At 66.3% G+C, this 57,671-nt stretch carries 44 protein-coding genes and 1 pseudogene (2 of these 45 cut by a window edge); 28 read left to right on the forward strand and 17 right to left on the reverse strand.

Annotated features, from left to right (window positions below; translation table 11 throughout):
- From AC1Q5S_RS03660 to glnE, 5 genes are all read right to left on the reverse strand, one after another.
- On the reverse strand, positions 1–743 hold the 5' portion of the coding sequence (locus AC1Q5S_RS03660) for a DUF1365 domain-containing protein (RefSeq protein WP_303833669.1). It extends 37 nt beyond the left edge of the window; the window shows 743 of its 780 coding nt (coding positions 1–743); its start codon is at positions 741–743; its stop codon lies beyond the left edge, outside the window.
- Positions 740–2,050, reverse strand: a complete 1,311-nt coding sequence (locus AC1Q5S_RS03665; RefSeq protein WP_422203786.1) for an NAD(P)/FAD-dependent oxidoreductase — start codon at positions 2,048–2,050, stop codon at positions 740–742. Before AC1Q5S_RS03665 ends, AC1Q5S_RS03660 begins: the two co-directional genes overlap by 4 nt.
- A gap of 244 nt (positions 2,051–2,294) precedes the next feature.
- The gene (locus AC1Q5S_RS03670) at positions 2,295–2,897 is read right to left on the reverse strand and encodes a glutathione peroxidase (protein WP_422203784.1); all 603 of its coding nucleotides are present in this window, start codon (positions 2,895–2,897) and stop codon (positions 2,295–2,297) included.
- Positions 2,898–3,237: 340 nt separating this feature from the next.
- Positions 3,238–4,440: an HD-GYP domain-containing protein gene (locus tag AC1Q5S_RS03675; RefSeq protein WP_422203828.1), complete on the reverse strand. Its 1,203-nt coding sequence runs from the start codon at positions 4,438–4,440 to the stop codon at positions 3,238–3,240.
- 220 nt (positions 4,441–4,660) lie between these two features.
- Positions 4,661–7,432 carry a bifunctional [glutamate--ammonia ligase]-adenylyl-L-tyrosine phosphorylase/[glutamate--ammonia-ligase] adenylyltransferase gene (glnE, locus tag AC1Q5S_RS03680; protein WP_492238354.1) on the reverse strand — a complete coding sequence of 924 codons (2,772 nt, stop codon included), beginning with the start codon at positions 7,430–7,432 and terminating at the stop codon, positions 4,661–4,663.
- Between the two features lie 102 nt (positions 7,433–7,534).
- Here glnE and AC1Q5S_RS03685 point away from each other — a divergent pair, with 102 nt between their 5' ends.
- From AC1Q5S_RS03685 to AC1Q5S_RS03700, 4 genes are read left to right on the forward strand one after another with little or no spacing between them, the layout of a single operon-like run.
- Positions 7,535–11,668: a YhdP family protein gene (locus tag AC1Q5S_RS03685; RefSeq protein WP_422203781.1), complete on the forward strand. Its 4,134-nt coding sequence runs from the start codon at positions 7,535–7,537 to the stop codon at positions 11,666–11,668.
- Positions 11,665–12,480, forward strand: a complete 816-nt coding sequence (locus tag AC1Q5S_RS03690; RefSeq protein ID WP_422203780.1) for a carbon-nitrogen hydrolase family protein — start codon at positions 11,665–11,667, stop codon at positions 12,478–12,480. Before AC1Q5S_RS03685 ends, AC1Q5S_RS03690 begins: the two co-directional genes overlap by 4 nt.
- On the forward strand, positions 12,477–14,501 hold the full coding sequence (locus tag AC1Q5S_RS03695; protein ID WP_303833663.1) for a two-component system sensor histidine kinase NtrB: 2,025 nt from the start codon (positions 12,477–12,479) through the stop codon (positions 14,499–14,501). The genes AC1Q5S_RS03690 and AC1Q5S_RS03695 overlap by 4 nt, the downstream gene beginning before the upstream one ends.
- On the forward strand, positions 14,501–15,130 hold the full coding sequence (locus AC1Q5S_RS03700; protein ID WP_422203777.1) for a response regulator transcription factor: 630 nt from the start codon (positions 14,501–14,503) through the stop codon (positions 15,128–15,130). The genes AC1Q5S_RS03695 and AC1Q5S_RS03700 overlap by 1 nt, the downstream gene beginning before the upstream one ends.
- Before the next feature lie 30 nt (positions 15,131–15,160).
- On the opposite strand, the gene AC1Q5S_RS03705 is transcribed toward AC1Q5S_RS03700, so the two are convergent.
- A complete protein-coding gene (locus tag AC1Q5S_RS03705) occupies positions 15,161–15,808 on the reverse strand; it encodes a YiaD family glycine zipper/OmpA-like lipoprotein (protein ID WP_303833661.1) in 648 nt (215 codons plus the stop codon).
- Positions 15,809–15,962: 154 nt separating this feature from the next.
- Positions 15,963–16,100 (reverse strand): hypothetical protein, encoded by a 138-nt coding sequence (locus AC1Q5S_RS03710; protein WP_162143879.1) that lies wholly within the window; start codon positions 16,098–16,100, stop codon positions 15,963–15,965.
- Between AC1Q5S_RS03710 and mltA the strand changes: the two genes are divergently transcribed.
- Positions 16,099–17,253 carry a murein transglycosylase A gene (gene mltA / locus AC1Q5S_RS03715; protein WP_492238355.1) on the forward strand — a complete coding sequence of 385 codons (1,155 nt, stop codon included), beginning with the start codon at positions 16,099–16,101 and terminating at the stop codon, positions 17,251–17,253. The genes AC1Q5S_RS03710 and mltA overlap by 2 nt on opposite strands.
- 33 nt (positions 17,254–17,286) lie before the next feature.
- On the opposite strand, the gene AC1Q5S_RS03720 is transcribed toward mltA, so the two are convergent.
- Together AC1Q5S_RS03720 and AC1Q5S_RS03725 are read right to left on the reverse strand one after the other, a co-directional pair.
- Positions 17,287–19,002 carry an MFS transporter gene (locus tag AC1Q5S_RS03720; RefSeq protein ID WP_492238356.1) on the reverse strand — a complete coding sequence of 572 codons (1,716 nt, stop codon included), beginning with the start codon at positions 19,000–19,002 and terminating at the stop codon, positions 17,287–17,289.
- A 150-nt stretch (positions 19,003–19,152) separates the two neighbouring features.
- A complete protein-coding gene (locus AC1Q5S_RS03725; RefSeq protein WP_492238357.1) occupies positions 19,153–19,638 on the reverse strand; it encodes an Lrp/AsnC family transcriptional regulator in 486 nt (161 codons plus the stop codon).
- Positions 19,639–19,804: 166 nt separating this feature from the next.
- On the opposite strand from AC1Q5S_RS03725, the gene AC1Q5S_RS03730 reads away from it, so the two are divergent.
- The 5 genes from AC1Q5S_RS03730 (at position 19,805) to AC1Q5S_RS03750 (ending at position 29,460) form a co-directional block, all read left to right on the forward strand.
- Positions 19,805–23,431: an indolepyruvate ferredoxin oxidoreductase family protein gene (locus AC1Q5S_RS03730; RefSeq protein ID WP_422203773.1), complete on the forward strand. Its 3,627-nt coding sequence runs from the start codon at positions 19,805–19,807 to the stop codon at positions 23,429–23,431.
- Positions 23,432–23,720: 289 nt separating this feature from the next.
- Entirely contained in the window at positions 23,721–24,056 is a 336-nt protein-coding gene (gene yajC, locus AC1Q5S_RS03735; RefSeq protein ID WP_026435549.1) for a preprotein translocase subunit YajC, read from the forward strand.
- 156 nt (positions 24,057–24,212) lie between these two features.
- Positions 24,213–26,096: a protein translocase subunit SecD gene (gene secD, locus AC1Q5S_RS03740; RefSeq protein WP_303833655.1), complete on the forward strand. Its 1,884-nt coding sequence runs from the start codon at positions 24,213–24,215 to the stop codon at positions 26,094–26,096.
- Positions 26,097–26,188: 92 nt separating this feature from the next.
- Entirely contained in the window at positions 26,189–27,142 is a 954-nt protein-coding gene (secF, locus tag AC1Q5S_RS03745) for a protein translocase subunit SecF (protein ID WP_422203771.1), read from the forward strand.
- A gap of 17 nt (positions 27,143–27,159) precedes the next feature.
- Complete coding sequence (locus tag AC1Q5S_RS03750; protein ID WP_303833653.1) at positions 27,160–29,460, forward strand: DUF1631 domain-containing protein; 2,301 nt, start codon at positions 27,160–27,162, stop codon at positions 29,458–29,460.
- Positions 29,461–29,487: 27 nt separating this feature from the next.
- Here the strand turns inward: AC1Q5S_RS03750 and dprA are convergent, their stop codons facing one another.
- On the reverse strand, positions 29,488–30,642 hold the full coding sequence (gene dprA, locus AC1Q5S_RS03755; RefSeq protein ID WP_422203768.1) for a DNA-processing protein DprA: 1,155 nt from the start codon (positions 30,640–30,642) through the stop codon (positions 29,488–29,490).
- Positions 30,643–30,702: 60 nt separating this feature from the next.
- The gene (locus AC1Q5S_RS03760; protein WP_303833651.1) at positions 30,703–31,905 is read right to left on the reverse strand and encodes a LysM peptidoglycan-binding domain-containing protein; all 1,203 of its coding nucleotides are present in this window, start codon (positions 31,903–31,905) and stop codon (positions 30,703–30,705) included.
- 200 nt (positions 31,906–32,105) lie between these two features.
- On the opposite strand from AC1Q5S_RS03760, the gene def reads away from it, so the two are divergent.
- From def to AC1Q5S_RS03810, 10 genes are all read left to right on the forward strand, one after another.
- A complete protein-coding gene (gene def / locus AC1Q5S_RS03765) occupies positions 32,106–32,615 on the forward strand; it encodes a peptide deformylase (RefSeq protein ID WP_303833650.1) in 510 nt (169 codons plus the stop codon).
- Positions 32,612–33,118: a hypothetical protein gene (locus tag AC1Q5S_RS03770; RefSeq protein WP_422203765.1), complete on the forward strand. Its 507-nt coding sequence runs from the start codon at positions 32,612–32,614 to the stop codon at positions 33,116–33,118. The genes def and AC1Q5S_RS03770 overlap by 4 nt, the downstream gene beginning before the upstream one ends.
- Before the next feature lie 23 nt (positions 33,119–33,141).
- The gene (locus tag AC1Q5S_RS03775) at positions 33,142–34,221 is read left to right on the forward strand and encodes a methionyl-tRNA formyltransferase (protein ID WP_422203763.1); all 1,080 of its coding nucleotides are present in this window, start codon (positions 33,142–33,144) and stop codon (positions 34,219–34,221) included.
- On the forward strand, positions 34,218–35,039 hold the full coding sequence (locus AC1Q5S_RS03780; protein ID WP_303833647.1) for an AzlC family ABC transporter permease: 822 nt from the start codon (positions 34,218–34,220) through the stop codon (positions 35,037–35,039). Before AC1Q5S_RS03775 ends, AC1Q5S_RS03780 begins: the two co-directional genes overlap by 4 nt.
- Positions 35,036–35,371, forward strand: coding sequence for an AzlD domain-containing protein (locus AC1Q5S_RS03785; protein ID WP_303833646.1), 336 nt, complete (start codon positions 35,036–35,038; stop codon positions 35,369–35,371). The genes AC1Q5S_RS03780 and AC1Q5S_RS03785 overlap by 4 nt, the downstream gene beginning before the upstream one ends.
- Positions 35,372–35,466: 95 nt before the next feature.
- Positions 35,467–36,666 carry a phosphoglycerate kinase gene (locus tag AC1Q5S_RS03790; protein WP_303833645.1) on the forward strand — a complete coding sequence of 400 codons (1,200 nt, stop codon included), beginning with the start codon at positions 35,467–35,469 and terminating at the stop codon, positions 36,664–36,666.
- Between the two features lie 81 nt (positions 36,667–36,747).
- Positions 36,748–37,572 (forward strand): orotidine-5'-phosphate decarboxylase, encoded by an 825-nt coding sequence (gene pyrF, locus AC1Q5S_RS03795; RefSeq protein ID WP_303833644.1) that lies wholly within the window; start codon positions 36,748–36,750, stop codon positions 37,570–37,572.
- A gap of 133 nt (positions 37,573–37,705) precedes the next feature.
- Positions 37,706–38,599, forward strand: a complete 894-nt coding sequence (locus AC1Q5S_RS03800) for a LysR family transcriptional regulator (protein ID WP_303833643.1) — start codon at positions 37,706–37,708, stop codon at positions 38,597–38,599.
- 115 nt (positions 38,600–38,714) lie between these two features.
- Positions 38,715–39,695: a Bug family tripartite tricarboxylate transporter substrate binding protein gene (locus AC1Q5S_RS03805; protein ID WP_303833642.1), complete on the forward strand. Its 981-nt coding sequence runs from the start codon at positions 38,715–38,717 to the stop codon at positions 39,693–39,695.
- The gene (locus AC1Q5S_RS03810) at positions 39,692–40,678 is read left to right on the forward strand and encodes a M14 family metallopeptidase (RefSeq protein WP_422203759.1); all 987 of its coding nucleotides are present in this window, start codon (positions 39,692–39,694) and stop codon (positions 40,676–40,678) included. Before AC1Q5S_RS03805 ends, AC1Q5S_RS03810 begins: the two co-directional genes overlap by 4 nt.
- A 94-nt stretch (positions 40,679–40,772) precedes the next feature.
- On the opposite strand, the gene AC1Q5S_RS03815 is transcribed toward AC1Q5S_RS03810, so the two are convergent.
- Complete coding sequence (locus AC1Q5S_RS03815; RefSeq protein WP_303833640.1) at positions 40,773–41,705, reverse strand: EamA family transporter; 933 nt, start codon at positions 41,703–41,705, stop codon at positions 40,773–40,775.
- Positions 41,706–42,266: 561 nt separating this feature from the next.
- Positions 42,267–42,960: pseudogene (locus AC1Q5S_RS03820) on the reverse strand (aldehyde dehydrogenase family protein); the annotation flags it as partial.
- Here AC1Q5S_RS03820 and AC1Q5S_RS03825 point away from each other — a divergent pair.
- A complete protein-coding gene (locus AC1Q5S_RS03825; protein WP_492238405.1) occupies positions 42,938–43,024 on the forward strand; it encodes a hypothetical protein in 87 nt (28 codons plus the stop codon). The pseudogene AC1Q5S_RS03820 and the gene AC1Q5S_RS03825 overlap by 23 nt on opposite strands.
- A 27-nt stretch (positions 43,025–43,051) precedes the next feature.
- Here the strand turns inward: AC1Q5S_RS03825 and uvrA are convergent, their stop codons facing one another.
- A complete protein-coding gene (gene uvrA / locus AC1Q5S_RS03830) occupies positions 43,052–46,099 on the reverse strand; it encodes an excinuclease ABC subunit UvrA (RefSeq protein WP_492238406.1) in 3,048 nt (1,015 codons plus the stop codon).
- A 227-nt stretch (positions 46,100–46,326) separates the two neighbouring features.
- On the opposite strand from uvrA, the gene AC1Q5S_RS03835 reads away from it, so the two are divergent.
- The 3 genes from AC1Q5S_RS03835 to AC1Q5S_RS03845 all read left to right on the forward strand — a co-directional run bounded on the left by AC1Q5S_RS03835 (position 46,327) and on the right by AC1Q5S_RS03845 (position 49,233).
- Positions 46,327–47,514, forward strand: a complete 1,188-nt coding sequence (locus tag AC1Q5S_RS03835; RefSeq protein WP_422203826.1) for an MFS transporter — start codon at positions 46,327–46,329, stop codon at positions 47,512–47,514.
- Between the two features lie 118 nt (positions 47,515–47,632).
- Positions 47,633–48,172, forward strand: a complete 540-nt coding sequence (gene ssb, locus AC1Q5S_RS03840) for a single-stranded DNA-binding protein (protein ID WP_303837887.1) — start codon at positions 47,633–47,635, stop codon at positions 48,170–48,172.
- 266 nt (positions 48,173–48,438) lie between these two features.
- Positions 48,439–49,233: a PEP-CTERM sorting domain-containing protein gene (locus AC1Q5S_RS03845; protein ID WP_303837889.1), complete on the forward strand. Its 795-nt coding sequence runs from the start codon at positions 48,439–48,441 to the stop codon at positions 49,231–49,233.
- A 116-nt stretch (positions 49,234–49,349) separates the two neighbouring features.
- Here AC1Q5S_RS03845 and mnmA read toward each other — a convergent pair whose 3' ends face one another.
- From mnmA to AC1Q5S_RS03860, 3 genes are all read right to left on the reverse strand, one after another.
- Complete coding sequence (gene mnmA, locus AC1Q5S_RS03850; RefSeq protein WP_422203567.1) at positions 49,350–50,498, reverse strand: tRNA 2-thiouridine(34) synthase MnmA; 1,149 nt, start codon at positions 50,496–50,498, stop codon at positions 49,350–49,352.
- A 236-nt stretch (positions 50,499–50,734) separates the two neighbouring features.
- Positions 50,735–51,373: a hypothetical protein gene (locus AC1Q5S_RS03855; protein ID WP_492238358.1), complete on the reverse strand. Its 639-nt coding sequence runs from the start codon at positions 51,371–51,373 to the stop codon at positions 50,735–50,737.
- Between the two features lie 554 nt (positions 51,374–51,927).
- Entirely contained in the window at positions 51,928–52,530 is a 603-nt protein-coding gene (locus AC1Q5S_RS03860) for a hypothetical protein (protein ID WP_422203355.1), read from the reverse strand.
- A 480-nt stretch (positions 52,531–53,010) separates the two neighbouring features.
- On the opposite strand from AC1Q5S_RS03860, the gene AC1Q5S_RS03865 reads away from it, so the two are divergent.
- The 4 genes from AC1Q5S_RS03865 to AC1Q5S_RS03880 form a co-directional block, all read left to right on the forward strand.
- The gene (locus AC1Q5S_RS03865; protein ID WP_303837077.1) at positions 53,011–53,949 is read left to right on the forward strand and encodes a LysR family transcriptional regulator; all 939 of its coding nucleotides are present in this window, start codon (positions 53,011–53,013) and stop codon (positions 53,947–53,949) included.
- 168 nt (positions 53,950–54,117) lie between these two features.
- Entirely contained in the window at positions 54,118–55,590 is a 1,473-nt protein-coding gene (gene tcuA, locus AC1Q5S_RS03870; RefSeq protein ID WP_422203357.1) for an FAD-dependent tricarballylate dehydrogenase TcuA, read from the forward strand.
- Entirely contained in the window at positions 55,577–56,746 is a 1,170-nt protein-coding gene (gene tcuB, locus AC1Q5S_RS03875; RefSeq protein WP_492238359.1) for a tricarballylate utilization 4Fe-4S protein TcuB, read from the forward strand. Before tcuA ends, tcuB begins: the two co-directional genes overlap by 14 nt.
- Positions 56,747–56,780: 34 nt before the next feature.
- On the forward strand, positions 56,781–57,671 hold the 5' portion of the coding sequence (locus AC1Q5S_RS03880) for a Bug family tripartite tricarboxylate transporter substrate binding protein (protein ID WP_303837071.1). It continues 87 nt past the right edge of the window; only the first 891 of its 978 coding nucleotides appear in the window; its start codon is at positions 56,781–56,783; its stop codon lies off the right edge, out of view.

Raw genomic sequence — 57,671 nt, forward strand, 5'->3', positions numbered from 1 at the left:
CGATGGAAGCGCACGCGCTTGAGCCACAGCCGCAGCGCATGCCAGTGGATGCGGACAATGATGGCCAGCGTCATGGCGGGGTAGCCCCAGAGTGCGCGGCGCAACGTCTGTGCGGTGATGGCGTGCAGGGTGCCGCTCACGCTGGTCTGGATCAGCGGGCCGGTGTCGTCGTCGTGATCGATGCGCACCACGGTGCGGCCCGCGTCCTGTGCGTTGGCCTCGGTGCGCATGAAGCGAAAGCGGTAGCTGCCGCTCACCTCGCAGAACGGCGACACATGGAACACCTTGCGGGCCTGCTGCTCCACCCCGTACTGCGGCGCATCGAGCAGGTAGCAGTGGCGTTCGCCAAAAGTGTTGTTTACCTCGACCACGATGGCGCGCAGGCTGGCGTCGGCGCGGTGGCAGTACCAGAAGCTCACGGGCTTGAAGGTGTAGCCCAGCACGCGCGGGTAGCAGTGCAGCCAGACCTCGCCCGTGGCGTTGGTGATGCCTTCGGCGCGCAGCAGCTCGTCCAGCCACGCCAGCGCCCCGCCCTGCGCGGCGCTGCGGCCGTCGCCGTGGTCCACGTCATGAAAGCTGATAACGCCCGCCCGGTTCACGGCCAGGGCGCCCCGCACTTTGGCCAGGCTGCGCATCGGCAGCATCAGGAAGAACGTGGGGTAGGCAAACGCATGCCGCGTCGGCCGCAGCCGTGTGTGGCGCACCTGGCCAAAGCCGATCAGGGGCGCCGCAGGCGTTGTCATGCGGCCTCCGCCAGCGGAGCGGGCATGGCGACCCGCAGCTGCCCGGCCACCGCCAGGCCCGATTGGAGGCCGTCTTCATGGAAGCCATAGCCCGTCCAGGCGCCACAGAACCAGGTGTGCTGTTGCCCCTGGAGCTTGCCCAGCTGCTGCTGCGCGCGGATGGCTGCCAGGTCGAACACGGGGTGGGCATATTCATAGCTGCCGATGACGTGCTCGGGCGCAATGTCGCGCACCGGGTTGAGCGACACCACCACGGGCTGCGCAAACGGCACGGGTTGCAACTGGTTGATGAGGTAGTGCAGGCACACGCGGGCCGATTCGCGGCTGCGCTGCTGGGCGCGCTCGTAGTTCCATGCAGCCCAGGCGGCGCGGCGCGCGGGCAGCACCGCGGTGTCGGTGTGCAACACGGCGCGGTTGGCCTGGTAGCGGATGGCGCCGAGCACGGCGCGCTCCTGCATCGTGGGCTGGGCCAGCAGGGCCAGGGACTGGTCGGAGTGCGTGGCCAGCACCACCTGGTCGAAATGCTCGACCGCACCGTCGGTGACCACGCGCACACCGGCCGCATCGCGCTCGATGCGGCGCACGGGCGTGGACAGGCGCTTGTCGGCGATGCCCGCCACGATTTGGTCCACATAGTGGCGCGCGCCACCGGCCACTGTCCACCACTGCGGGCGGTTGCGGACCTGGATGAGCCCGTGGTTGTGGCAAAACCGGATCATGGTGGCGACGGGGAACTGGAGCATCTGGTCGGTGGGGCAGCTCCAGATGCAGCCCAGCATGGGCAAGAAGTACCAGTCACGGAAGGCATCGCCGAAGCGGTGTTGACGCAAAAAATCGCCCAAAGGCTGCACCAGCGCTGCCTCGGCCTGCTGCTCAGCAATGCGCGTGCACAACTGGTTGAACCGCAGCAGGTCGCGCAGCATGCCCAGAAAGCGCGGGTTGAACAGATTGGCGCGCTGGGCAAACACGGTGCTCAGGTTGGTGCCGCTCCACTCCAGCGCGCGCCTACCGCCCAGGGCGTCCGGCACCTGCACCGAAAACGACATGTCGGACTTTGCCGTTTCGACCCCCAGCTCGGCCAGCAGGCGGATGAGTTGAGGGTAGGTGCGCTCGTTGAAGACCAGAAAGCCGGTGTCCACGCCATGCGTGACGGATCGGCCCGACGCATCGGGCAGCGTGACGTCCACCGTGTGGGTGTGGCCACCAAAGTAGTCGCCCGCTTCATACAGGGTGATGGCCGCCTGGCCGCGCAATTCGTGCGCTACGGACAGTCCGGAGATGCCGGAGCCGACGATGGCGACTTTCATGGCCGGCTCCCTCTGGCCGGCGCCTGGAATAAAAAAGTTGCGAAGCGTCCCGAAACGAATAAGAGAGGGAGGGAGGAGAAGCGCTCCAGGAGGTCAGTCGGAACCCGGGGGCCCGAAAGGCTTCGCAACGTCAAACTGGTAAAGCGCCCAATGCGCTCTTGCAATCTATTGGGTGGAGTTATACCGCCAAAGTTCCAGCCCGTGGCGTAAAAAAAATCAGCCGCGCGTAACGAAATCATGGAAATCACCGGGGTTGGGGAGTGGCCAGTTGCTGCTCGATGGCGCGCACCAGGCCCTTGTTGCCGGGTGCCGTGAGGCTGGAGTAGCTGTCCACCAGCTGGCCGTTGCGCCCGAGCAGGTATTTGTGAAAGTTCCAGCGGGGTGCCCCGCCCGACAGCTGCGCCAGCTGGCGAAACAGGGGCGATGCCTCCGGGCCCTTGACGCTGCTCTTGGCGAACATGGGAAATTTCACACCGAAGGTGTTTTCGCAGAAAGCAGCAATCTGCTGGTTGCTGCCGCTTTCCTGGGAGAAATCGTTGGACGGGAACCCGAGCACCACCAGTCCCTTGTCCTTGTAGCGGGCATGGAGCTCTTCGAGCCCCTTGTATTGCCCCGTGAAGCCGCAATAGCTGGCGGTGTTGACGATCAGCACCACCTTGCCGCTGTACTGGCACAGCGACTGCGGCTTTTCATCCTGCAGCCGGTCAAAGGTGTGCTGCAGGGTTGCCGGGCAGGCCTGCGCCTCGCCAGAGTGCGCCGCCGCGCCCATCAGCATTGCCGCCCCAGCCAGGCCCACGGCGCACAGGGTCCTTGCGCAGCGAAAGAAGGATTTTTTGGTGGATTTCATGGCGGCTCTCCTAGAGTTTTTACTATTTAATCACACTTTACCCCGTTTGGTATTTATTTAAACCAAATAGTATTTTCCACTGATGCCACTGCGTGCATCGGCTGACACAGCCTGTTCTGGCGCGGGGATGGGACACCATTCACAACGGGGGCCGCGAGGCCACCCGGAGGGTGGCTCAATGGCCGGAGATCGGCCTTGCAGGTTGGGCGCCGTGGAATGTCGCCACCGATGGCAGGGGCGTTGCGCCATGGACGCGCCATGGCAGATTCAGCGAGGCGAAGGGAACGAAAAAGGGAAAGATGCTGACCTCGGACAAACCACGCACCCCGCGCGGCCTGCGCTACACCAGGGCCAGCAAACGGTCCAGGGGCCATGGCACCCGGACGTCCCGGTAGGCCACCACGCCGGCAATCTTCCAGGCGGCCTGGGAGGTATCACGCGGAATCATCTCGCCCGTGGGCATGCCTTCGCGGTTCATCACCACAGCCACCCGGGGCGTCGTGGCCGTTGCGCCACGCCGCAGCACCACCGCCACTTCCTGGGTTGCCAAACGGACAAAAACCCCGGGCGGGTACACGCCCAGCGTCTTTACCAGCGCCGCGCCGGCCTCGTCCACCTGGCGCGCTTCGTCGTAGTAACTGGCCTGCATGGCGGCAGTGACCGGCATGGGGGAGCGCGCCACGCGGGGGGCCAGCCGGGCGCCAAAGATGTCGGCGCGCTGCAGCAGGCGCGCCATTTGCCGGGCCTCGGACCTTTTGGCCAGCGGGCCTGGCGTGCGGTGGTGATGGCAGAGCACCGCTTCCAGCCACGCAGGGTCTGCAACACCGAGCCGGCGAAGCAACTGCTCGGAGCGGCCGGAGTGGTCTTGCACCGCCTCGATCTGCTGCAAGGTGAGTGGCTGGGACTGCTGGGCCAGCTGATCCTGCAGCTCTGTCATGGCGATATTCATGGTGAGCGCAGCGCTGCCCAGCTGCCGCACCCGCGCATCGGGCCAGTGCAGCATTTCGCGCGCCACCACCATGCACACGCAGCACACCAGCATGGCGTGGGTGGCGCTGTACATGCGGGTTTCCTGCGCCGAAAGATAGATCAGCGCCAGCAGCGTGGCATCGGGCGTTGGCTCGCAGGTACGGATCAGTTGACTGTGCAGGGACTGAAAACGCCCCTCGAAATCGCCTGCCAGCGGCGCGCGCAGCAGCTGCGTGGCGCGCAACTGCAATTCCGGCCAATCGGGCACATATTGGCCACCGCGTTCGCCGCCGGACGGCGCACCCGCCTGAATCTTCATCGCGGCAATCTGCCCCAGGGAGGTGTCGGACAGCAGCCCTTGTTGCAGCGGGGCGAGGTACGCACGGTGGCTGTCGCCCGATTCGTCCGTGTCCACGCAGAGCTTCAGGCCGCGCGCCACCAGCGAATCGAGTTCGGCGCGGGTGCGAATGGCATCGCCTTTTTGCGCCAGCAAAGCGCCATCCGCGCCACGCAGCACAAAAGGCAGAGGGTGACCCAACGGGATGGACTCGATGTTCAGGGCAACAAGGCGCATGGCCATGCGTTACATTATCTAACAATCATCCCGTTGGCAAGGACTACGAACGCGAAAGCCGCACGCCGTTCCAAGGCCCCGTCTGCCGGGGAAGCCGGTTTTCTGGGCAACCCCGGGGCAGGATGCCATCACCGGCGAGGCGGCTCGTGGATGCTCTGCGCAATGTATGCGCCAGTGCACCGGGGTTGCCCCAACGGTGAGGCCCCGCGGCGCTGACCTTTCAAACGGCCGGAAGAATCGGAGCCTCGCCAAAAACCGCATGCCAGAGCGCCAGCACCGCGCTCTGTTCAGTCTGCAGCGCTGGGGGCGTGACCTCCGTGGGCACCTCGTCCAGCCGCGCACGGTGCTGGACACGTCGCAGTTCGCGGTAGGCGTCGGCGGCGGCATGCCCCACCCCGACGGGCAGCAGCCCCACCTGCTCGGCGCGCTGCAGCAACGCGATGTTGCCCACGTTGCCCACCAGTTCAGGGTGTCTGGCGGAATGTGCCAGCACCAGGTACTGCACCGCAAACTCGGCGTCCACCATGCCGCCCGGGCTGTGCTTCACATCGAACTGCCCGTCGCGCGTGCGATGGGCCGAGCGCACACGCTCGCGCATGGTCACGATCTCTGCCTTCAACGCAACCGGGTCACGCGGGGAGGTGACCACGGCTTCGCGCACTGCATCAAACCGGGCCTGCAAGGCCGCACTGCCCAGCACAAAGCGCGCCCGCGTCATGGCCTGGTGTTCCCAGGTCCACGCCGTGTTGCTGCCGCGTTGCTGCTGGTAGGCCGCGTAGGCATTGAAACGGGTGACCAGCAGGCCGGAGTTGCCATTGGGGCGCAGTGCCGTGTCGATCTCGTACAGGTCGCCTTCGCCGGTCTTCACGGTAAGCCAGTTGATGAGCTTGCGCACAAACGCCGCATAGATCTCGGGGGCACGTTCGTCGTCGTCATCGAATACGAAAACGATGTCGAGATCGCTCCCGTAGCCCAGTTCCTTGCCTCCGAGCTTGCCATAGCCAATGATCGCGAATTGCGGGGTTTCGCGGTGCCGGGTCTTGAGACGGCTCCAGCACCACTGCGCGGAAATGCGCAGCACGCTGTCGGCCAGGGCGCTGAGATCATCGGCCACCTGCTCGACCGTGATCCGGTGCTCCACATCGCGGGCCAGCGTGCGGAAGGTTTCTGCGTGCTGCGCGCGGCGCAGCAGATTCAGCAGGGTTTCGTCGTCGTCCTCACCGGTGGACTGCAGCGATGCCAGCCGCAGGGCCAGCTCGCGCTCAAAATCGGCCACGACAAAGCGTTCGGCCAGCAATGTGTCGCCCACCAACTCATCGATGACGCCGGGGTGCTGCACCAGGTAGCGTGCGGGCCATCGGGCAGCGCCCAGAAGGTGCAGCAACTGCTCGTGCACCGAGGGGCGCTCCAGCAGCAGGGCCAGATAGCTTTCGCGGCGCAGCAGCGGCTCCAGCCAGTTGACGAGCCGCACGGCGGCTTCCTCGGTGACGCGCCCTTCGCCCAGCCACTGGGCCGTTCGCTGGATCAGCCGAAACAGCCGCGCGCGCGCTTCGTCGCGCAGCGCAGTCACGCGGGGATGGGTGCGCCATTCGGCCACGCGCTCCCGAAAACCGGCGGGCAGCTGCTCCAGCAGCCCTTCCAGCTCGGGCGGTGGTGCAGCGACCGCACGCGGCCCGCCGCACCCGCCGCCATTGCATTCCTTCTTGCCATTGCCGCCCAGCAGGGTGTCGAACTCCTGCGCCACCAGTTCACGGTGGGCGTCGAGTTCATGCAGAAAGCCGCAGCAATCGCCGTGGCCCATGGTGCGGGCAATCCAGGCCAGATCGTCGTCGCGCGTGGGCAGGACATGGGTCTGCTGGTCATCCAGGTACTGGATGCGGTGCTCCACGCGGCGCAGGAACACATAGGCTCGCGCCAGCGCATCGGCCGTTTCCTGGGGCATGAGCCCGGCCTGGGCGAGGCGTTGTAGCGCATCCAGTGTGGGCCGGCGGCGCAATTCGGGAAACTGCCCGCCGCGCACCACCTGCAGCAACTGCACGGTGAATTCAATTTCGCGGATGCCGCCGCGGGACAGCTTCACATCGTTGGCGCGCTCGGGGTGTCCGGCACTGCGTCGGGAGGCATGTTCGCGGATCTGCCGGTGCAAGGTGCGCAGGGCGTCAAACACGCTGTAGTCCAGGTAGCGGCGGAACACGAACGGCAGCACCACGCTGCGCAGCGCCAGCACGTCGGCGCTGCCGATGCAGGCCTGCGGCGCCACCACCCGGCTCTTGAGCCAGGCAAAACGCTCCCACTCGCGCCCTTGCACCTGCAGGTAGTCCTCCAGCGCCGCCAGCGACACGGCGGCGGGGCCGGAATTGCCATGGGGACGCAGGGCCAGGTCCACCCGGAAGACGAAACCGTGCTCGGTGGTATCGCCCACCAGGCTGTAGATGATCTTCACCGCATGGGCGAAATATTCATGGTTGGAGATGCGGCCACGCCCCTCGGCGTTGCCGGCCGTTTCGCCGTCCTGCGCGTACACATAGATCAGGTCGATGTCGCTGGATACATTGAGCTCCCGCGCGCCGAGCTTGCCCATGCCGATCACCCACAGGGGCACGGGCTGGCCATCGGTGCCCAGCGGTGCGCCATGGCGGCTGTCGAGTTCGCGGCGGGCCTGGAGGCAGGACTGGTCCAGCGCGAATTCGGCCAGTTCGGTGACGGCCCGGGTGATGTCTGCCAGCGGTGCCTGGGCGTCGCAATCGAGCCGGATCAGCCGCTCCATGACCAGTTGGCGCAGCACACGCAGGGCGGTGGCGGTGTCGCATCCCCTGGCCTGCAGCGCTGCAAAGGCCTGCGCCATGGCGCCTTTGTGCGGGGTCCCTGCCGGCAGCAAGGCCAGGTCTTGTGCATAGCGGCGGTGCAGGCGCTGGAAGAAGCGGGAGTATTCGGCCAGGCCGGCAGGGGCAACCGTGCTGCCGTCAGAAAACTCAGAGGAAGAAGTTGACATGGGGGGTCACGCGGGGGGCCGCTGCATACATAAGGACACCGGTTTTCACTGAACCCACCCTGCGGTCGCGGGTCATAATTCCTGCCACATTCAAACCCACCAATGATCGATCCATCCAATCGCCCCACACGCCTGCTGCGATTCGTTGCCGGGTTCGCGCGATGGTCGCTGGGCTGCCTGCTGGCCTTGTGGCTGCTGCTGGCCGTGGCGTGGGGTGCACTGCATGGCTGGATTGTGCCGCGTATTGGTGAGTTTCGCCCGCAACTTGAGGCGCAGGCCGCGCGGGCGCTAGGGGTACCGGTGCGCATCGGGTCGATCGCGGCGCGCTCGGAAGGTTTGCTCCCCTCGATAGAGCTGCTGGATGTGGCGCTGCTGAACGCACAGGGGCGGGCCGCGCTGCAACTGCCGCGCGTGGTGGTGGCACTATCCCCGCGCTCGCTGCTGAACCGGGGTTTCGAGCAGCTCTACATTGAGCAGCCCGACCTCGACATCCGCAGGCAGCCAGACGGCCGCATTGTGGTGGCGGGCCTGCGCTTCTCCGAGACCCCGGGCGAGAGCAGCGGGGCGGCAGACTGGCTGTTTTCCCAGGGGGAAGTCATCATCCGGGGTGGCACCCTGCGCTGGACCGATGAACAGCGCGGCGCGCCCGAGCTGGCGCTGGAAAATGTCGACGTGCTGCTGCGCAACAGCAGCTGGCAGCACCACATGCGCATTGCCGCCACGCCGCCCGCCGCCTGGGGCGACCGGTTCACGCTGACCGGGCGGTTTCGCGCGCCACTGCTGCGCGTACGCGACGGCAACTGGCAGCACTGGAGCGGCCAGCTCTTTGCCGATTTTTCGCGCGTGGATGTGTCCCGCCTGCGCCACCACGCCGACCTGGGCGTCGAGGTGGCACAAGGCCGGGGCGCCGTGCGCGCATGGGCCGACATACAGCGCGGCCAGATCGTGGGTGGCACGGCCGACCTGGCGCTGACCGACGTCCATGCCACGCTGGGGCCGCAACTCAAGGCGCTGGCGCTGCCATCCATCGCAGGCCGACTGGGTGCCCGACGGCTGGAAGGGGGTTTGGAGCTCCATACGCAGGGGCTCCAGTTTGAGACCGATGATGGCCTGGTGTGGCCCGGAGGAAACCTGCACCTGCAATACACGGAGGCCGCAGGCAAGGCGCCCGCCCAGGGCGAGCTGCGCGCAGACCGCCTGGACCTTGCCGCACTGGCCCAGATTGGCAGCCGGCTGCCCATCGGGGCCACCGCCCACACTGCGCTGCAAACCTACACCCCCCAGGGGCTGGTCGACGAACTGCACGCCACCTGGCGCGGTCCGCTGGAGGCCTTGCAGCAATACCAGGTGCGCGGCAAGGTCACGGGACTGGCCCTGGCCGCTGGCGACCGCGAGGCGGGCAGCACCATTCCCGGCCTGCGCGGCGCCAGCCTGGACATCGACATGACCCACACGGGCGGCAAGGCCAGCCTGGCCATCGCATCAGGCGCTCTGGTCCTGCCCGGGGCGTTTGAAGAACCGGTCCTGCCGCTGGACCAGTTGAGCGCAGAGCTGCGCTGGCAGGTGGAGGGGCAACGCCTGGCGGTGCAGGCGAGCAATGTACGGTTTGCCAACGCGGACGCTCAGGGTGAGTTGCGCGCCAACTGGCATACCAGCGATGCCAGCCCGGGCCCGCACTTTTCGCGCTTTCCCGGCGTGATGGACCTCACGGGAACGCTGGTGCGCGCCGACGGCACCCGCGTGCACCGCTATCTGCCCCTGTCCATCCCGGCCGAATCACGCCACTATGTGCGCGATGCCATCCAGACCGGCAGTGCCAGCAACGTGCAGTTCCGCATCAAGGGCGACCTGAACCATCTTCCCTTCAATGATCCCCGCCAGGGAGATTTCCGGATTGCAGCCCGCGTCAAGGATGTGACCTATGCCTATGTTCCACCCCGGCTGCAACCCCGCGACGCACTGCCCTGGCCCGCACTGACGCAACTGTCGGGCGAACTGGTTTTCGAGCGTTCGTCCATGCAGGTGCGGGGTGCCACCGGGGGTTTTGCCGGTACACCGGGCGTGCGGCTGGCCAAGGTGGAAGCGCGGATTCCCGATCTGTCCCACACCGTGGTCGCCGTCAACGCCGATGCCCGCGGACCACTGGCCGAACTGCTGACCATCCTGCGCACCTCTCCACTGGCGCGCATGACGGGCCACGCCCTCGACCAGGCGAGCGGCACAGGCCATGCCGATCTCAAGCTGCAACTGAGCCTGCCGATCTCCGACATCGACCGATCGAAGGTGCAAGGCGCTGTGGTGCTTGCAGGCAATGACGTGCACATCACCCCCGAAACACCACCGCTGTCGCGCGCACGCGGCACCGTGCAATTTACCGATACCGGTTTTTCCGTGAACGGGGTACAGGCGCACGCACTGGGCGGCGACCTGCGCCTGGAAGGCGGCATGCGTGCGCTGCCAGCCAGTGCCGCTCCGACGGAATCCGCCATACAACTGCGGGCGCAAGGCACCGCCACCGCCGAGGGGCTGCAGCAGGCACGGCAGCTGGGCATGCTTTCACAACTGGCCCGCAGCGCCACAGGCAGCACGCCCTACACGCTGGCGCTGGCATTTCGCAGGGGCCTCCCCGAGATCCTGGTCACCACCACCCTGCAGGGCCTGGGGCTGGCGCTGCCCGCGCCGCTGGCCAAGGCCGCCGACGCCACGCTGCCGGTGCGCTTTGCGACCCAGGTCGCCCGGGAATCCCCGGGCGCGGCCCCCACAGACGCGGCCATGCCGCCAGTGCGCGACCAGCTCACCCTGGACCTCGGTACACTGGGATCGGCCAGCTACCAGCGCGAACACCAGGGCCACCAGACGCGCGTGGTGCGTGGCGCCATCGGCATCGGTCTGGCGGCGGGCGAAACCGCGCCCATGCCGGCGGACGGTGTGGCGGCCAACATCCATGCAACGCTGTTGGATGTGGACGCCTGGGAAAAAGTGCTGACCCAGGCGACCACCGCCGACGCTGCCATCCCGGCAGCCACCACCGTCGGCAGCGCGGCACCGGATTACCTGCCCACCACCTTCGCCGTGCGTGCGCAGACGCTCACCGCGCAAGGGCGCACGCTGCACAACCTGGTGGTGGGCGGCTCACGGGCGGATTCCACCTGGCGCGCCAACCTCGACGCCGATGAGCTCAATGGCTATGTCGAATACCGGCCTGCGGGCGCCCGGGACAACCCAGCGGGCCGCATCTTTGCCCGCCTGGCGCGCATGAAGCTGCCGCAGAGCGCCGCCACGCAGTTCGAGGCGCTGCTGGATGAGCAACCCGGCACGATACCCGCGCTGGATATCGTGGTGGACGATTTTGATCTACGGGGCCGCAAACTCGGACGCGTGGAGATCGAAGCGCAGAACCGGGGGGAAGCGGCCCAGCGCGAGTGGCGACTGAACAAGTTCAACATCACGACAACCGAAGCCACCTTGACCGGCAGCGGCAACTGGGGGGCGGTGCAGGCCGGTGGCGAGCGCGCGCTGCGCCGCCGCACAGTGATGGATTTCCAGCTCGACATCCGCGACTCCGGCGATCTGCTCGCCCGTTTCGGCATGGAAAACGTGGTGCGCCACGGCAAGGGCCGCATGCAGGGGCAGGTGGCGTGGATCGGTGCCCCCATGAGCCCGGACTACCGCTCCATGACCGGGCAGATCAACCTGAACGTGGAGTCTGGCCAGTTTCTCAAGGCAGATCCGGGGCTGGCCAAGCTGCTCGGCGTGCTGAGCCTGCAGGCCCTGCCGCGTCGCCTGACGCTGGATTTTCGCGACGTGTTCAGCGAGGGTTTCGCGTTCGATTTCGTGCGGGGCGACGTACGCATCGAGCAAGGTGTCGCCATCACCAACAACCTGCAGATGAAGGGCGTCAACGCAGCGGTGCTCATGGAAGGCAGGGCCGACATCGACCACGAAACGCAGGACCTGCATGTGGTGGTGGTGCCTGAAATCAATGCCATGACCGCCTCGCTGGTCGCCACGGCCATCAACCCGGTCATCGGACTGGGCAGTTTTCTCGCCCAGGTGTTTCTGCGCGGCCCCCTGATCGAAGCGGCCACCCAGGAATTTCGGATCGATGGCACCTGGACCGACCCGAACATCGTGCGCATTGCCCGGCGCGGCCGGGAGTCTGGCAGCGCCGCCGCGCCCCCGGGTGCGGCACAAGGACCCAAGGTGCCTGCCGCGTCTGCAGGAGAGCCCTCATGAAAGTCGCAGCACTGCAGATGGTCTCCGGCACGCAGCGCAGCGACAACCTGGCCATGGCCCGCCGCCTGCTGGAGCAGGCCGCAGCAGCAGGGGCCGAACTGGCCGTGCTGCCCGAGTATTTTTGTGCCATGGGTCTGCGCGACACCGACAAGCTGGCGTTGCGCGAAACCCCGGGTGACGGTGTGGTGCAGGCGTTTCTTGCCCGCGCTGCACAGGAATTGCAGATGTGGGTGGTGGGTGGCACCCTGCCCATGCAGACCGGTGATCCGGCGCGCGTGCGCAACACCACGCTGGTGTATGCCCCGTCGGGCCAATGCGCTGCGCGCTACGACAAGATCCACCTTTTTCGGTTCGACAACGGGCGCGAGCATTTTGACGAGAGCCGGGTGATCGAGGCGGGGGCCGCACCGGTGCACTTTGACCTGACAGCGCGCACGGGCCACACCTGGCGCATTGGCCTGAGCGTTTGCTACGACCTGCGCTTTCCCGAGCTGTACCGCCTGTACGCCCATGCCGGGGCCGACCTGCTGCTGGTACCCAGCGCCTTCACCCACACCACGGGACAGGCCCACTGGGAACTGCTGCTGCGTGCCCGGGCGGTGGAAAACCTGGCCTACGTGCTGGCGCCCGCGCAGGGCGGAGTGCACGAAAACGGCCGCCAGACCTGGGGGCACAGCATGCTGGTGGACCCCTGGGGCCAGATCGTCAACACACTGGCGCAAGGCCCGGGCGTGGTGCTGGGCGACCTGGATACCGGGCGCGTGCGCCAGGTGCGCACGCAGTTGCCCGCGCAGGAGCACCGCGTCCTGTGACGCTGCCGCCACGCACCCGCACGCCCTGGCAGCGCTGGCGCAGCGCCTGGCGCCGGTGGTCGCTCTGGACCCTGCTGGCGGTCCTGGTGGCGTCCATGCTGATCACGCTGGTGTGGCTGGCCGGGCGTTACGAGGCCAGCCAGGTGCAGTCCCGGCTGGAGCGGGATGCCGCAGACGCGGGTTCCGACATCCGCGCGGCGCTCTCACGCAACGTGCAGAGCCTGCAGGCGCTCCAGGCGGGCGATCCGGCCCTGCTGGCCTGGGAGGTCAATGCGACCGAACTGCTGCGCCAGCGCCGCGAACTGGTGCGCATCGAGTGGCGAGACAACAACCTGCGCCTGCGCGCGCACGCCCAGACCCCCTACCGCCCCATGCCGTGGGAGACCGCGAACCGCGAAGGCTCGCATACCGATGCGGCGCTGGCCTGCACCAATGCCCTCCGGCTGGGTGCGCCGGCGTATTCGGGCAGTTATTTCCAGCCCCATGGCGATGGCATGGGGTCGGAAATGATGGAGCTGTGCCTGCCACTCAACAGAGCCGGGCATGCGTCCGGCTTCCTGGTGGCCACCTATGCACTGCAAGAAATGCTGGTGGACCTGGTGGGGCACAACCTGACCCGCCGCCAGGAGGCCTCGTTCACCGAAGCCGATGGCACCCGGCTGGCGGTGCTGGGCGCGGCCCGGCGCGGCACGCGCATGTTCTCGGCCCAGCAGCTGCTCGACCTGCCGGGCACCACGCTGGTGCTGCGCATGGACAGCTGGCACGGCGAGCCCAGCGTTTTTCCCAACGTGCTGACCGCGCTGGTCACCGCCATGTCGATTGCGCTGGTGACCGTGATGGTGGTGCTGGTGCGGGACAACCGGCGCAGGCTGCGTGCAGAGCGGGACCTGGCGGACGCGCTCGCCTTTCGCAAGGCCATGGAAGACTCCCTGGTGACGGGCCTGCGCGCGCGTGACCTGGAGGGGCACATCACGTACGTCAACCCCGCGTTCTGCGCCATGGTGGGGTTCAGCCCGCAGGAGCTGCTCGGGCAAAGCACGTCCGCCCCTTACTGGCCACCCGAATTTGCCGAGGAATACCGGCAGCGGCAGGCCACGCGCTTTGCCGGCGGCATGCCGCCGCGCGAGGGCTTCGAATCGGTCTTCATGCGCAAGGACGGCACGCGTTTTCCGGTGCTCATCATCGAGGCCCCGCTGATCAATGCCCAGGGGCTGCATACCGGCTGGATGAGCGCGTTTCTGGACATCAGCGAACAGCGCCGCGTCGAAGAACTCTCCCGCGCCTCGCAGGAACGCCTGCAGGCCACGGCGCGACTGGCCACCGTGGGCGAGATGGCGTCGCTGCTGAGCCACGAACTCAACCAGCCCCTGGCGGCCATTTCCAGCTATGCCACCGGATCGCTGAACCTGCTCGATTCCAGCGCGCCCGGCAACCTGCAGGATGTGCGCATGGCGATGCAGCACATTGCCCGCCAGGCCGAGCGTGCCGGACGCGTGATCAAGAGCGTGCACGATTTCGTCCGCCGCCGCGACCAGACCCGCGAGGCCGTTCTGCCCCAGGAGCTGCTCGATGCCATCCTGCCCATCATCAGCCTGCAGGCCCGCAAGCTGGGCGTGCGCGTGCATACCGCGGTGGAGCCCCATCTGCCGCGCACACTGTGCGACCGCACCATGGTCGAGCAGGTGTTGCTGAACCTGGCGCGCAATGCCATGCAGGCCATGGACGACCCGGCCATCCACCCGCGCATCCTGGACATCCGGGTGCGGCGGGGTCCCTCCAATGCCTACAGCGGGTGGGTGGAGTTCTCGGTCACCGACGGCGGCGTCGGCATCGCGCCCGAGGTGGCGCAGCAGCTGTTCACGCCGTTCTTTACCACGCGTGCCGAAGGCATGGGCCTGGGCCTGAGCCTGTGCCGCACGGTGGTCGAGCAGCATGGCGGCTTCCTTGCGTACGAGCCCCATGCACCGCGTGGTACGGTATTCACCTTCACCCTGCCAGTCTGCCAACCAACCCCGACCTGATGGAACCTGTATCCGACGCTATTGTGTACATCGTGGACGACGATGCGGGCGTGCGCGAAGCGCTGGCCTGGCTGCTGCGCTCCCGCCGCCTGTTCAGCGAATCGTTCGACAGCGCAGAGGCTTTTGATGCGATGCGGCAGGCCCACCCCGGGCTGCGCCAGCCCTGCTGCCTGCTGCTGGACGTGCGCATGCCGGGCATGAGCGGACTGGCCCTGTTCGATGTGCTGCTGGCGCGGGGCGAGCTGCCCGCCATGCCGGTCATCTTCCTGACCGGCCATGCCGACGTTCCCACGGCGGTTGATGCCGTCAAGCGCGGCGCCTTCGATTTCTATGAAAAGCCTTTTTCCGACAACGCACTGGTGGATCGCATCGAGCAGGCGCTGGCGCAGTCGGCAGCCCGGCTGGAACAGGTGCGCCAACGCAACAGCCTGCAGGCACGCCTGCACGACCTGACCGAGCGCGAGCGCGATGTGATGGACCTCGTGGTGGCCGGCCTGCCCAACAAGCTGATCGCCGACCAGCTGGAGATCAGCGTGCGCACGGTCGAGGTGCACCGTGCGCGGGTGTTCGACAAGATGCAGGTGAAGTCCGCGGTGGAACTGGCCAACCTGCTGCGCACCGGGCCCTGACGGACCACCGGTGCGCCGCTGCGTGCCGCTTTAGCCGCGGGGACGCTCACCCACGTAAATTTCGACCCGGCGGTTGCGGCTGCGGCCCTGTGCCGTGTCGTTGGTGGCAATGGGCTGGCGCTCGCCCATGCCTTCGATGGAGATGCGGCGCCCGTCAACGCCCCGGCCGGTGAGGTAATTGCGCGTGCTGGCCGCGCGTTCCAGCGACAGCGGGTTGTTCACGGCATCGCTGCCGGTGTTGTCGGTGTGGCCGATGATGCGCACGTCCGTATTGGGGTTGTTGCGCAAGCCGTCAGCGAAGCGGTCGAGCACCGGGGCAAAGTTGGACTGGATGTCCGAGCGGCCCACGGCAAAGGAGATATCGCTCGGGATATCCAGCTTGAGCTGGTTGTCCTGCGTCTGGGTCACGGCGATGCCCGTGCCCTGGGTGGCCTGCTCCATCTCGCGCTTTTGGCGCTCCATGTTCTGCGACCAGATGTAGGTGCCCAGGGCGCCCACGCCGGCACCCACCACGGCACCGGTGCCCGCGCGGCCGCCCGTGGCAGAACTGAGCACTGCACCCGCCAGCGCCCCCACGCCTGCGCCCGTGGCGGTGCGGCGCTGGGTATCACTCATCTCGGCGCAACCGGTGGCCAGGATGACAACGGCGGCGACGCCGGAAAGAAGGTATTTGCGCATGGCTAGGCTCCTTGTAAATGATGGGACGGCGTACAAATCCGATACGAACTCGGCCGATACGAACTCGGCACTTTGACTCTACGCCTTCGCAAGCATATCGGCCAGCCTGCGCGCCTCGTGTAGGACGAAAGCTTGCGAACGCCAGCCCGTGCATTCATTGCGCGGGCGGGTCGGTGCCGTCGTCCGGCGGCGCTTTCAGCTCGCCCCGCTGGCGACCCGAAAACATCGTCCACCAGACAATCAGCACCAGCACCACCAACGCCAGCAACGCTTCAAGCAAAATCAGCCCCATGAAATTGACACTCCTGCGCCTTGTGACGACGGCGCTCATTGTAGGAACGCTGGCGGCCTGCTCCACCCCGCCCACGCCAAGCCCCACGCGGCCCGGGGCCATCCCCGCGCCGCCCACCGCCGGCATGGCCCTGCCGGGCGACACCGCACCGCTGCCGCCAGCCATGGCGCAGCCCAGGAGCCGCTGGGTGCCCGTGCGCTGGGCCGAGCTGCCCGGCTTCGCCGACGACGCCCTGCACGAAGCCTGGAACGCCTGGATCAAGGGCTGCGAGCGCCCGGCGCCCGCCTTCGCCCCCCTGTGCAGCGAAGTGCGCCAGCTCAGCATTGCCAGCACCGAAGAGCAGCGCGCCTGGATGGTGCAGCGCCTGCAGCCCTACCGCGTCGAGGCCGCCGATGGCAATGCCGAAGGCCTGCTCACCAGCTACTACGAGCCCATGATCGACGCCGCACGGCAGCCCGGCAACGGCTACACCGTGCCGGTATACGGCCTGCCCGCCGGCCACGGCGCCCGCAAGCCCTGGTACACGCGCCAGCAGATCGACACCCTGCCCGAGGCCCAGGCCGCGTTGCAGGGCCGGGCGATTGCCTGGCTGCGCGACCCGGTCGAATCCATGGTGCTGCACATCCAGGGCTCGGGCCGGCTGCAGATCACCGAGGCCGACAGCCGCATCACCACCGTGCGCGTGGCCTACGCCGGCACCAACGACCAGCCCTACCAGAGCGTGGGTCGCTGGCTGCTGGACCAGGGCGCAACGCGCGATGCCACCTGGCCGGGCATCCGCGCCTGGCTGGCGCAGAACCCGCAGCGCACCAACGAGCTGCTGTGGAGCAACCCGCGCTATGTGTTCTTTCGCGAAGAGCCCTTGAGCCCGCTGGACGCCCGGTTCGGCCCGCGCGGCGCGCAGGGCGTGCCCCTCACGCCCGGCCGCTCGATCGCCGTGGACCGCCAGAGCATTCCCTATGGCACGCCGGTATGGCTGGCCTCCCGGGGCCCGCAGGTCTCGATGCAGCGCCTGGTGATGGCGCAGGACACCGGCAGCGCCATCGTGGGCGCGGTGCGGGCCGACTATTTCGCCGGCTGGGGCGCCGAGGCGGGCGAGCTGGCGGGGCGGCTCAAGCAGGGCCTGCGCCTGTGGGCGCTGTGGCCGCGCTGAGCCGGCCGCATCGAAGCGAATGCCCTTGCAGCCTCAGCGCTCCATGAGGTAGCGCACCACCTCGGGGGGCGATTCGCCCCGGTGGAACGCCAGCTTGCGCTCGCGCAGCGCCACATCCGACGCGGTCACCCGGTCAAAGCGGCGCAGGTGCTCGGTCCAGGACTCGTCCACGATCTGCTCCACATAGCGCGCCGGATCGGCCAGGTCGTGCAGCAAATCGCACGACAGCGCCCCTTGGCGCAGGCGGCTGCGGCGGCTTTCTTGCATGAGGGTGCGAAATTCCGTGGCGCGCGCCGGGTCGATGGTGTAGGCGATGGTGACCACCACGCGCCCGGCCTCGGGCGGAGTGGCCGCCACGGGCGCCTTGAAGGCCTGGGAAGGGCTGAGGTCCTCTTCCATGTGGCGGTCGGTCACCAGGCGCTGCACCAGGGCCATGGCGATCACGCCGGTCAGAGCGGCCAGCGCCAGGCTCAGGTGCACCGACGCCACCGTGGCCACCTGCCCCCACAAGGCGGCGCCCAGCGCGGTGGCGCCCATGATGGCCATCTGGAAGATCGACATGCCGCGCGCGCGCACCCAGTTGGGCAGGGCCAGCTGGGCCGACACGCTGAGCGAATTGGCCGTGGTGATCCACGCCATGCCCGCCAGCACCATGGCGGGCACGGCCATATAGACATTGGGTGCCATGGCCATCACCGCCATGGCGGCGGCCTGCAGCAGCGTGCCCCGGCGCACCAGCACATCGCGCGCCATGGCCTGGCGCAGGCGCGGCAAAAACATGGCCGCCACGATGGCGCCCGCCCCCATGGAGGCGAGCAGCAGCGTGAACGTGCCCGCGCCACCGCCGTCGAGCCCCTTGGCCACCAGCGGCAGCAGGGCCATCAGCGCCGTGGCGTTCAGGAAAAACACGGCGATGCGCCACAACACGGCCCGCATGCGCGGCGACTGGTGCACGAACTGCAGGCCCACGCGCATGGCACTGGGCAGCTTTTCGCGGCCCAGCGGGCTGGGCACATGGGCGCGCTTCCAGCGCATGATCACCAGGCCCGACACCACCGACAGCACGGCGTTGAGCACAAACACCCAGGCGCTGCCGGCGCTGGCGATGATGGCGCCCGCCAGCAGCGGACCGATGATGCGCGAGGCGTTCATGGCCACGCCGTTGAGTGCCAGCGCCGCGGGCAGCTGCGGGCGGCTGACCAGCTCGGGCACGATGGCCGAGAACACCGGCCAGCGCATGGCCAGGCCGATGCCGTTGGCAAAGGTCAGCGCCAGCAGCAGCGGCGCCGTCATGCCACCGGCCAGCACGGCCACGCACAGCACCAGCGCCACGGCCGCCACCCAGAACTGCGTGGTGATGAAGTAGCGCCGCCGGTCCAGGATGTCGGCCAGCGCCCCGCTGGGCAGGCCCAGCAAAAAGACCGGCAGCGTGGACGCCGACTGCACCAGCGCCACCAGGATGGGCGACGAGGTGAGCGTGGTCATGAGCCAGGCGGCCGCCACGTCGTTCATCCACATGCAGGTGTTGGCCGCCACCCAGGTGAGCCAGAGCATGCGGAACACCGGCACCGACAGCGGCGCCAGCGGCGAAAGAGAGGCCCGCTGGGCCGCGCTTTCGCCCAGCCTGGCGGTGGCGGCCTCTTCGGCGCCCCGGGCGGCGGCGGCCACATCGGCCGGCGACGGGGAGGAATCAGGGGATGGGACGGAAAAAACGCCGTGGGCGCTGTCGTGGGGCGGCTGTGGAGGCATGGCCCGCCATTGTGCTGCGTAAGGGCGCGGAGCGCAGCGCCCGCCTGCGCAACCCGGAGTGGACCAGGGTCTGGTTTTCGTTGCAACTGGAGCCAAAACAACCTGCAGCGCCTTACCGGAAATCGCCACGAGCTATTAAATAAATAGCATTCAGGGGCGCCATCGCGCCAGGTGCGTGAGCGGCAAGGCGCTGCTGTCCTTCACCTCGCCCAGCGAAAAGCTGGTGTGCATGTCTTTCACATTCGGCAAATTGAGCAGCACATCGCGGGCAAACAGCGAGAAGCTGTCCAGGTCGCGTGCCACCACCTGCAGCTCGAAGGTGCCGGTGCCGCTGATGTAGTGGCAGGACACCACTTCGGGGATCTTCCGGATGGCCACTTCCATCGCACGGGTCAGGTTGCCCGTGCTGCGGTCGGCGTCCAGCCGCACGAAGGCCAGCACCCCCAGGCCGATCTTGTGCCGGTCGATCTCGGCGTGGTAGCCCTTGATGAAGCCTTCTTCCTCCAGCGCCCGCACACGCCGCCAGCAGGGCGCGGCCGACAGGCCCACGCGCTGGGCCAGTTCGGCGTTGGTCAGCCGGGCGTTGGCCTGCAGTTCGCCCAGGATGGCGAGGTCAAATTTGTCCAAACTATGCATGATTTTCAGATTCTAAGAAAGATCCTTTCTGAATCGAGGGTAAACGTGGCATGAAAACGAAAGCACATAGCGCGTCACAGTGCCTAAACTGCCTGCAAAGCCATTCCACGCCAAGGGGCTGCCCACCCGGCGGCCTTTTGGCACGCCCCCCTTCTGGAGCACCACCATGAACGCCCCCCTGCCCGAGCACATCCGCAAAGCACTGGAAACCGTCACGCTCGACGACAAATACACCCTGGGCGGAGGCCGGGCCTTCATGAGCGGCGTGCAGGCCCTGGTGCGCCTGCCCATGCTGCAGCGCCAGCGCGACGCCGCAGCGGGCCTGAACACCGCCGGCTTCATCAGCGGCTATCGGGGCTCGCCGCTGGGCACGTATGACCAGTCGCTGTGGGCCGCCAAAAAGCACCTGGCCGCCAACAACATCGTCTTCCAGCCCGGCGTGAACGAGGAACTGGCCGCCACGGCGGTGTGGGGCACCCAGCAGCTCGACCTGTACCCGCAAAGCAAGAAGTTCGACGGCGTGTTCGGCATCTGGTACGGCAAGGGACCGGGCGTGGACCGCTGCTCGGACGTGTTCAAGCACGCCAACATGGCTGGCACGGCCCGGCATGGCGGCGTGATTGCAATCGCGGGCGACGACCACATCAGCAAGAGCAGCACGGCCGCGCACCAGAGCGACCATATCTTCAAGGCCTGCGGGTTGCCGGTGTTCTTCCCGAGCAACGTGCAGGACATTCTGGACATGGGCCTGCACGCGTTTGCCATGAGCCGCTTTTCGGGCGTGTGGTCGGGCATGAAGACGATCCAGGAGGTGGTGGAGTCGTCCAGCAGCATCAGCGTGGACCCGGATCGCGTGCAGATCATCCTGCCCGAAGACTTTGCCATGCCACCGGGCGGCCTGCACATCCGCTGGCCCGATGCGCCGCTGGAGCAGGAGGCGCGCCTGATGGACTACAAGTGGTATGCGGCCCTGGCCTATGTGCGCGCCAACAAGCTCAACTACAACGTGATCCAGGGCCCCAGCGACCGCTTCGGCATCATCGCCAGCGGCAAGGCCTACAACGACACCCGCCAGGCCCTGGTGGACCTGGGGCTCGATGACGACACCTGCCGCCAGCTCGGCATCCGCGTGCACAAGGTCAACGTGGTGTGGCCGCTCGAAGCCACCATCACGCGCGACTTCGCGCAGGGCCTGCAGGAGATTCTGGTGGTGGAAGAAAAGCGCCAGGTCATTGAATACCAGATCAAGGAAGAGCTCTACAACTGGCGCGCCGACGTGCGCCCCAACGTGCTGGGCAAGTTCGACGAGGTCGAGGGCGACAACTCGGGCGGCGAGTGGTCCATGGCCAACCCCGGCCAGAACTGGCTGCTGCGTGCCAAGGCCGACCTCACGCCCGCCATCATCGCCAAGGCCATTGCCAAGCGCCTCAAGAAACTCGGTGTGCCCGGCGACACCATCGCCCGCATGGATGCGCGCCTGGCCATCATCGAGGCCAGCGAACGCGCCATGGCCGCGCTGACGGTGGACACAGGCGAGCGCGCCCCATGGTTCTGCAGCGGCTGCCCGCACAACACCAGCACCCGCGTGCCCGAGGGCTCGCGCGCCGTGGCCGGCATTGGCTGCCACTACATGACGGTGTGGATGGACCGCAGCACCAGCACCTTCACGCAGATGGGCGGCGAAGGCGTCAGCTGGGTGGGCCAGGCGCCGTTCACCAAGGACGCACATGTGTTTGCCAACCTGGGCGACGGCACCTACTTTCACAGCGGCCTGCTGGCGATTCGCCAGAGCATCGCGGCGGGCGTGAACATCACCTACAAGATTTTGTACAACGATGCCGTGGCCATGACCGGCGGCCAGCAGGTGGGCGAGCGGCCCGAGGGGCATTCGGTGGCGCAGATTGCGCACAGCCTGCGCGCCGAGGGGGTGGTGAAACTGGTCGTGGTCACCGACGAGCCCGAGAAATACCACGGCCGCACGCACCGGCTGGACAGCAGCGCCGTGCGCGCCGGCCACCCCGAACTGATCAACGACCTGCCGCCCGGCGTCGAGGTGTTTCACCGCGACGAGCTCGACCGCATCCAGCGCGAATTCCGTGCAATCCAAGGCTGCACGGCGATCATCTACGACCAGACCTGCGCCACCGAAAAGCGCCGCCGCAGGAAACGCGGCTCCCTGGTCGACCCGGCCAAGCGCGTGGTGATCAACGAGCTCGTCTGCGAGGGCTGCGGTGATTGCTCGGTGCAGTCCAACTGCCTGTCGGTCGAGCCCGTGGAAACCGAGTTCGGCCGCAAACGCCGCATCAACCAAAGCACTTGCAACAAGGACTATTCCTGCCTCAAGGGTTTTTGCCCGAGCTTTGTGACCGTGGAAGGCGGCCAGCTCAGGAAGCCCAAGAAGGAGAAAAAGGGCGATCTGTCTGCGCTGCCCGCCATCCCCGAGCCCGTGCTGCCGGTGGCCGAAAGCGCCTGGGGCATCGTGGTGGGTGGTGTGGGCGGCACGGGGGTGATCACCATCGGCTCACTGCTGGGCATGGCGGCGCACCTCGAAGGCAAGGGAGTGGTCACGCAAGACGCCGGTGGCCTGGCGCAAAAGGGCGGTGCCACCTGGAGCCACATCCAGATCGCCAACCGGCCCGACGCCATCTACACCACCAAGGTCGATACCGCCAAGGCCGACCTGGTGATCGGGTGTGATTCCATCGTGGCCGCCCACAAGTACACGCTGGCCGTGATGCAGCCGGGCCGCACCTTCGTGGCGCTCAATACGCACCGCACGCCCACGGCGGCGTTCGTGACCAACCCGAACTGGCAGTTCCCGGGCGCCAACTGCGACAGCGCCATCGCGGCGGCTGTGGGCGCAGGTGGCGTGGGCAGCTTCGACGCGGAGCAGGTGGCCACGCAGCTGCTGGGTGACAGCATCTACACCAACCCGCTGATGCTGGGCTACGCCTGGCAAAAGGGCCGCGTGCCCCTGACCCTGGCCTCGCTGATGCGCGCCATGGAACTCAATGGCGTGCAGGTGGACAACAACCAGGCCGCGTTTGAATGGGGCCGCCGCTGCGCCCATGACCTGGCCTCGGTGCAGGCGCTGTTTTCCGCGGCGCAGGTGATCCAGTTCGTCAAGAAGCCGTCGCTGGCCGAAATGGTGGGCAAGCGTGTGGAATTCCTCACCGGCTACCAGAACGCCGCCTACGCCGCCGACTACCAGGCCTTTGTCGAAAAAGTGAAGGCGGCCGAAGCGAAGCTGGGCACCACCACCCGCCTGTCCGAAACCGTGGCCCGCTATCTTTTCAAGCTCATGGCCTACAAGGACGAATACGAAGTGGCGCGCCTGCACACCGACAAGGCCTTCACGGACAAGATCGCCGCCATGTTCGAGGGCGACTACAAGCTGGTGCACCATCTCGCACCGCCCCTCGCGGCGAAGAAAAATGACAAGGGCGAACTGGTCAAGCAGCCCTATGGCCCCTGGATGCGCAGCGCCTTTGGCCTGCTGGCAAAGCTGAAAGGCTTGCGCGGCACCGCGCTGGACATCTTCGGCAAGACCGGCGAGCGCCGCATGGAGCGCGCCCTGATCGGGGAATACCGCGCCTGCATCGACGAGCTGCTGGCCGGCCTCACCCCCGAGAAGTTGCCACTGGCCGTGGAGATTGCCAGCATCCCCGAAGGCATCCGCGGCTATGGCCATGTGAAGGAGCGCCACCTGAAGACGGCGCGCCCGAAATGGGACGGCCTGATGGCGCAATGGCGCGGCGGCCAGACGACCGCGCCCCGGCGCCAGGCGGCCTGAGCCGGTGCCATGGCCCGCGGCGCCCGGGAGCGGCGCGGGTCGCAACTATCAAAAAGAGAGCTTGTAGCGCTTACCCACTCAGCGCAAAAGGCACTTTTCTTCACTAATTTCCGCGCTCCCTCGGCAGATCCACCTTGGGCGGCTAACACCCGGCACCGGCCTGGGTCTTAGCCCTTGGGCGCCGGGCGGGGGCCCGCATACAATGGTCCGTTTCGCCCCGGCAGGTGCGTGTCAAGCGTGTCTGCGGCGGGTTGTGTGTGTTTTGACCATCCATAGTGGAGTCCTGTCCGTGTTTATTTCTTCTGCTTTCGCCCAGACCGCTCCTGCCGCCGCCACGGGTGGCGGTGACATCATGTCCTCGCTCACGGGCATGCTGCCCCTGGTGCTGATGTTCGTGGTGCTGTATTTCGTCATGATCCGCCCCCAGATGAAGCGCCAGAAAGAGCACCGCGCCATGATCGACGCCATTGCCAAGGGCGACGAAGTGGCCACGGCCGGCGGCATCATCGGCAAGGTCACGCGCCTGTCCGAAGGTTTCCTGCACATCGAGATCGCCAGCGGTGTGGAAGTGCAGATCCAGCGCAGCGCCGTGGCACAGGTGCTGCCCAAGGGCACGGTCAAGTAAAGATGCACATTCCCCTGAGCGGCTGCGCCGCTTCCCCCTTCTCTCGCGCAATGCGCGCGAAGGGGGACGATGCCGGTGGCCTGGCAAAGCCAGTTCCACGGCATCCCTGGCAGGGGCTGGCGCCATGCGCCATGGACAACTGAGTAGAGCGCGATCATGAACCGTTACCCGGTCTGGAAGTACGCGATCCTGGTGATCGTGCTGCTGGTAGGTGCCCTGTACACCCTGCCCAATTTCTTCGGCGAAGCGCCTGCTGTGCAGGTTTCGTCTGCCAAGGCCACCGTCAAGGTGGATGCGGCCGTGCAGCAGCGCGTGGAGGAGGTGCTCAAGGAGGCGGGCGTCACCCCTGACCTCGTGACGCTCGAAGGCGGCTCGGTGCGCGCACGCGTGGACACCCCCGACACCCAGCTCAAGGCGCGGGACGCGATCCAGAAGGCCCTGGTGCCCGACCCCGCCAATCCCTCGTACATCGTGGCGCTGAATCTGGTGTCGCGCTCACCGGCCTGGCTCACGGCCCTGCATGCGCGCCCCATGTACCTGGGGCTGGACCTGCGCGGTGGCGTGCACTTCATGCTGCAGGTGGACATGCAGGCCGCGCTGACCAAGAAGGCCGAGTCCTATGCGGGCGACATCCGCACCGCGCTGCGTGACAAGAACATCCGCCATGGCGGCATCAGCCGCGACGGCCAGGCCATCGACATCAAGGTGCGCGACGAAGCCACGCAGACGGCAACCCGCAACCTGATCTCCGACCAGTTCACCGACCTGCAGACCGTCAGCACGCCCGAGGGCAGCGAATTCAGGCTGCGCGCCACCATCAAGCCCGAAGCCACGCGCCGTGTGCAGGAACAGGCGCTCAAGCAGAACATCGTCACCCTGCACAACCGGATCAACGAACTCGGCGTGGCCGAACCCGTGATCCAGCAGCAGGGCCTGGACCGCATCGTGGTGCAGCTGCCCGGCGTGCAGGACACGGCCAAGGCCAAGGACATCCTGGGCCGCACCGCCACGCTGGAGGTCCGCCTGGTGGACGAAGGCACCGAAGCGCGCTCGGCGGAAGCCGGCCGGGGCCCGGTGCCGTTTGGCTCCGAGCGCTACCTGGAACGCAGCGGCCAGCCTGTCATCGTGAAAAAGCAGGTCATCCTGACCGGCGAAAACCTGACCGACGCCCAGCCCGGCTTCGATGGGCAGACCCAGGAACCCACCGTCAACCTCACGCTGGATGCCAAGGGCTCGCGCATCTTCCGCGACATCACGCGCGAAAACATCGGCAAGCGCATGGCCATCGTGCTGTTTGAAAAGGGCAAGGGCGAGGTGGTCACGGCCCCCGTGATCCGCTCCGAAATCGGCGGCGGCCGCGTGCAAATCTCCGGCCGCATGACCACGGCCGAGGCCAACGACACCGCACTGCTGCTGCGCGCCGGCTCGCTGGCCGCACCCATGGAGATCATCGAGGAATTCACCATCGGCCCGAGCCTGGGCGCCGACAACATCGAGCGCGGCATCCACAGCGTGGTCTGGGGCATGGTGGCCGTGGCCGCCTTCATGTGTGTGTATTACCGGCTGTTTGGCGTGTTCTCCACGCTGGCGCTTTCGGTGAACGTGCTGCTGCTGCTGGCCATCCTGTCGATGCTGCAAGCCACACTGACACTGCCCGGCATTGCCGCCATGGCACTGGCGCTGGGGGTGGCGATCGACTCGAACGTGCTGATCAACGAGCGCATCCGCGAGGAGCTGCGCGACGGCATGTCGCCCCAGGCGGCCATCCACGCGGGCTACGAACGTGCCTGGGCGACCATTTTGGACTCCAACGTGACCACGCTGGTCGTCGGTCTGGCGTTGCTGGCGTTTGGCTCGGGGCCCGTGCGCGGTTTTGCCGTGGTGCACACCATCGGTATCCTGACCAGCATGTTCTCGGCCGTTTTCTTCTCGCGCGGCGTGGTGAACCTCTGGTATGGCCGCCAGAAAAAGCTCAAGAGCATGTCGATCGGACAGGTCTGGAAACCAGACGCCGACTCCGCCGTGGCCAAGACCAACTAAAGGAGGAAGACCATGGAATTCTTAGTTCCAGCATCACATGCGCTGCGCGCATATGGGCTTCCTCTGAAAACTCCAACCAAGGAATAAAAATCATGGAGTTTTTCCGCATCAGAAAAGACATCCCCTTCATGAAGCACGCGTTGGTTTTCAACGCGATCTCCTTCATCACCTTTGCGCTGGCCGTGTTCTTCCTGATCACGCGCGGCCTGCACCTGTCGGTCGAGTTCACCGGCGGTACGGTGATGGAGGTGGCTTACAGCCAGCCGGCAGAACTGGCCAAGGTGCGCGAGACGGTCTCCGGCCTGGGCTACCCCGATGTGCAGGTGCAGAACTTCGGCACCGCGCGCGACGTGATGATCCGCCTGCCCGTGCAAAAGGGGGTGACCTCTGCCCAGCAGAGCGAACAGGTCATTGCGGCGCTCAAGACGGTTGATCCGGCCGTCACGCTGCGGCGCACCGAGTTTGTCGGCCCGCAGGTGGGCGAAGAGCTGGTGCACGGTGGCCTCATGGCGCTGGCCATGGTGGTGGTGGGCATCGTGGTTTACCTCGCCTTTCGCTTCGAGTGGAAGTTCGGCGTGGCCGCCATCATCGCCAACCTGCACGATGTGGTGATCATCCTGGGTTTCTTCGCGTTCTTCCAGTGGGAGTTTTCGCTCTCGGTGCTGGCGGCCGTGCTGGCGGTGCTGGGCTACTCGGTCAACGAGTCGGTGGTGATCTTCGACCGGATCCGCGAGGCCTTCCGCAAATACCGCAAGATGAACACGCACGAGGTGATCGACCACGCGATCACCAGCACCATGAGCCGCACCATCATCACCCACGCATCGACGGAAGCGATGGTGCTGTCGATGTTCTTCTTTGGTGGACCCAGCCTGCACAACTTTGCGCTGGCGCTCACCATCGGCATCCTGTTCGGCATTTACTCGTCGGTGTTCGTGGCCGCCGCCATTGCCATGTGGCTGGGCGTGAAGCGGGAAGACCTGGTCAAGACAGCCAGGAAAGAGAACGAGGATCCGAACGATCCGAACGCCGGGGCCACGGTCTGACACGCTAGCATTGACGCATGGCTGTCCCCCTCCCTTCCGTTCCGCAGCGTCGACTGGCCCGCCAGGCGCGCCAGAAGTTTGTGGAAGGAGTCTGCGCCGGGTTGCCCGACGTGGACCAGGCGGTTCTGGATTTCCTGACCCAGCTGATGTCCCAGATTGGCACGCAGCGCGAGATGCAGTCGCGGCGCGATGCCTGGCTGCTGTACCAGCAGCACCACGGCGACTGGCTGGCGCGCATGGTCCAGGCCCTGCGCGATGCACTGGCCCCCCCCATCAGCGCGACGCGCGACAGCCGGGCCACTGGCGCGCAGTTCGAGTTGCTCGGCGACGATGTGGTGGAAAACAAGATCGCTGCCTCGCGCATGGCGCTCACGATCACCGAACAGGTCAGCCAGCAGCTCGACACGGTACGTCAGCGAACCCAGTCGCTGGAAGGCCAGGACCTCGACAGCCATGACATTCTGCGCCCCGAGGCCGTCTGCCTGATCGTCGTCGAGCAATGGTGCCATGCAGGCCTGCAGCGCACGGACTTGCTGACCGTGGTGGACCCCCTGCAGCGCGACCTGGCCAACCTGCTGCAAAAGCAGTACCAGGCCGTGAACATGTTCTATGTGGAGCAGGGCATCACCCCGCAAAACAACCTGCGGGCGCGCGTGCGTCGAACCGAAGGCGGTGCAGTGCCCGGCAACGATGGCGGAGCGGGTGGACCGGCATCGCAAGCACCGACGCAAACGCGGGGGGCCCTGGCCGCATCGCGCGCAGCGCCACCGGGGCAATCCCAGCCCCAGGGCATGGGAACGGTCTTCACCACGGGCATGACGCCACTGTCGCGTGCACGCCTGCGGGCGCAGGGCATCATGGGCCAGCTGCGGCGGCTGCTCACGCAGCCCGCCACCGGCATTGACCTGGTCAATGCGCCGCCCGCATCGGTGGCGCTGGCGCATGCCCTCACGGCCCACCGCGTCCAGGCGGACACCTATTACAACGGTGACGCCACGCTCATCGAAGACTACAGCCCCGCCGCGGTGGTCCAGCTGGCGGGCGCAGTCCGGGAGCGATCCACCGAATTGAAGAAGCACGCCTCGACGGCAGGAGAGAAGGCCATCATCGAGGTGGTGGCGCTGATGTTCCAGAGCATTCTGGCCGAGGACCGCATTCCCTCCGCCGTGCGCGTGTGGTTTGCACGCCTGCAGGTTCCGGTGCTGCGCGTGGCGCTGGCCGAACCTGAATTCTTCAGCAACATCGCCCATCCTGCACGCCAGCTCATTGACCGCATGGGGGCGTGCGTCATGGGATTTGATGCCACCACCATCAATGGCAGCACCCTGGAGGCCGAAATTCGCCGCGTGGTGCAGGTGATCGAACAGTATCCCGAGACCGGGCGCCGGGTCTTTCAGCTGGTGTACGACGAATTCGAGAAATTCCTGTCGAAGTTCCTGACCGAAAAGCAGACCACCTCGCGCCTTGTCAGTGTGGCCCAGCAGGTGGAACAGAAGGAAACGCTGGCCATCCAGTACACGATCGAGATGCGCACCATGCTGCGCGACATGCCGGTGCGCGACGAAATTCGGGAGTTCCTCTTCAAGACCTGGGCCGAGGTGCTGGCCCTCTCGGCAGTGCGCGAGGGCCCACAGCACGCCGACACCATCATATTCAAGCGCACGGCCGCCGATCTGGTGTGGGCGGCCAGTGCCAAACCCCATCGCAGCGAACGGGCGCAGGTCATCCAGAGCCTTCCGGGCCTGCTGCAGCGCCTGCGCCAGGGCCTGGTATTGATGGGGGTCGAAGGAGCCGCCCAGGATGCCCAGATCAAGGCGCTGACCGATACCCTGGCCGATGCCTTCCTGTCCAAGACCGCGTCCATTCCGCAGGCCCACATCGACGCCATGGCCAAGCGTCTGGCCAACCTGGAAGACTTCATCGGGGATACCACGCTGGGAGACATGCCGCTCAATGCCGACAACATCGAAATGATGCTCGGTATCGATGCCTCCTCCATCCACGTGATTGCCGACAACGGCGCCCCGGTGGACGATGCCATGGTGGCGTGGGCCCAGGAATTGCAGCGCGGTGCGTGGTTCACACTGGACCACAACGGGGCTTCGGCCCAGGTGCAGTACGCCTGGCAGAGCCAGCGCAAGCAATTGCACCTCTTCGCTGCCACGGACGGCCGCAGCTACCTTATCCAGCTGCGTCGGCTGGCGGCCTACCTGCAGTCCGGGCTGCTGGTGGCACAGGACGAGGAAGGCCTGACCCTGCGCGCCACGCGCGACGCACTGGCCAAGCTGGACGCCAATCCGGAGCGGCTGCTGGACTGACACCCCCAAGCGGCAGAGCACGGCCGCTCAGGCGCTGCCCATGCGTTGAAACAAACCGCCCGGTAGCCGGGCCACGGCACCGGCCAGCTCCAGCTCCAGCAGCTCGACCTGCATGGCGGCGGTGTCCATGCCCGTGCGCGCCATCAGTGCGTCGAGCCCCACCGGATCGAAACCCATCGCCTGCAGCAATGCGCTTTCGGGCGGATGGGCAGGCGCCGTACCAGGAGAAGCCGGCGGTGGTGGCGCCGATGCAGCGGGAAAGTGGAGTTCTTCCAGCACATCCTGCACCGATTCCACCAGTTTGGCGCCCTGCCGAATCAGGGAATGGCATCCGCGCGACTGGGGTGCATGGATGGAGCCCGGAATGGCGAACACTTCACGGCCCTGCTCCACCGCCAGACGGGCCGTAATCAGCGAACCCGATGCCAATGCCGCTTCCACGACCAGCGTTCCCTGCGAAAGCCCCGCAATAATGCGGTTGCGCTTGGGGAAATTGGCCGCCAGCGGCGGTGTGCCCAGGGGGTATTCGCTGATCAGCAGGCCGTGGGCGGCGATGCGCCGTGCCAGCCCCAGATTCTGGCGGGGGTACACCCTGTCAAGCCCGGTGCCGACCACCGCAATCGTGGCGGGGAATGTGGCATCTGCCATTGCGCTGTCCAGCGCCCCCTCATGTGCTGCAGCATCCACCCCCAGCGCCAGCCCGGACACGATGGTCAGCCCCGCCGCGTGCAGCGCACGCGCAAACTGCCGCGCGTTGTCCGCCCCCTGGGCGGTGGGATTGCGGCTGCCCACGATGGCCAGACAACGCCCGGAGGGAAAAGGCCGGGTGGCCCACAACGCCGCCGGCCCGATGCCATACAGCACCAGCGGAGGGTCTTCTGTGTCGAGCAGGGCCTCTGGATAACGTGCATCGCCCAGGGTCAGGAACACCCGTGCAGTTCCGTCTGGCGCCGGCCCCTGAAGCCAGGCCCAGGTGGTCTCCAGTTGCTGCGCCAGGCCCTCGGGAACCTTGCACAGGGCCCGGGCCTGCGCGGGCGTGACGCACTGCCCCAGCGCCCCCTCGGACTGCTGAAAAATGGCGGCAGGAAGACCAAAAGCCGCCAGGAGGCGGCGGGCGGTGCTGCTGCCAACGCCCGGCGTCAGCGTCAGGCGCAACCAGCCGGAGAGTTCATCGATGTCCATGGTCAGGACAGGGGAGACACGCTGGACACCAAGGCCGCGGCATGGCCACCGACGCCCTCCTTATTCGGGATTGACCAGACGGTCACCCACCCGCACGCCGGTGCGGATTTCCAGAATCAACGCGTAGGAAACCCGGTCAAAGGTGCGAAACACCATCACATGGCCATTGCGCTCGCTAGGCAGCTTGATCACCGTCTTCGCGGCATCGGTGGTGTCCTTGAGGCGATCGCCCTTGGTCATGATGTGAAGCACCTGGCCGGCTTCCATGCCGTCCTTCGTGCCCCGGTTGATGGCAATGACCTGGTTCTGTGCGGCGTAGGTCACCGAGTTGCCGCCATAAATCGAGACCACCCGCGCATCGACCTCCATCTGGGGTGCGCGTGGCGTATAGCTGACGAAAGCGCGTGCTGGCGCTGGCAGCAGCCGGTCTCCCGCACGAACCTCTTCCTTGGTCGCAGACAGCTCCACGGTGGCGGGCACGTAGTCATACGCAATGCCGCCCTTGCCATTGGCCGATTCTTCCACCGACTCGCCACGCACCAGCTCTGCCTTGCCGACATATTGCGCTTCGTAACCCAGGATTTCACCCGTCAAAGGGTCCTTGAGGGCAATGGCATCCCGGAACACCCGGTAGTGGCGTGATGCACCGGCTTCCATCCGCAGGGGGCTGGATTCATCGCCCCGGGCATAGGCACGGTCGCCGTCGGCCATCAGCACGCGCTCGTCCACGGTGGCCACGATGCGCGGCGCACGTTGGAGCACCTCGGCGTCCACCACCAGCGGCTCCACCAGGAAAGGCTCGATGAGGTGCGGCTTGAGCGTGGGCAGGGCGGTATCGGCCAGGCTGTCGCTGCGCGTGCGGGGTGACACCCGCACCGTGTCAGGCGCGCCGCGGGCGCTGGTGCGCAGGCGCGCATAACCGCCGTTCTTTTCGAGATAGAGCGTCTGGCCCGGAAAGATCAGATGGGGATTGGGCAGGGCCTGGAGGTTCATGCCCCACAGCTCGGGCCAGCGCCATGGGCGCTGGAGGTACATCCCCGAAATGCCCCAGAGCGTGTCCCCGCGTTTCACCGCATAGGTGTCAGGAGCCCCGGGAGCCAGTTCGGAAAGAGGAACGCCACGTTCGGCCACCTGTTGTGCCGTGGCACGCTGGCCGCTCGAAACAGGATAGTTCTGCGCTTGAACCGGCGCGGCAACCAAAGCGCCGGCAATTACTGTCAACGCACCCAGGGCGGTTCGCCGCACGCTGGTGAATGCCGTCATGTTGTTCCTTTTTTGATGCATTGTGAAACGCCCCCTCACTGGCGCCGCGATCGATTGCCCGATGCAAGCCGCCGGGCAGATACGTTACAAACCGTCTGGGATTTTCTGCTCAAGCCCTTGATTGGGCAACGAATAATGCACCAGGCGGCTGCAGCGCGGGGCAAAAGTGGCGAAAATAGCGACAGCTTTCACCTTCATTCATGGCAATTCTTCCCATTCTCTGTTATCCGGATCCCCGTCTGCACAAGGTCGCTCAGCCGGTCCAGGCAGTGGACGACCGTGTCCAGGCGCTGGTTGCGGACATGCTCGCCACCATGTACGACGCCCACGGCATCGGCCTGGCCGCCACGCAGATCGACGTGCACGAGCGCATCGTGGTCATCGATGTCTCCGAGGAGCGCAACGAACCGCTGGTGCTGATCAATCCAGAGATCGTCTGGGCCAGCCCGGAAAAGCATGTGGGCGACGAGGGCTGCCTTTCGGTGCCAGGCATCTACGACGGCGTGGAACGCTCGGCGGCCGTGCATGTGCGGGCGCTGGATGCGCAGGGGCAATCGCGCACCCTCGAAGCCGAAGGCCTGCTGGCCGTTTGCATGCAGCATGAGATGGACCACCTCATGGGCAAGGTGTTTGTGGAATACCTCTCGCCCCTCAAACGCAACCGCATCAAGACAAAGATGCTCAAGCAGCAAAGAGAAGCACGCGAGTGAGCACCAACGCACTGCGCCGCCTTGGCATCGGCGCCGGTGCGCTGGTTCTGGTGGGGCTGCTGTCAGCCTGTGCCTCGCCGGACCGGGAAAAGCCCGGAGCCAGCCGCGCCGAAGTGCTGTCGCGGCTGGGCCCGCCCTCCAGTGCGACCGCCCTGGAGGGCGGGGCAGAGCGCCTGCTTTATTCCACTCTGCCAGCGGGCCGCCAGGTGTTCCACCTGGACTTCGATGCCGCCGGACGCCTGCAGCGCGTCGAGCAGACCCTCACCTTCGCCCGCTTCTCGGGCATTGCGCTCAACGCATGGACCGTGGCCGACGTCGAGCGCAGTTTCGGCCCGCCGATGCTGGTCGAGCGGGTGGCCCGCTTTGATGGCGATGTCTGGACCTACCGGTTCATGGACGACTACGAACCGCGCATGGCGCACATCCACATCGACCGCGCGGGCACGGTACGCCAGTTGCTCTTCACCGACGACCAACCCGTGGGCGACGACCGGAACCCCTGAGAGCGGTCGCCCGACATTCCTTCATGAACATCATCTTTGCCGGAACCCCCGAATTCGCCCGTATTGCCTTGCAGCGCCTGCTGGACGCCGGATTCACCGTCCCTCTCGTCCTCACCCAGCCCGACCGCCCCGCGGGCCGGGGCATGAAACTGCAGGCCTCGCCCGTCAAGCAATGCGCACTGGAGCATGGCATTGCGGTGGCCCAGCCCCGCAGCCTGCGCCTGGATGGCAAATTTCCAGAAGACGCCGCGGCCGCACGCGACGCCTTGCGGGCCGCCCAGGCCGATGCGATGGTGGTGGCCGCCTACGGCCTGATCCTGCCGCAGTGGGTGCTGGATGCCATGAGCGCCGCCCGGCCGCCCGAAGGCGCGAAGGCCCCCTCGGGGGGCAGCGAACCACGCGCAGCGGGGAGCGTGGGGGCCAGGGGTCTGGGTTGCCTGAACATCCACGCCAGCCTGCTGCCGCGCTGGCGCGGCGCCGCCCCCATCCACCGCGCCATTCAAGCGGGCGATGCCGAGACGGGCGTCACCATCATGCAGATGGATGCCGGCCTGGACACGGGCGCCATGCTGCTGACCGAACAACTGGCCATCACCCCCCGCGACACCACGGCCTCGCTGCACGACCGGCTGGCCCACATGGGCGGCCGGCTGATCGTGGAGGCCCTGGAGCTGGCGGCCTGCGGCGGCCTGCAGCCGGTGGCGCAGCCGGCGCAGGGCGTGACCTATGCCCACAAGATCGAAAAATCCGAGAGCACGGTGGACTGGTCGCTGCCAGCCGAGGTGATCGGCCGGCAGATCCGGGCCTTCAACCCTTTTCCCGGTGCAAGCACCACGCTGGGCACCGAGACCATCAAACTCTGGGACTATGAACTCCATAGCCATCAGGGCACACCGGACAAGCGCTACGGCCAGATCTTGTCCGCAGACAACACAGGGGTGCTGGTGGCCTGCGGCGAAGGCGCCCTGCGCCTGACCAGCCTGCAGCGGTCCGGCGGCAAGCGCTTGCCCGCCTCCGAGTTCCTGCGCGGCTTCCCGCTGCAACCCGGCATGGTGCTGGGGGCCGAGCCTCCCGCGCCAGCGATCACGCCCACGGGCCCATGAGTATCACGCCGGTCCGCCAGACCCTGCGCCACCCGGCGTTTCGCCTGGCCATCACCGACATGGCCGGCACCTCGCTGGGTCTGGCCGCCTGGGCCATGGTGACGGGCGTGGCCATGGTCAAAAGCGGCATGTCGGCGTCCATGGCGATTTTCATGTCACTGCTGGTGTATGCCGGCAGCGCCCAGCTGGCCGTGATTCCGCTGCTGGCCACCGGGGCGCCGCTGTGGGTGGTCTGGCTCACCGCGTCGTGCGTGAACCTGCGCTTCGTGATCTTCAGCAGCCTGTGGCGCAGCTACTTTGCGCACCTGCCGCGGCGCTGGCGCGTGACCATTGGCTACTTCAGCGGCGACGTGATCTTCGTGGCCTTCATGAAGCGCTTTCCGGCACCGCAGCCTGCGCCCGACCAGCTGCCCTATTTCTGGGGTGCCGCCGTCACCAACTGGCTGGCCTGGCAGGTGCCGTCGATTGCCGGCATCCTGCTGGCCAACGCCGTGCCACTGTCCTGGGGCCTCGGGTTTGCCGGTGTGCTGGCGCTGCTGGGGGTGCTGCTGTCGCTGCTGTTCGACCGCGCCACCTGGCTGGCCACGGGGGTGGCCGCCACCGCCGCCATTGCCGCGTTTGCGCTGCCGCTCAAGCTCAACATCCTGGTGGCCATTGCCGCTGCAGTCACCGTGGGGCTGCTGATCGAGGCCGTGGACCGGCGCCGCCACAAGCCCGAGGTGCTGCTGGTGCCGGCCGACAGCCGGATCACCGCCGATGGGCTCGAACAGGTCGAAGCGGGCGACGCCGTGGCACTGCGCGAGGAGCAGCATCCATGAACGGGGATGGACTGGAAGCCTTTGTCGCGGTGATCGGGCTGGCCTTGCTCACCGTGCTGACGCGCTCGTTCTTCATGATCCCCGAGCGCGAGCTGCCCCTGCCCGACTGGCTCAAGCGCGGGCTCAAATATGCGCCGCTGGCGGCGCTCACGGCCGTCATTGCGCCCGAGATATTCATGTCGCACGGCGAGCTCATCGCCACGCTGCAAGACGCGCGCCTGCCCGCCGTGCTGGGCGCCGTGGCCTACTATTTCTGGCGCCGCGGCATCCTGGGCACCATCGTGGTGGGGATGCTGGTGTATCTGCCGCTGCACATCGGCTGGGGCTGGTAAGCCGGCAGGCCCCGCAGCAGGGCGGAACGGGGCAGGGGCCGGGCGCCTAAAATGACAGCCCCGTTACACGTGCCCCCTTCGCGAGCTACTTGCCCATGAACATCCTGCGTTTTTCCGACCTGTGCGCCCAGAACCAAGTCCGTGGTCAGCGCGTCTTCATCCGTGCGGACCTGAACGTGCCGCTGGACGCCGCCGGCCACATCACCGAAGACACCCGCATCCGCGCCTCGATTCCTTGCATCCGCATGGCCCTGGACGCGGGTGCCGCCGTGATGGTGACCAGCCACCTGGGCCGCCCCACCGAAGGCGCGTTCCAACCCGAAGACTCGCTGGCCCCCGTGGCCCGGCGCCTGTCCGAGCTGCTGGGCCGCGACGTGCCGCTGCTCGCCAACTGGGTGGACGGCGTCACCGTGGCCCCGGGGCAGGTGGTGCTGCTGGAAAACTGCCGCGTCAATGTCGGCGAAAAGAAAAACAAGGAAGAACTGGCCCGCAAGCTGGCCGCCCTGTGCGACATCTTCGTGAACGACGCCTTTGGCACAGCCCACCGCGCCGAGGGCACCACCTATGGCATCGCCCAGTACGCCCCTGTGGCGTGCGCCGGTCCGCTGCTGTCGGCCGAAATCGACGCCCTGACCAAGGCCCTGGCCCAGCCCCAGCGCCCCCTGGCGGCCATCGTGGCCGGCTCCAAGGTGTCCACCAAGCTCACCATCCTGCAAAGCCTGGCCGACAAGGTGGACCAGCTGATCGTGGGCGGCGGCATTGCCAACACCTTCATGCTGGCCGCCGGCCTGCCCATCGGCAAGAGCCTGGCCGAGCCCGACCTGCTGGACGCCGCCCGGTCGGTGATGGCCGCCATGAAGGCCCGCGGCGCCGAGGTGCCGATTCCCACCGATGTGGTCACCGCCAAGACCTTCGCCGCCGACGCCCCCGCCACCATCAAGGCCGCCACCGATGTGGCCGACGACGACCTGATCCTGGACATCGGCCCCCAGACCGCCGCGCGGCTGGCCGCCCAGCTCAAATCGGCCGGCACCATCGTCTGGAACGGCCCCGTCGGCGTGTTCGAGTTCCCGGCCTTTGAAAACGGCACGCGCGAGATCGCCCAGGCGATTGCGCAATCGCCCGCCTTCAGCATCGCAGGCGGCGGCGACACCCTGGCGGCCATCGCCAAATACGGCATCGAGCAGCAGGTGGGCTACATCTCCACCGGCGGTGGCGCCTTCCTCGAAGTGCTCGAAGGCAAGACCTTGCCGGCGTTCGAGATCCTCGAAAAACGGGCCGCTGCGCAGTCCTGAGGGACGCACTGAACCAGGGCCGTTGCGACGGCCTTTTTTCTGCGCACCTTCACCCTGCCTGGCCCGCCTAAAATTGCGCCCATGACCTTCCTCGACATGCTGCGCAATGCCGCCACCCAGAACAACTCGATGCTCTGCGTGGGACTGGATCCTGAACCCACCCGGTTTCCCGCCGGCATGCGCGGCGACCCGCACAAGATCTACGATTTTTGTGCCGCGATTGTGGACAGCACGGCGGATGTGGCCTGCGCCTTCAAGCCCCAGATTGCCTACTTTGCAGCCCACGGCGCCGAAGACCAGCTCGAGCGCCTCATGCAGCACATGCGCTGCAACGCGCCCCAGGTGCCGGTGATCCTGGATGCCAAGCGGGGCGACATCGGCTCCACCGCCGAGCAATACGCCAAGGAGGCCTTCGAGCGCTATGGCGCGGATGCCGTCACGCTCTCGCCCTTCATGGGGTTTGACTCCATCGAGCCCTACCTGGCCTACCACGGCAAGGGGGCGTTCCTGCTGTGCCGCACCTCCAACCCCGGCGGTGACGACCTGCAAAACCAGCGCCTGGCCAGCATCGAGGGCCAGCCCCTGCTGTACGAACATGTGGCCCGTCTGGCCCAAGGCCCCTGGAACCGCAATGGCCAGCTCGGCCTGGTGGTGGGCGCCACCTACCCCCAGGAAATCGAGCGCGTGCGCAGCATTGCGCCCACGCTGCCCCTGCTGATCCCCGGCGTGGGGGCCCAGGGCGGCGATGCCGTGGCCACGGTGCGCGCCGGCCTGCGCCCGGACGGCCCCATCATCGTGAACTCGTCACGGGCCATTCTGTATGCATCGGGCGGCGACGATTTCGCCGCCGCCGCGCGCCACGAAGCGCTGCGCACCCGCGCCGTGCTGCAGGCGGCAGCCGGCTGAGCTGCATGGCACCCCTGGCGGCCCCCGCTGCGCCTGCGTGCCGGCAGGGCCTTGCCTGTCCTCGGCATCCGCAGCCGCCGCCGTTGCCCACCCGCAGGGCCGATTTCGCACACGGGCATGCAGCCCGCAGGCCATGCAGCTGAAATGGCTGGACGACTTCATCACGCTGGCGCAGGAGCGCAGCTTCACGCGCGCGGCCGAATTGCGCCATGTCACCCACCCCGCGTTCGGGCGACGCATCCGCGCCCTCGAAGCCTGGGCCGGCACGCCCCTGGTGGAGCGCGGCGGAGGCCCGGTCACGCTGACCCCTGCGGGTGCCAGCCTCCTCGAAACCGCGGCCCAGCTGGTGCGCAACCTGGACCAAACGCATGAGGAGCTGCAAAGCCTGGCCGGGCGCCACGGGCGCACCGTAACGCTGACCACGGGCCGCACCCTGGCCCGCACCGTCGTGGCCGACTGGCTGGTGCACCTGCGCCCCGTGCTGCAGGATGGCGAACTGCGCATCCTGACGCGTGCGCTCGCTGACACCGTGGCCCTGCTGGAGCGCGGTGAAGCCGATTTCTCGCTCGTCTACCACCACCCGGCGCTGGCCGTCGCACTGGACGCGCGGCAGTTCACCCATGTCACGCTGGCGGCAGACCGGCTGGTGCCGGTGTCTCGGGCCACGGCCGAAGGGCGGGCCTTGCACAGTTTCGCCCAGGCGCAGCCCGTGCCCTACCTCGCCTACGCGCCCCAGCTGGCGCTGGGGCGCCTCGTCGAGGACCATCTGGCGCACAACCCCCACGCCCCGCGCCTGCAGCGCCTGGTGGAATGCGACTCGGCGGATGCCCATTACGAATACGTGCAAAAAGGACTGGGCGTGGCATGGCTGCCCTGGTCCATGGTGCATGCCGACTGCAAGATCGGACGCCTGGCCCCTGCGGGCAGCCCGCGCATGGAAGTGCATTTTGATGTGCGCCTGTACCGGCCCAAGCGCCACCTGGGACCGCTGGCCGAGGCCGTATGGCAGGCCGTCACGCTGCGCTGACCTGCGCAGATGGCGGTTGGGGTGGCTCATATTTGCACCAGCTCGTGCCGTTTCAGCACGAACAGGCAGCAGCCACCTTCTCACAATGGAGTATTCCACCACAAGGACCCACGCCATGCACTCCACCACACCCTCGCGCCGCACCGCTCTGGCCTGCGGCCTGGCCTTGCTGGCCTGCGGTCCCGCAGTTGCCCAGGAAACGGCTTACCCCAGCAAGCCCATCACCATCGTCGTGGGCTATCCGCCGGGCGGCAGCACCGACCTGACGGGCCGGGTGGTGGCCACCGAGCTGAGCAACCGCCTGGGCGTGCCGGTGGTGATCGAGAACATTGGCGGCGCCGGCGGCGCCATCGGTGCGCAGAAAGTGGCCAGCGCCGCACCCGACGGCTATACCCTGCTGGTGGGCGCGAGCAACGAGATCGCCATCAACAAGCTGGTGACCAAGAAGGTCAAGTACGACATCAAGGACTTCACCGCCATCGGCCTGATCGCCTCGCAGCCCCTGGTGCTGGTGGCGTCCCCCGGCGCCGGGGTGAAGAGCCTGGCGGAATTCACGCAGAAGGTTTCGAAGAACCCCGGCAAGTTCAGCTACGGTAGCTCGGGCGTGGGCACCTCGCTGCACCTGGCGGGCGAGATGGTCAAGGAGCAGGGCAAGCTGTTCATGACACACATTCCCTACCGGGGCGTGGCGCCGCTCACCAACGACCTGATGGGCAACAACCTGGAGTACGGCGTGTTCGTGCTCTCCAGCGGGCTGCCGCACATCAAGAGCGGCAAGGTGATTGCCTTGGGCACCACCGAAGCCAAACGCTCGGCAGCCACACCGGACATTCCGGCACTGGCCGAATCGGCCCAGTACAAGAACGTGGACATCGGCGTGTGGTTTGCCCTCATGGCCCCGGCCAACCTGCCCAAGCCCGTGACCGACAAGCTCAGGAAAGCCTTGGCCGAAGCCTTGCAGGCACCCGAACTGCGCAAGAAGCTGGAGGCCAGCGGCTCCACGGTGTCGGCACCTGGCGTGAACATCGACAGGTTCCTGAGCAGCGAAGTGGCCAAGTACAAGAAGATCGTCGAATTCGCCCGGATCGAGGAATGATGCCCATGGCCCTGACTTTTGACCTGTCCGCACCCGCCCTGGGCCCCTGGCGCGCCGGCAACACCGGCACCGAGGGCGTCTGGCACTTCGACTCGGGCCAACCGGGTCGCCACGTGATGATCAGCGCCCTGGTGCATGGCAACGAACTGTGCGGCGCCTGGGCGCTGAAAGGGCTGCTTGAATCCGGGCTGCGGCCGCGGCGGGGCCAGCTCACACTGGCGTTCTGCAACCTCGAAGCCTTCGACCGGTTCGATGCCACCGACCATGACGCTTCCCGCTTCACCGACGAAGACCTGAACCGCCAGTGGCTGGACGAGCGCATCAACGCCGGCGACACCCGCGAACGCCGCCGCGCCGCAGCCCTGCGGCCCTTCGTGGCGCGCGCCGACTGGCTGCTGGACATCCACTCGATGCACGAGCCCTCGGCCCCGCTGCTGCTGACCGGCATGCAGCCCCGCAACCTTGCGCTCGCGCGCACCATGCGCTCGCCAGAGCACGTCGTGATCGATGCGGGGCACAAGGATGGTGTGCGCATGCGCGACTATGGCCGCTTCGGCCTGCCCGACGGCGGCGGCCCGGGCCAGGGCGGTGACACGCGCTCGCTGCTGATCGAATGCGGCTTCCATGGCGATCCGGCCAGCCGCACCGTGGCACAGGACCAGTGCGTGCGCTTTCTGGCGGCCGCTGGCGTCCTGGATGCCGCCGAGCTGGCGCACTGGCTGCCCGGCTGGCAGCAGCCCGATGCACCCCGCCAGTGGGCGCTGGAAGTGACCGGCCCGGTGGTGGCACGCAGCAGCGGCTTCCGCTTCACCGAGGGCTTCACGGGGCTGGAACTGATTGCGCAGGCCGGCACCGTGATTGGCGGCAACGACGGCGAGCCCGTCACCACGCCCTACGACGATTGCGTGCTGGTGATGCCATCCACCCGCCAGGCGCGCGCCGGCGTCACCGTGGTGCGCTACGCACGCCGCCGGCCCCTGTGAGACCTGAAGCACCTGCGCACAGGCACCCTCCCCGGGGCTTGCGCATCAGAATGCTATAGATTAAATAGCTTCATGCAATTGAATGGCAAGCACTTCAGGCATTCTTCTTGCCCATTCGCGGCCCCAGCACCACACACGCCAGGGCCAGCACCACGCAGGCCACGCCCGCCCATTGCCAGGCCGTGATGGCCTCACCCAGCACCCCCATGCCTGCGGCAATGCCAACCAGCGGAACACCCAGGCTGAAGGGTGCCACGCGGTTGGCCGGGTAGCGCTTGAGCAAGGTGGTCCACATCCCGTAGCCCAGCACCGTGGCGGCCCAGCCCAGATACGCCAGCGACAGCCAGGCCACCAGCGGCACGGCAGCCCAGGTGGTCGGATCGAGCCAGCGGCTCGCATCGGGGTCCAGCCAGAGCGACAGCAGGGTGAAGGGCAGCACCGGCACCAGGCTGCTCCAGACCACGAACGAGAAAGGGTCGTAGCCCGGCGAGGCTTGCTGCGCCAGGCGCGAGACGATGTTCGACGCGGCCCACCAGGCCGCAGCGCACAGCGTCAGCAGCAAGCCGGCCAGCGTGGTGCCCGCCGCGGCATCACCCGGCTGCACGTAGTTCATCGCAAAGCACAGCAACCCCAGCCCCGCCAGCACAAGGCCCAGCACCAGCGGCCGGCCGGGGCGCTCGTGCAGCACCGCAAAACCGAACAGCGCTGTGAAGAACACCTGCGTCTGCAGCAGCACGCTGGCCAGCGCCGCCGTCATGCCCATCTGCAGTGCCACAAACAAGAAGCCGAACTGCCCCACGCCCTGGAAGCTGCCAAACAGCAGCACCCAGCGCCAGTGCATGCGCGGCGCCCGCACCAGCAGCACCAGGGGCACCGCCGCCCACAGGTAGCGCAAGGCGCCCAGCTGGAAGGGCGTGAAGCTGCGCAGGCCCCACTTCATGGCCACGAAGTTCACGCCCCAGAGCACCACCACCGCCAGCGCGGCCAGAAGATCGCGGCCCCGCATCGGCCCCGGCGCAGCAACCATTTGCCGCCTTACTGCGCAACGCGCGCCGCTTCGTCGGCCCAGCGCAGGACGATTCCCCCCTGGATGCGGCCGGATGGCGATGGTGCGCCACAGCTGGCCAGAAAGCGCAAGGTGATGGAATGCATGCCGGGGGATCTCCGCGAAAGGGACGCCGGACATTATTCACCAACGCCTGCAGCCTGCCGATAGTCGCCCAGGCCGCCGGCCCGCTGCCGCCATCGCCTGATGTGAGTCAGTACCACTTTGCGCGAGCATCCATGCATTGCGTTACGGATGGTGAAGCCCCGCATGGCTTTGCCCTCGTGGCCAGCGAGGTGCGCAGCCTGGCCGGGCGCAGTGCCGAGGCAGTACCCTGGCGGACCGTGCCGGAGCCACGATGAACGAGGTGGTGGGCGCCATCCGCTGCGTGACCGGCATCGTGGGAAAAATCAGCACCCAATGAGCATTTGAGGCTGTTTTGAGCATTGTTTTTCGCTGTTCAACAGCGGTGACGATGGAACGCCCCGTTCGCCTTCCATTGCCAGCTCCCCTTTGCGTTGATCTCGCATCCATCCGACGGGATCAGAAGAATCCCAATTTGTTTTCGCTATAGCTGACCAACAGGTTTTTCGTTTGCTGATAGTGGTCCAGCATCATCTTGTGCGTCTCACGCCCGATGCACGATTCCTTGTAGCCGCCAAACGCCGCGTGCGCGGGGTAGGCGTGGTAGCAGTTGGTCCACACGCGCCCGGCCTGGATCGCGCGGCCCATGCGGTAGGCCACGTTGCCGTTGCGGCTCCACACACCGGCACCACAGCCCGTACAGCGTATCATTGGCCAGGGCTTCGGCTTCGTCCTTGAAGGTGCTCACCGCCAGCACGGGGCCGAAGATTTCTTCCCAGCGCCTTCCTGCTTGCCCAGGTCCAGGTACGACAGGCTCTTGGTGAGCTGCTCCTTGCTGGCCTGTGCGCCCATCATGCTGTGGGTGTCCAGCGGGTTCTGGTGCTGGATGGCAGCCACGCGCTTGAGCACACGCTCCAGTGGCGGGGATGAGGTTGTTGGCGGCTGCCTGGGCAATCACGCGGCCCGTGCTGGTGGAGCCGGTGAAAGCAATCTTGGCAATGCGCTTGCTCGTGGCCAGCGGCATGCCCGCCTCACGGCCAAAGCCGTTGACGATATTGAGCACGCCGGGGGGCAGCAGGTCGGCAATCCGCTCGGCCAGGAGCGGCAACCTGTCACAGGCAGCGCGCCAGCTGGGCATCAGCCGCCAGACGCTGTACCGCAAACTGGCTTCACGCACGCATCGAGTAGGTATCAATCAAGCAGCTTGCGACGCTTGATGGAGATGCGCGAGAAGCCATTTTTCATCAAGATGACGTCCCCAAATACGGCGCCAGATACTGCCCCGTATGGCTGGCCGGGTTGGCCGCCAGTTCCTCGGGCGTGCCCACGCCCACCACGGTGCCGCCGCCCGCGCCGCCCTCGGGGCCCATGTCGATCAGCCAGTCGGCGGTTTTGATGACGTCGAGGTTGTGCTCGATGATGACGATGGTGTTGCCCGCATCGCGCAGCTGGTGCAGCACCTTGAGCAGCAGGTCGATGTCGGCAAAGTGCAGGCCGGTGGTGGGCTCGTCGAGGATGTAGAGCGTGCGGCCGGTGTCGCGCTTCGATAGCTCCTGCGCCAGCTTCACGCGCTGCGCCTCGCCGCCCGAGAGCGTGGTGGCGCTCTGGCCCAGGCGGATGTACGAAAGCCCCACGTCCAGCAGCGTCTGCAGCTTGCGCGCGATGGTGGGCACATCCTTGAAGTAGGCCGCAGCGTCTTCCACCGTCAGCTCCAGGATCTGCGCGATGTTCTTGCCCTTCCACAGCACTTCGAGCGTCTCGCGGTTGTAGCGCTGGCCGTGGCACACGTCGCAGGGCACGTACACGTCGGGCAGAAAGTGCATCTCCACCTTCACCACGCCGTCGCCCTGGCAGGCCTCGCAGCGGCCACCGACCACGTTGAAGCTGAAGCGCCCGGGGCCGTAGCCGCGCTCCCTGGCGGTGTTGACCTCGGCCATCAGCTCGCGAATCGGCGTGAACAAACCGGTGTAGGTGGCCGGGTTGCTGCGCGGCGTGCGGCCGATGGGCGACTGATCGACGTTGATGACCTTGTCGAAGTATTCGATGCCCACGGTCTCTTCGTGCGGCGCAGGCTCGTCGTGCGCGCGGTACAGCTGGCGCGCCACGGCTTTGTAAAGCGTGTCGTTGACCAGCGTGCTCTTGCCCGAGCCCGATACGCCCGTCACGCAGGTCAGCAGCCCCACGGGAAAGTCCGCCGTCACGTCCTTCAGGTTGTTGCCCGTGGCGCCTGCCACGCGCAGCGCCTGCACGGCGCCCTGGCGGGCATGGTGCTCGGCCATGCGCTCGGCGCGGCGCTTGCTGGCCTCGGTTTGCGGAAAGCGCGACTTGGCCTTGGCCTCGACCACCGGCGCGGCCTGCTCCAGCACCGGCAGCCAGGGCGTGCGGCGCTTCGGGACGGCAATGGTGCGCGCGCCCGACAGGTACTGGCCCGTGAGCGACTGCGCATTGGCGCGCACTTCGTCGTACGTGCCCTGCGCCATCACGCGCCCGCCGTGCACGCCGGCGCCGGGGCCCATGTCGATCACCTGGTCGGCGGCGCGCATCATGTCTTCGTCGTGCTCGACCACGATCACGCTGTTGCCGATGTCGCGCAGGTGCTGCAGGGTGGCGATCAGCCGGTCGTTGTCGCGCTGGTGCAGGCCGATGCTGGGCTCGTCGAGCACGTACATCACGCCTGTGAGGCCCGAGCCAATTTGTGACGCGAGGCGGATGCGCTGCGCCTCGCCGCCCGAAAGCGTTTCGGCGCTGCGGTCCAGGCTCAAATAACTCAGGCCCACGTCGTTCAGAAACTGCAGCCGCGTGGCAATCTCGCGCACCACCTTGTCGGCAATCTCGGCCTTGGCACCGGTGAGCTTCAGGTCGTTGAACCAGGCATGCGCATCGCTGAGCGTGGCGCGGCTCACCTCATAGATGGCGCGGGCCTGCGCGCCCTCGCCCAGCTTCACATGGCGGGCCTCGCGGCGCAGGCGCTGGCCCTGGCATTCGGGGCAGGGCTGGGTGCTGCGGTAGCGGGCCAGGTCCTCGCGCACCACCACCGAGTCGGTCTCGCGGTAGCGGCGCGCCATGTTGGGCAGGATGCCCTCGAACACATGCTTCTTGACGACGGCTTTGCCCTTGGAGGCGCCGCTGTCCATGATGTAGCTGAAGGCGATTTCTTCCTCGCCCGAGCCTTGCAGGATGGCCTGCTGCACCGGCGCGGGCAGTGATTCGAACGGCGCCTCGATGTCGAACGCGTAGTGCCTGGCCAGGCTCTCCAGCATGGCAAAGTAGTAGCCGTTGCGCCGGTCCCAGCCCTTGATGGCGCCGCTGGCCAGGCTCAAGCTGGGAAAGGCCACCACGCGCGCCGCGTCGAACACCTCGCGCTGGCCAATGCCATCACAGGCCGGACAGGCGCCCATGGGCGAGTTGAACGAAAACAGGCGCGGCTCCAGCTCGGCCAGCGCATAGCTGCACACCGGGCAGGCAAATTTGCTGCTGAACAGGTGCTCCTGCCCCGTGTCCATCTCCAGCGCCAGCACGCGGCCGTTGCCCTCGTGCCCGCCTACGCGCAGCGCGGCCTCGATGCTCTCGGCCAGTCGCTGCTGCAGGTCGGCGCGCACTTTCACGCGGTCGATCACCACGTCGATGTTGTGCTTCTCGGTTTTCTTCAGCTGCGGCAGGTTCTCGTGCTCGTAGATCTGGCCGTCCACCCGAAAGCGGATGTAGCCCAGCGCCTGCATCTGCGCAAACAGCTCGGTGAACTCGCCTTTTTTCTCGCGCGCCACGGGTGCCAGCACCATGAGCTTGGTGTCCTCGGGCAGGGCCAGCACGGCGTCCACCATCTGGCTCACGGTCTGCGCGGCCAGCGGCTGGCCGTGGTCGGGGCAATACGGCGTGCCCGCGCGGGCGTACAGCAGGCGCAGGTAGTCGTGGATCTCGGTCACCGTGCCCACGGTGGAGCGCGGGTTGTGGCTGGTGGCCTTTTGTTCGATGGAAATTGCGGGCGACAGGCCCTCGATCAGATCGACATCGGGCTTGTCGAGCCGCCCCAGGAACTGCCGCGCATAGGCCGACAGGCTCTCCACATAGCGCCGCTGGCCCTCCGCATACAGCGTATCGAACGCCAGGCTGGATTTGCCCGAGCCCGACAACCCCGTGATCACCACCAGCTGGTTGCGCGGGATATCGAGGTCGATGTTCTTGAGGTTGTGCGTGCGCGCCCCGCGGATGCTGATGCGCGCCTGCGCCAGGGCATGTCCCAGGTAGAGACCCGGGGACCCGGAAGGCTGGTCATCGGCAGGACGTTGGGGCAGGGAAGGGTTCACAGTGGAGCGCACGCCAGAAAGCAGAAAAACCCACCATGATAGTGACGCGGGGCCTTCCATGCAGGGCGCCGTCCGGGCAGCCTGTGCGCGGATCGCGGACAATCAAACGCTTTATCGCTTCTGCGGCCCAGGCCCACCGGCCCCTTTTGAGCGTGTCTGACATTACCGTGCCCCCCCCAACCTCTTCGCCCACCCCCGCAAACCCCTCCACGGCCATGACGCCGCTGGAGCGCCGCTCCAGCATCAGCCTGGCGCTGATCTTTGCGCTGCGCATGCTGGGCCTGTTCCTCGTGCTGCCGGTTTTTGCCCTGGAAGCGCGCAAATACCCCGGCGGCGACGACCCCGCACTGGTGGGCCTGGCCATGGGCATCTATGGCCTGACCCAGGCCGTGCTGCAGCTGCCGCTGGGCATGGCCTCCGACCGCTTCGGGCGCAAGCGCGTCATCGTGCTGGGCCTGCTGGTGTTTGCGGCGGGCAGCCTGCTGGCGGCGCTGGCCGATTCGCTCACCGGGCTGCTGGTGGGCCGGGCGCTGCAGGGCGCCGGGGCCGTGTCGGCCGCCGTCACCGCCCTGCTGGCCGACCAGACGCGCGACGCCGTGCGCACCAAGGCCATGGCGCTGGTGGGCGGCAGCATTGGCCTGATGTTTGCCGTGGCGCTGGTGGCGGCCCCCGTGCTCACGGCCCATATCGGCCTGGCCGGTCTGTTTGGCCTGACTTGCGCCCTGGCGCTGGCCGGTGTGGCCGTGGTGCTGTGGTGGGTGCCGGCAGAGTCGGCCGCGCACCAAAACGCGCCGCGCGGCCGCCTGGCCGATGTGTGGCACCACCCCGATCTGCTGCGCCTGAACCTGGGCGTGTTCGTGCTGCACACCGTACAGCTGTCGATGTGGGTTGCGGTGCCCGCCATGCTGGTGCAGGCCGGCCTCGGCAAAGACCAGCACTGGCAGGTGTACCTGCCGGCCGTGGTGCTGTCGTTCGTGGCCATGGGCGGGCTGTTTGCGCTGGAGCGGCGCGGCCGCCTGCGCGGCGCCCTGCTGGGCGCGATTGCGCTGGTGCTGCTGGTGCAGCTGGGCCTGGGCGCGCTGGCCGCCAGCGGCACCACGCCCACGCTGTGGGTGCTGGGGCCGCTGATGTTTCTGTTCTTTTGCGGCTTCAATGCGCTGGAGGCCAGCCAGCCCAGCCTGGTCTCGCGCATGGCGCCGGCGCCGGTGCGCGGCGCGGCGCTGGGCAGCTACAACACGCTGCAGTCGCTGGGGCTGTTTGCCGGCGGCGCACTGGGCGGCGCGCTGGTGAAATGGGCCGGCGCCCCCGGGCTGTTTGCCGCCACCGCCGCCTTGACCGCCCTGTGGCTGGCGTTGACCTGGCCCCTGCAGCCCGTGGGCCGCAACGCCGGCGGCGGGCACTGAAATATGGCCCTGCCGCAGGCCGTGAGCGCAGCCTCCGGTTGCGGCACAATGCAGCTTTTTGGCGCCTGGAATTCCCTCAAATCCGGCGCTTTCACCCTTTGAAGGCAAAGACACCACCATGGCATCCATCAACAAAGTCATCATCGTCGGCAACCTGGGCCGCGACCCTGAAATGCGCACTTTTCCCAGTGGCGACCAGGTGGCCAACGTGACCATTGCCACCACCGACAAGTGGAAAGACAAGCAGACCGGCGAAATGAAGGAAGCCACCGAGTGGCACCGCGTGGTCTTCAACGGCCGCCTGGCCGAGATCGTGGGCCAGTACCTGCGCAAGGGTTCGCAGGTGTATGTCGAAGGCAGCCTGCGCACGCGCAAGTGGACCGACCAGGCCGGCGTGGAAAAGTACAGCACCGAAATCCGCGCCGACCAGATGCAGATGCTGGGCGGCCGCCAGGGCATGGGCGGCCAGGGTGGCGGCCATGACGACGGTGGCTACGGCGGCGACCAGGGCGGCGGCTACGACGCCCCACGCCGTGCGCCCGCCCCCATGCAGCAACGCCCCGCAGCACCCGCCCCCCGGCCCGCACCCGCCCCCGTGGCGCAGGCCCCACGCGCGGCCTCGGGGTTTGACGACATGGATGACGACATTCCCTTCTAAAACCCATCAGCCACCAATGACAACGGGTGCCTTCTGGCACCCGTTGTCATTGGAATCATCGCGCTCAGATTGTGGCGTTTCCCACATGCCCTGGCTGAATGCAACAGCGCGGCTGTCGAAATCTTTTACAGACGACCGGCCATGGCGCCACCACTGCGTTACAACCCACTGATTTCAAATCATTTTCATGACTCGGCACGAGTTATGCGTGACTTTTCCTGACAAGGGATTTCATCCCGAAATCTCAAATCACCAGGAGAGCTATCATGCTGAAATCCATGTTTGTGGCAGCAATGACCGCTGGCATGCTGGCTGTGCCAATCGCAGCAACAGCCGCCCCCGTGACACAGCTGATTCACTTCGATGACGCCAACAACGGCTGGAGTTGGTACAGCGACGCGGATAAAAACTTCCTCTTCAACCCCACCAACCTTCAATCCTCCGTGCTGTGCGCCGACTCCACGAGCGGCGGCAACGGCAGTTGCGTGATCGAGGCCACGCAAGGCGTGCTGCCATTGATGACGCGTCCGACGACAGGGCCGCAGAGCCAGGGATCACCGACCGAGGCGCCGATAGTCTCGGGGTACGAGATGTTCACCTTGGATTCGTTCTATTTCCTGCTGACGGGCAACGGTACAGGTGCGGAAAATGCGATCACGGTGACGGGCGGCACGGGAACGACACCAGGTTTGAATGCGGTGAACACCTTCACCTTTGCCTTGGGCACGAATTGGGATGGCCTTCCGCTGCCAGATGTCACGTTCTATGACGGTGTCAACGCAGGCAACCTGGCCGGCGACCTGTTGAGGCAGACCGGCTACATCGTAAGCTTCGGCAACTTGTTCCAGGACGTCACCTGGATGCAGTTCTCGGCGCCGACCACCGCACAGATACGGCTCGACTGCGTCGTCGCCACATTCGACGGCACCACCACGCAACCCGCATCGGGTTTCAGCAACGGCTGTGGAACCACCAACCAAGTACCAGAACCTGGAACGCTTGGCCTGCTGGCTCTGGCGCTACTGGGCCTCGGCTTCATGGGATTGCGCAGGTCAAACTGACTTTCTAGCGAGAGATTCGGGCGCCGGGGCCAATTGCCCCGGCGCCCGCCTATCTGGCGAACCATTGGCAACGCTGGACCGCGCTCTTGCGGTACGCGCGGGCTTGGTGGCTGCGTTCAGTCGGCCACCGCCGCAATCACGCCACCGCCCAGGCAGACCTCGCCGTCGTAGAGCACAGCACTCTGCCCCGGCGTGACGGCCCATTGCGCCTCGGGAAACTCCAGTAGAAAACCGGCGCCCGCCGCGCTCACCACGGTGCAGGCCGCGTCCTGCTGGCGGTAGCGCGTCTTAGCGGCATAGGCGCCGGGCGCGGGCGCCTGGCCCGCGCACCAGCTGGCGTCCTGGGCATCGAGCCCGTGCGACAGCAGCCAGGGGTGGTCATGCCCCTGCACCACGCGCAGCACGTTCTTTTCCAAATCCTTGCGCGCCACGAACCAGGGCTCGTGCTCGCCCACGCCGCGCTGGCCGCGCTCCAGCGCCGCCTTCAGCTCGGCGCCCCTGGCCTTCACGCCGCCAATGCCCAGGCCCTGGCGCTGGCCCAGGGTGTAGAAGCTCAGCCCCACATGCTGGCCCAGCGTGCGCCCCCGGTCGTCCTGGATGGGGCCGGGCGCATGGCTGATGTAGCGGTTCAAAAACTCGCGGAACGGCCGCTCGCCAATGAAGCAGATGCCGGTCGAATCCTTCTTCTTGGCATTGGGCAAGCCAATTTCTTCGGCAATGCGCCGCACCTCGGTCTTGTGCAGCTCGCCCACGGGGAACAGCGTTTTCGACAGCTGTGCCTGGTTCAGCCGGTGCAAAAAGTAGCTCTGGTCCTTGCTTGGATCGAGCCCCTTGAGCAGCTCGAACAGGCCGGTACCCGCGTTCTGCCGCACGCGGGCGTAATGCCCGGTGGCGATCTTCTCGGCTCCCAGGCGCATGGCGTGGTCCAGAAAGGCCTTGAACTTGATCTCGGCGTTGCACAGCACATCGGGGTTGGGCGTGCGCCCCGCCTGGTACTCGCGCAGAAACTCGGCGAAAACGCGGTCCTTGTAGTCAGCGGCAAAGTTGACGTGTTCTATCTCAATGCCGATCACGTCGGCCACGGCGGCAGCGTCCACGAAGTCGATGTTGGACGAGCAGTATTCGCTGTCGTCGTCATCCTCCCAGTTCTTCATGAAGATGCCGACCACCTCGTGGCCCTGCTGCTTGAGAAGATGGGCGGTGACGGCGGAGTCCACGCCCCCCGAGAGGCCGACGACAACGCGCTGTTTGGTAGGGGCAGTCATTGGCCTGATTGTATTTTTTATGCACAGGCCGCTCTGCGTGAGGGTGGATAACGCGTAGCGGCAAGGTGGGCATGCGCCCGGCAGGACTTCCTATGGGCGGCTATCGGCCAAAACCGGATGTTCGGTGCCCGTGCCCGGAAGCCGCCGCTCCGCACTGCTCGAATCGCAAGAAAACATTGTGGTCGTCTACAAGACTGCTGTCTCGCTCGTGACCACACGCGGCGCACGCCGACGGATCACGGAACAAGATCAATCTTAACGATGAGCTTGCAAAGACTCGTTGGCAGGATGGCGCCTCCATCGAGCCCTCCGTTGTTCTTGCCTAAGCCGGCGTTGACAAATGCGAGCAACAGAGACTCGTCCATCTTCATAGCATCCTCGATGCGGGTCTCTGAGAAAACGCGCACTTCTTCTAGATCGAAGGCGGGAAGTTTTTCTAGCGCGGGCAAAATGCGGCGTAGGTCCAGGAAGGAAATCTCCTCTCTTGCGTAGGCTGCAAAGCATTTGGCGGCGAGTTCTGGTTTCTTCTCGCTCTCCATCCGATCAAGAATTTCGATCACCGCTGCTCCTGCTCTCCCCGAGAACTTGTCATCCTCGTTCAGCTTCTCGACCATGGCGATCCGCTCGTTGGCTGGAATATTAGCAAGCTCACTCAGGAAACGAAGAATTTTCGTAGCAAGAATCTGGTCCCTTGTCGAACTGGCTGCATTGAATATACCAAACACAGTGCTCACAAGTGGGATATCTTTGAGCGCGCCTGATTCAAGCACGCTGTCTATTCCAATTTCGAGATATTCCTTTCCCACGCTCAAGACCGAATCAGACTTGAGCACATTGACTACCTCGATGCCGCGCCGGGTATCCTTCTTTTTCATCTCTTTCCTCCAATCTACTGCTTTATGGTACTGCGCGATGCAGAGATGCGAGCGAGTCGAACCGTCCGGATGGCTGTCACTGCAGACGATCTTGTGAAGAGATTCTGGTGCGCACAAAGCCTTCTGGATTGGCTGCAAGACGAACGTAATCGACAAGAACGTCGTTGGTGCGGTGCTAAGCCGGGACGGAGATCTACTGCTGGCCGCCTTGCAACTTCGAAAAAATTCTGCTGCCATTGAAGCTGCATGGCCGCAACGGGTCGATAGTGTGATTTTGGCGCTATCCCCAGAAACTGACGCTGGGTATTAACGGTTCGTTCACCGGATGGCAGCTTCCTGGCGCAGCGGTGAACTTGCGAGGTCGGCCAAAAGCAAACCTTAGGCAACATGTATAGCGGACGAACAGCGCTTCGCCTAACGCTTAAGAGAAGCAGGCCCGCAGATTGGCAGGGCCCTCATAATGGCCATTAAGATGTCAAAGGCAGCAGTGGCTTCCCTTCGCCAAATATACCGGCCACCAGCGTCTGGCACTCATGCCTTCATACGGAAGGAGATTATCCCTCTTCATTCCTCTCTTTGATCGATGCGGCTTCATTTAAAGCAGTCAAAGTTGGCAGAAGCGTTAATCTAAACCAATCGCCAAACTCGGTCCCTGAAGGAAACTCTTTAGATTCCCCCATAAAGTCAGCCACGCATCGTCCATAAGCATCCATCCACGAAAAATTGCCACCCACACGTGTCAAAAGGATTTTTTTATCATCAATTGACATCTTAGGATTGCCACGGTGCGTTTGTATTAAATTTTGAATATCTTTCAAGTTTGTGTTTTTAGATATATTTTCCCTAAAGTTTCTAACAATTAATTCATCAAAAATCATATTATTTTCTGTGGATTTAATATCACTCCCGCAAAATCGGCAAACGACAGCCTCCTGCTTAATTATTTCGGCACAAAACGGACATTTTTTCATTTCGCCTGAATTGATTGCCTTACCTTCGATGACGGACAAATTTTTTGAAACCACCAAAGAAAGAACAAGACCAATTGGTCCTAGGGCAACCCCAAGACAAAACCAACCAAATGTACTCCGCCCTTTGTTTGTAGCAACAATAGCCGTAACCACACCAGACAGAAATAAAATTAATAAATATTCCATGATTGATATTTACCAATGGGATTTGGTGAAATGCTAGGGATTCTCTGCATGAATCATCGCGCGGTGTACATCTGCGGCCTCGGGCGGTCTGCGTCGTTGCAAATACTCGCAATAGCTACGGGTATTGCTGCGTTTTGCGCCTGGCAGCCCATCCCGATCCGCAGCGCACACTTTCCACTCGATTCGTGCAGAGAATCCCTAGGGCTTTGGTTAGGCGTCGCCGATGCCGGCTGTGTGACGCCTAACTCGCTTTTTAGCAGATTGCCTTATGGGTCGAATGTGAGAGGTCCGCTTTCGCGCGCCTGGGCCAAAGTAAGCTGAGGGTCGAGAGCCGTCCATCAGCCATCTCCGAAATCGCCCCGCTGCCGCACGCCGGTTCGCTCGCATCCCATCCACCCGAGCGCTGACGAACTCCCCGGAAAAACGCTCTCGACCTTTATGGGCTATGGCCGCATGGCGTGACTGTGCGACCATCCCCCCATGGAACTGCGCCAACTCCGCTATTTCGTCCGCATCGTCGAACTCGGCTCCATGGGCCGGGCGGCGCTGGACCTCGACATGGTGCAGTCCGCCCTGAGCCAGCAGATCAGCCGCCTGGAGGGCGAGCTTTCCACCCGGCTGCTGCAGCGCACGGCCAAGGGCGCGGTGCCCACCGAGGCGGGGCTGGCGTTTTTTCGCGAGGCGCAACTGGCGCTGCGCCATGCAGACCAGGCCGCGCGCGCGGCGCAGCAGGCGCGCCTCACAGGTACGGTGAGCGTGGGCCTGTCGCCCACCACGGCCTCGGTGCTGGGGGTGCCGCTGATGCGCGCCATGCACGAGCGCTACCCCGATGTGCGGCTGCACATGGTGGGCAGCCTCTCGGGCCACCTGTCGAACATGCTCAACGCGCGCCAGCTCGACCTGGCCGTGCTGTTCGACACCCAGCCCGCGCGCCGCTGGAGCGTGCTGCCGCTGCTGGAAGAGCGGCTGTTCTTGATCCGCTCGGCCCAGCGCGGCGTGCGCAAGCCGGCGCTGCGACGCAAGGTGGCCCTGGCACAGCTGGCCGATGAGCCGCTGATCCTGCCCACCGGCCCGCACGGCCTGCGCAGCCGGCTGGATGCGGCCTTTGCCCAGGCGCGCGTGGCGCCGCGCATGGCCATGGAGATCGACTCGCTGGCGTTGCTGATGGACGCGGTGGACATGGGCCTGGGCAGCACCATCCAACCCTGGGCGGCCGTGGGCCGCTATGCCGATGCGGCAGAGCGCTTTGTGCTGGCCGAGATCGAGGATGGCCCGGCCTACCGCCCCGCCGCGCTGTGCAGCCTGTCGGACGATGAACTTTCGCCCGCAGCGCTGGCCGCGCGCGTGGTGCTGGGCGACTGCGTGCGGGAGCTGGTGCAGTCGGGGCGGTGGATTGGAGCAAGGTTGACTACCCCCTGAGGGGCTGCGCCCTGTCGAACGGGAGTGGCGGAATGAGCGGGCATGGCGGGTTCGTTCACACCTTCTCGACCCATCACGATCCGTGATGGGGTCATGCCGGCGCAACCCCTGCGCAAGCGGGGGCATTCTTTCTACATTCACGACTCCCATGAATGAAAAGAACTGACCATGACGCCCGATGTGCTCGTGATTGGCGGCGGCAACGCCGCCCTGTGCGCCGCGCTGATGGCCCGCGAGGCCGGTGCCAGCGTGTTGCTGCTCGAATCCGCCCCGCGCGCCTGGCGTGGTGGCAACTCAGGCCACACGCGCAATCTGCGCTGCATGCACGATGCGCCGCAGGATGTGCTGGTCGAGGCCTACCCCGAAGAAGAATACTGGCAGGACCTGCTCAAGGTGACGGGCGGCCTGACCAACGAACACCTGGCGCGCCTGGTGATCCGCGCGTCCAGCCACTGCCGCGACTGGATGCGCAGCCACGGCGTGCACTTTCAGCCGCCGCTGTCGGGCGCGCTGCATGTGGCGCGCACCAACGCCTTCTTCATGGGCGGTGGCAAGGCGCTGGTGAATGCCTACTACCGCAGCGCCGAAAAGCTGGGCGTGCAGATCCGCTACGAAGCGCCCGTGGACCACATCGAGATCGAGAACGGCCGCTTCGTGGCCGCGCACTGCACCGTGAACGGCCAGCCCGAGCGCATCACCGCCAAGGCCTGCGTTCTGGCGGCAGGTGGCTTTGAGTCCAACCGCGAATGGCTGCGCGAGGCCTGGGGCCAGAACGAGCGCGGCGAATGGCCCGCCGACAACTTCCTGATCCGTGGCACGGCCTACAACCGGGGCGTGCTGCTCAAGCACCTGCTCGAAGACCACGGCGCCGACCGCATTGGCGACCCGACACAGGCGCACATGGTGGCGATTGACGCGCGCGCACCGCTGTACGACGGCGGCATCTGCACGCGCATCGACTGCGTGTCGCTGGGCGTGGTGGTCAACCGCGAAGGCGAGCGCTTCTACGACGAGGGCGAAGACTTCTGGCCCAAGCGCTATGCCATCTGGGGCCGCCTGGTGGCGCAGCAGCCGGGGCAGATCGGCTATTCGATCATCGACAGCAAGGCGATTGGCCGCTTCATGCCGCCCGTCTTCCCCGGCGTCAAGGCCGACAGCCTGCCCGAGCTGGCGCACAAGCTGGGCCTGCCGGTGGATACCTTCATGCGCACGCTCGATGCCTACAACGCCGCCTGCCGCGTGGGCCACTTTGACCACACAGCCCTGGACGACTGCCACACCGAAGGCGTCACGCCCGCCAAGACGCACTGGGCGCGGCCCATCGACACGGGGCCGTTCTACGGCTATGCGCTCAAGCCCGGCGTGACCTTCACGTACCTCGGCCTGCACACCGACGACACGGCCGCCGTGCGCTTCAACAACCAGCCGAGCAGCAACCTGTTCGTGGCCGGCGAAATGATGGCCGGCAACGTGCTGGGCAAGGGCTACACGGCCGGCGTGGGCATGAGCATTGGCACGGCCTTTGGCCGCATTGCGGGCACGAACGCGGCGCAGGCGGCTTTGGCATCACAACAGCCTCCAGCGCTTACGGATAAATCGCCTGAAGCTACAAAACAAGGAGCAAACCATGCAATCGCTTGAAGCCCTGACGCGCGACGCCCGGGCGCTGGCGAACGGTGAGATCGTGCTGTCTGCCCCCGAAACCGAAGTGGCGCGACAGATGCAGATCTGCAATGCCTGCCGCTACTGCGAGGGCTTTTGCGCCGTGTTTCCGGCCATGACGCGCCGGCTCGAATTCGGCAAGGCCGACATCCACTTCCTGGCCAACCTGTGCCACAACTGCGGCGCCTGCCTGCATGCCTGCCAGTACGCGCCGCCGCACGAGTTTGCGGTGAATGTGCCCCAGGCCATGGCCCAGGTGCGCGGCCAGACCTATGCCGACTATGCCTGGCCGCCCGCGCTGGGGGCGCTGTACCAGCGCCAGGGGCTCACGCTGTCGCTGGCGCTCGCTGCGGGTCTGGCACTGTTCCTGGTGCTGGCCGTGGCCTTGAAAGGCACGTTGTGGAGCGCACCCGGCGGTGACTTTTACGGCATCTTCCCGCACAACCTGCTGGTGGGCCTGTTTGCCCCAGTGTTCCTGTTCGTGGTGTTTGCGCTGGGCATGGGCGTGCGCCACTTCTGGCGCCGCATCACGCCCGCCACCAGCGGCGCGCCTTTGAGCGCGCCCGCCGCAGCCGAAGCCACCGACGCCGTGCTGCGCCTGAAATACCTGGACGGTGGCCACGGCGACGGCTGCCACAACGAGGACGACGCCTACACGCTCGCGCGCCGGCGCCTGCACCACCTCACGTTCTACGGTTTCCTGCTGTGCTTTGCCGCCACCAGCGTAGCCACGCTCTACCACTACCTGCTGGGCTGGGCGGCGCCCTACGATCTGCCCAGCCTCCCGAAGCTGCTGGGTGCAGCAGGCGGTGTGATGCTGGCGCTGGGCACGGCGGGCCTGTGGCGGCTGAGCCTGCGCCGCCACCCGCTGCACGGCGACGCCGCGCAGAAGCCCATGGACCGTGGCTTCATCGCCCTGCTGTTCCTCACCGCCACCAGCGGTCTGGCCCTGTGGCTGGTCCGTGGCACACCGGCCCTGGCGCTGCTGCTGTGCCTGCACCTGGGCGCGGTGATGGCGCTGTTTGCCACCATGCCCTACGGCAAGTTCGCCCACGGCATCTTCCGCACCGCGGCGCTGCTGCGCCACGCGGTCGAAAAGCGCCAGCCCAACCCCATTGGCCTGGGCGCAGACTGAATCCCCCCACCACAACACATCCCGAGGAGCCCCCATGAACAAACGCCAACTGCTGCGCGCCACCGCGCTCGCCGCCTCGTCCCTGCTGCTGGCCGGCACGGCTGCCGCCCAGGAATTTCCGCCCAAGAAGCCCGTCACGCTGGTGGTGGGCTTCGCGGCGGGCGGCGCTGCCGATGCCGCTGCGCGCCTGATCGCCAAGAAGCTCTCCGAGAACATTGGCCAGACAGTGGTGGTGGACAACAAAGGCGGCGCGGGCGGCAACATCGCCCACCAGTTTGTCGCCAATGCCGCGCCCGACGGCACGGTGCTGCTGTTTGGCTCGGTCGGCCCGCTGACTATCGCGCCGCACCTCATGAAGCTGAGCTACGACCCGTTCAAGGACCTGGCGGCCATCTCGGGCGGTGTGAACTTCCCCAACGTGCTGGTGGTGCACAAGGCCGCAGGCGCCAAGACGCTGGCCGAATTCATCCAGCTGTCAAAAAAGAAACCCGGCAGCGTGGACTTTGCCTCCACCGGCGCGGGCTCGGCCTCGCACCTGGCGGGTGAGCTGTTCAACCAGCGCGCGGGGATCGACATGACCCATGTGCCGTACAAAGGGGGCGCACCCGCGTTGCAGGATTTGCTGGGCGAGCGGATCACCTCGTACTTTGCCGCGCCGCCCACGGCCATGCCCCATGTGGAGGCCGGCAAGCTGATTCCGCTGGCCACCACGGGCCTGACGCGCCCGGCCTACCTGCCCAACATTCCCACGGTGGCCGAATCGGGCTTTCCGGGTTTTGAGGCGCTGAACTGGTACGCCTTCGTGGCGCCCGGCAAAACACCCGTGCCGCTGCTGGACCGCTGGAACCAGGAGGTCGTGAAGGTGCTTCAGGATCCCGGCGTGAAGGAAGCCCTGCTCAAGCACGGCCTCACGCCCCAGCCCACC

It is taken from the genome of Acidovorax sp. GW835-FHT14B10 (genome assembly GCF_058793725.1).

Excerpts from the sequence above, each read along its gene's own strand:
- AC1Q5S_RS03750 (WP_303833653.1), top strand. The coding sequence starts at position 27,160 with ATGGCTGTCCCCCTCCCTTCCGTTCCGCAGCGTCGACTGGCCCGCCAG.
- ssb (WP_303837887.1), top strand. The coding sequence starts at position 47,633 with ATGGCATCCATCAACAAAGTCATCATCGTCGGCAACCTGGGCCGCGAC.
- pyrF (WP_303833644.1), top strand. The coding sequence starts at position 36,748 with ATGACCTTCCTCGACATGCTGCGCAATGCCGCCACCCAGAACAACTCG.
- AC1Q5S_RS03675 (WP_422203828.1), bottom strand. The coding sequence starts at position 4,440 with ATGCGCCTTGTTGCCCTGAACATCGAGTCCATCCCGTTGGGTCACCCT.
- AC1Q5S_RS03690 (WP_422203780.1), top strand. The coding sequence starts at position 11,665 with ATGAAAGTCGCAGCACTGCAGATGGTCTCCGGCACGCAGCGCAGCGAC.
- secF (WP_422203771.1), top strand. The coding sequence starts at position 26,189 with ATGGAGTTTTTCCGCATCAGAAAAGACATCCCCTTCATGAAGCACGCG.
- tcuA (WP_422203357.1), top strand. The coding sequence starts at position 54,118 with ATGACGCCCGATGTGCTCGTGATTGGCGGCGGCAACGCCGCCCTGTGC.
- AC1Q5S_RS03845 (WP_303837889.1), top strand. The coding sequence starts at position 48,439 with ATGCTGAAATCCATGTTTGTGGCAGCAATGACCGCTGGCATGCTGGCT.
- AC1Q5S_RS03710 (WP_162143879.1), bottom strand. The coding sequence starts at position 16,100 with ATGGGGCTGATTTTGCTTGAAGCGTTGCTGGCGTTGGTGGTGCTGGTG.
- AC1Q5S_RS03685 (WP_422203781.1), top strand. The coding sequence starts at position 7,535 with ATGATCGATCCATCCAATCGCCCCACACGCCTGCTGCGATTCGTTGCC.
- AC1Q5S_RS03865 (WP_303837077.1), top strand. The coding sequence starts at position 53,011 with ATGGAACTGCGCCAACTCCGCTATTTCGTCCGCATCGTCGAACTCGGC.
- glnE (WP_492238354.1), bottom strand. The coding sequence starts at position 7,432 with ATGTCAACTTCTTCCTCTGAGTTTTCTGACGGCAGCACGGTTGCCCCT.
- AC1Q5S_RS03805 (WP_303833642.1), top strand. The coding sequence starts at position 38,715 with ATGCACTCCACCACACCCTCGCGCCGCACCGCTCTGGCCTGCGGCCTG.
- mnmA (WP_422203567.1), bottom strand. The coding sequence starts at position 50,498 with ATGACTGCCCCTACCAAACAGCGCGTTGTCGTCGGCCTCTCGGGGGGC.
- AC1Q5S_RS03775 (WP_422203763.1), top strand. The coding sequence starts at position 33,142 with ATGAACATCATCTTTGCCGGAACCCCCGAATTCGCCCGTATTGCCTTG.
- AC1Q5S_RS03800 (WP_303833643.1), top strand. The coding sequence starts at position 37,706 with ATGCAGCTGAAATGGCTGGACGACTTCATCACGCTGGCGCAGGAGCGC.
- AC1Q5S_RS03810 (WP_422203759.1), top strand. The coding sequence starts at position 39,692 with ATGATGCCCATGGCCCTGACTTTTGACCTGTCCGCACCCGCCCTGGGC.
- AC1Q5S_RS03835 (WP_422203826.1), top strand. The coding sequence starts at position 46,327 with ATGACGCCGCTGGAGCGCCGCTCCAGCATCAGCCTGGCGCTGATCTTT.
- mltA (WP_492238355.1), top strand. The coding sequence starts at position 16,099 with ATGAAATTGACACTCCTGCGCCTTGTGACGACGGCGCTCATTGTAGGA.
- AC1Q5S_RS03720 (WP_492238356.1), bottom strand. The coding sequence starts at position 19,002 with ATGCCTCCACAGCCGCCCCACGACAGCGCCCACGGCGTTTTTTCCGTC.
- AC1Q5S_RS03780 (WP_303833647.1), top strand. The coding sequence starts at position 34,218 with ATGAGTATCACGCCGGTCCGCCAGACCCTGCGCCACCCGGCGTTTCGC.
- AC1Q5S_RS03665 (WP_422203786.1), bottom strand. The coding sequence starts at position 2,050 with ATGAAAGTCGCCATCGTCGGCTCCGGCATCTCCGGACTGTCCGTAGCG.
- AC1Q5S_RS03860 (WP_422203355.1), bottom strand. The coding sequence starts at position 52,530 with ATGGAATATTTATTAATTTTATTTCTGTCTGGTGTGGTTACGGCTATT.
- AC1Q5S_RS03785 (WP_303833646.1), top strand. The coding sequence starts at position 35,036 with ATGAACGGGGATGGACTGGAAGCCTTTGTCGCGGTGATCGGGCTGGCC.
- AC1Q5S_RS03760 (WP_303833651.1), bottom strand. The coding sequence starts at position 31,905 with ATGACGGCATTCACCAGCGTGCGGCGAACCGCCCTGGGTGCGTTGACA.
- AC1Q5S_RS03815 (WP_303833640.1), bottom strand. The coding sequence starts at position 41,705 with ATGGTTGCTGCGCCGGGGCCGATGCGGGGCCGCGATCTTCTGGCCGCG.
- def (WP_303833650.1), top strand. The coding sequence starts at position 32,106 with ATGGCAATTCTTCCCATTCTCTGTTATCCGGATCCCCGTCTGCACAAG.
- AC1Q5S_RS03790 (WP_303833645.1), top strand. The coding sequence starts at position 35,467 with ATGAACATCCTGCGTTTTTCCGACCTGTGCGCCCAGAACCAAGTCCGT.
- AC1Q5S_RS03700 (WP_422203777.1), top strand. The coding sequence starts at position 14,501 with ATGGAACCTGTATCCGACGCTATTGTGTACATCGTGGACGACGATGCG.
- tcuB (WP_492238359.1), top strand. The coding sequence starts at position 55,577 with ATGCAATCGCTTGAAGCCCTGACGCGCGACGCCCGGGCGCTGGCGAAC.
- AC1Q5S_RS03855 (WP_492238358.1), bottom strand. The coding sequence starts at position 51,373 with ATGAAAAAGAAGGATACCCGGCGCGGCATCGAGGTAGTCAATGTGCTC.
- AC1Q5S_RS03670 (WP_422203784.1), bottom strand. The coding sequence starts at position 2,897 with ATGAAATCCACCAAAAAATCCTTCTTTCGCTGCGCAAGGACCCTGTGC.
- dprA (WP_422203768.1), bottom strand. The coding sequence starts at position 30,642 with ATGGACATCGATGAACTCTCCGGCTGGTTGCGCCTGACGCTGACGCCG.
- secD (WP_303833655.1), top strand. The coding sequence starts at position 24,213 with ATGAACCGTTACCCGGTCTGGAAGTACGCGATCCTGGTGATCGTGCTG.
- AC1Q5S_RS03730 (WP_422203773.1), top strand. The coding sequence starts at position 19,805 with ATGAACGCCCCCCTGCCCGAGCACATCCGCAAAGCACTGGAAACCGTC.
- AC1Q5S_RS03725 (WP_492238357.1), bottom strand. The coding sequence starts at position 19,638 with ATGCATAGTTTGGACAAATTTGACCTCGCCATCCTGGGCGAACTGCAG.
- AC1Q5S_RS03705 (WP_303833661.1), bottom strand. The coding sequence starts at position 15,808 with ATGCGCAAATACCTTCTTTCCGGCGTCGCCGCCGTTGTCATCCTGGCC.